Here is a 45,593-nt window from a genome sequence, read left to right on the forward strand (position 1 = left end):
TGACGAGCTTCTACCACTTCTGATGAATGGTCAGGTGTCGGTAAATTCTGATTTATCGCTCGATTAAGTTCAATTTTACGGTCAATATTGGATAATACTAATGCAATCCGTTTTTGGCAAACAACTTCTTTGTGAAATGGAACAACCAAAGAATGAACTACTTTTCTATCAAGAGAGGGAACTACACTACTTCCTTTTACGAACATTTCATCCAAATGAAGATTCTTAAGGAAGTAGTACAGATATTGGGGATTATTCCCTTTAAAATCTTTTACAAACAAGGCTGTATTATGCGCCCAAGTGGGTTGTTCATAATAATGAACCTTTCCTACACTGCCGCTCCGTCCTACTGTAATGCATGGATGATTACCGCGTATTTCGTTATGATAACCTATTATACCATTCGATCCTGCTACAAGCACATTTCCCGCTTTCTGTTGGGAAGATGGTAAATCATATCCCCTTTGCAACTCAAGTATTTCTCCCAGTTTATATCTTTTCAATTCCATTACTCCAATCCTATTACTTATCCAACATTCCTTTAATCTGTTTATCAAAATCAGAATCAATACGTTGGGTTCTATTAAAAATGTCGTATTCGCTTTCAGCCTTTGCCTTGGCTTGTGCCGCAGAAATGCGTCCTTTGTCCGGTAATATCTGATATTTGCGGAAGGTCAAGAACTCGTTGACGCTGGCTGCAAACTGCTCCATATTGAACGTATTTTCTCGCTCTATGAGGTCTTCAATATAATCGAAATATCCCGTAACGGCACGCTCTAACCTACGAATTTCATTTTCCTGCAAATAGTTCTTAGCTATTGAGACATCCGATTTCAAGATACGACCATCAGGTGCATTTTTCCATGTGGTCAGCCCCATGTGGTCTTTTGTATGGTCAGCCTTAGTGTAGATAATTTCTGCAGCTGTCTGCCCTGTAATGGCATAATGAAAACGGTTCTGTATCATGGCATAGAAATCGTGTGTTGTAGTCGAGTTCTTGTCATAGTCGATACTACACTCTGCATATATGTCGGTAATCTGCTGCCAGATACGCCGTTCACTGGCACGGATAGAGCGTACCCTTTCAAGCAATTCTCGGAAATAGTCTTTCCCGAATCCTGCCGTTCCCTGTTTTAAGCGTTCATCGTCAAGTACAAAGCCCTTCTTGATATACTCGTTGAGAATCTTGGTCGCCCACTGGCGAAACTTGGTAGCTTTGGGTGAAGAAACACGATAGCCAACTGCGATAATCATATCAAGATTATAGAAATCTACCAACTCTTCAACCTCACCTCGTATGCCTCGATTTACGACAGTTGCAATTTTTGCAACTGTCGTGTCTTGCCGTAGTTCTTCATCCTTGAAGATATTAGCTATATGTCGGCTGATACCCGATTTGTCAATACCAAAAAGCTCTGCCATAGCCTTTTGCGTGCACCAAATGGTCTCGTCTTTTATTACCACCTGCACCTTACCCTCTTTATCGGGAAGGCTGTATAGCAAAAACTGGATTTCATTACTCATTGTTGCCTACATTTGCGTTGAACTGCAAAGCATCCAACTGTTTCATTATTTCCTCTTCCAAACGATGGCTCTCTGCAAATTGCTCGAAAAGGATTTGCTTGTAGTCCGCCATTCGGGAATTAAACTCTTCTTCCGTTATATCTACATAATCAATCTTGATGTCGAAATATTGCCCGGCAGAGAGAGAATATCCCTTTTCCTTTATTTCATCGTAAGTAACAGCTACAGAGAAATTTTCTACAGCTTCTTTGTTGCGGAACGTATTGACTATTAAGTCTATCTCCTTATCACGTAAACGTCGTTTCTGGTTATTGCCTTCTTTATATTCTTCACCTAATTTGCTTGCATCAATCAAAATTACTTTATCTGCTGTTGCCGACTTATCAAAGAATATAACGGAAACATTTGTTCCTGTAGTGGCAAACACATTGCTTGGCATAGATACACAGCCATAAACCCAATGTTCATCTACCACACGTTGTAAGATTTTCTTTTCAACACCACTTTTGGCTGTAATAAATCCTGTAGGAATGACTATTGCACCTTTCCCTGTTGTCTTTAGCGAATTTAAGACGTGCTGGATGAAACAGGTGTAAATCGCCATTTTAGGTTTCATCGGATCTACTTTTTTAACCGCATTCGGAACTCCTGCCCAAAAACGAATCGTATCAGCAGCCAATGTATCACGATACTCAGGAAAATCAAGTTTAAATGGAGGATTTGAAACGATAAAATCAAATTTCTTTAATGCGCCATTTGATTCAGTGTGCGATGGTTCTGTCAATGTATTGCCCTGTACAACATTTGGCAGAGAAGCAGACAAACTATTTAAAATAAGGTTCAGACGCAACATTTCGCTCGACTTCTCTGATATATCCTGACTGAAAATCGAGCATCTATCCTCTCCTATCTGATGAGCAAGAGCCATGAGCAATGTACCTGTTCCAGCCGATGGGTCGTAACAAGTCACACCTCGTAAATCCGCATTGTCCCCTACCAATAATCTCGCCATAACTTGTGCTATGGCACGTGGTGTATAATATTCGGCATATTTGCCACCTCCGGCATTATTAAATCCTTTCAGCAAATGCTCGAATATTCTTGAAAAGAAGTCATACTTCTCGATAAATACGTGTTCGAAATTGAATGAGGCGACATTGCGCATCAGCGATTTTGCAAATTCATCACGCTTTTGTGTATCAGTTACAAATGTTGTTATGGCACTAAAGATATTTACCTTACTTTTCCCGGAAGTTGTTACAGAAAAAGTATCGGCATTGATATTGGCTATATCTATTAATATAGCATCCAACAATGTAGAGAAATCTCCCTTCCCTGTGGAATTATATAGATGTGACAACGTATGTTCCGGTTTAAGTCTCGGCACAGAAGCTGGCAAATAACTGAAAAGGTCTTCTACCTCATCATCCGTAAATGTATCATATTCGGCATCCCACTTTTCTGCTTTGCTTAGCCGTTCACCGTACATTTTATCTCGTTTAGCTTCATAGCCGAACTTATCATTAAAGAACTTGTACAGAAACATTTCCGTGACGATTTTATACTCGCTTCCTGTTCCTGCCAAGCCAAACGCTCCAGTTGTACTTTTCAAAGAATCAATCAGGGCTATCGTTGATTCTGTTATATTTATATCGCTCATAATCAATATGCAAAATTACGTTGTTGGAAATATTCTGTTGTGATAAGATTGTTGATATATTTACGGTCTGTCAAATTTGCCTTAATTCCAAGGTCTATTAATTTACGACCAATAATAGCCAATACATCACGCTTAAAGGCATCTTCATTATCCAAAACATTGATATTCAAGAATAACATATTGTCTATTTGAGACTTCATCTGTGACAGATTCTCGGCTATTTCATATTCGTGTGCAGATATAATAGGCTGTTCACGTTTTTGATTTTCCTCCTCAATCCGCTTGTGAATACGAACAAAACGCTCATCACCCTTATATTTTTTCTTCAAGATATTATTCCGTCTGTTTATTTCCCGAATCTTTTTCATTACATTATCCATGTAATCAATGCTGTCTTTTGCATCTTGAGTGTTTTGCGGAACAAAACCTTTTTTACGGAAATATGCCCGGAACTCATCTGCAAGGATTACATATTTTTCTTCATTCCTATCAAAATTGGCTTCAAATTCGGCTTGTACCTTTTCGCAACGCTCACGAATGTCATTGACAACAATTCTTAGTTCTTCAGACATTCCCTTTTTGAACTCAAACTCCAATTCTGACAGAGCCACATTGATTATTCCGGAAACATCTGCCTTATGCTCTGTACTTTCAAACAGATTCATCCTCTCAATACGATGTGTAACCTCTGTAATCAAAGTAGGGATGCCACCAAAAGCCAAAGACTCTATTTTTTCTTTCAATTCATCATCGCCAAAAGCTCTGACTTGATTCAGAATAGCTTTGGCATCATTCAATACCGACCGTAATTCATAGAGTCTATCTTTATCCTCTATTTCATCAATTTCCTGTCTGAACTCTTCCGGATTATCGCAAGTGAAATTAAAGAGAACACTCTTGATTCCTTTCATTTTCGCTATTATCTCTTCCTTATCTTCGATAACAGCATTGCCAACAGGCTCATCCTGTTTGGTCTCCTTAATATCAGCTGTACGGTTTAATTCTCTCAGGTAGCGGTCATTTGTCGAATCAAAATTTTCTTTTATATCTACAAAATCAACTACATAGCCATATTTAAAATCTTTATACGGACGATTTACACGAGTCAGTGCCTGTAACAAATCATGACCGTCAAGACTACGTCCCAAATATAGTTTTTTCAATCTGGGAGCATCAAATCCAGTAAGCAACATTTGATTGACAATCAGTACATCTACAGTCTGCTGCTTCTTATATTCTTCAATGTATGCTTTTCGTTCTAATTTGTCTCCCTCATCATGCAATATCAGAGAGGCACGCAATGGTTTGGCATGACCATACGAAACCATTGGCTCTGCCACCATTCCCAACTGCTCTTCCCATTTATCTTCAATCTGCTGTGCGAATCTGAAACGCTGCTGCCATAAACGGAACATTTCACGAGCCTGTGGATTGGTTTTGCACACAATCATTGCACCGATGGAATCATCTGCTTGTTCTTTTCTGAATCTGCGCAAATCAGAAATAATATAATCAAGCAAAGCGTTCAGATAACTTTCATGCTCAATTATTTTATTCTTGTCTATATCGCTTTTCTTGACTTCTACGTTTCCTGCCAATTTATCAAGAATACTCTCAATACGCTCTTTATATATGGTTTCTATCGGTTCACGCATCAGTTTTAACGTGTAACCATCCGCTATCGATTTGTCATAATAGTAGGTATCAATATAATCGCCGAAAACACGCCAAGATTCTTTTTCTTCCCTCAACAAAGGAGTTCCTGTCAATGCAATTTTTACAGCATCCTTATCCGCTTCTAAAAGATTAGCGAGAAAACTACCCTGTGGGCTATATCCTCTATGCGCTTCATCTATAAAAAATACACGCTGGAGATTAGTGTTATAGCCAGACTCTATCTGTATTTTAGTGGAGTCTTCCTTAAATTTCTGTATGTTTACAACCATTATTTCCGCTTTACCTTCACTGTTCACTACAGGGGTGGTATCACGGATGTCTTTCATTAAATCATCTCTGCTATTAACTGTCCTTACAACCAAACCACGTGCAACAAACTCATCGCTCGCTTGCTCCATCAGCGCAATACGATCTACTATAAAATAGAATTTAACAGCTGTCTCACGTTTTGCATAATAATCGGTCAGACTACGAACTGAATAATACGCCAATGCCGTCTTGCCACTGCCTTGCGTATGCCAAATTATTCCACTCTTGACACCTTTAGATAGTTTCTTGCGAATAGCCAATGAAGCGAACAATTGCTGATAGCGCATCACATGTTTTTCGAGAGTTGTGATTTTACTGCCATCTTCCAACTCTACAGTTCGGTTGACATACGCAAAGCCATATCTTAACAGAAACAAGAACCTCTCCCGGCAAAGCATTGATGTCAAGACACGATTCGTAGGAGTATCTACCTTTTTATTTGTTTCATAATCTGGCAGGTTTTTAATAACTACACAGTTCCTATGTTTGAGAACCTGTTTTTCTGTATCTTCCGTCAACGCTATATATTGATATTTCGACACGAAAGTAGCATCAGCCTCTCTAAACACATTAAAGAAAGCTTTTTCTTTTGATGCACAGCAATAAAACGCCCCTTGGATCGGAACCCTGTTTTCATTATCGTATTCCTGATTATTGGAAAAAATCATCAACTGGGTAAGATTGATAAAGCGACGAAAACTTTTATTCCGCATCCGCTTATTAATTCTATCCCGCTCTGCTAAGATTCCATCGTGATTATTAGGCTTCTTGACTTCGATAAAAGCTAAAGGCAAGCCGTTTATAAAACACGTAATATCTGGACGGAAGCTATCACCGGATTCAACATTTTCGCATGTAAACTCTGTCGTAACGTGCCATTCATTATTGTTCGCATCAGCGAAATCTATCAACTTCACGCCACTATTGGAGGAAAGCATAGTATAGAATTCCTTGCCCAAATCATCGTTATTCAAGATTCCGATAATTTTATCCAGCAACTGGCTGCATTCCAAGTCAGTCAAAGCAGGATTCAGACGTTTTACTGAGCGGATAAAAATATCCGTTAAAATATTCGTCTGGGGATTGTACGATGTTATATCATCCAAATATGTATAACCGAGCTTGCAAAGATGCAATGCAGCCGGGACTTGTACTCTTGTATTCTCCGTAAAGTTTTTCATTGCATTTTACCTTTCCTCTTTATCTGTTATCAAATCCTTTAAATCCACCTGTAAAATCTCAGCAATCCGCTGAAGTGTTTCCAAATTCGGCTGAATTCTATTGCACGCATAAGCATTGACCATGCTAAAACTTTTATCAAGTTGCTTGGCTAACCATGTCTGGGAGATGCCTTTATCCGACAAAACAGTCTTTATTTTATTTAGCTTCATTGTTTAATGCGATTTTATAGCGCAAATATAGCGAATTATATTCGATAAACAGGGATTATTTTGTACTTTTGTCCTTCAAATAAAATCAATATGGATACAGTTAGAAAAAGAGGCGAAATAATTAGCATTGAACAGCGTTCGTTGGTATCTCAGAGATATAGACGCATAACAAGAGCGGTTAATTCAGAATTTTGGGGTAGCACTAGCGAAACTGCTCATAGTTTATATGTTGGCTCTTATGGAAGAGGTACTGCTATTGACACAAGTGACATTGATATACTTGTCGAATTACCAAGAGAGGAATATAATAAATATGATGCACTAAGGGGAAATGGTCAGTCCAGATTACTGCAAGCATTGAAGAATGCAATTTTACAAACCTATCCAAGGAGTGATATTCATGGAGATGGGCAAGTCGTAGTAATCAATTTTACTGACGGTATGAAATTCGAGGTACTACCAGCTTTTTGTCAATTAGATTGGCTGGGTAATTGGAATGGGACATACGACTATCCTGATTCAAATATGGGTGGCAACTGGTTAACAACAGATCCAAAAATTGAACAGCAAGCAATGAAGGAAAGAAATGTAGCAAGCAATGGTTTGTTATTCGACACATGTAAACATATACGAGAAATTCGTGACAACTACTTCAGCAGTTACCATCTTCCTGGCATTGTGATTGACAGTTTTGTTTACCATCATATTGCTGATTGGCACTGGCTAAGAGAAGGAGAACAAAGCTCCAATCAGCCAAGAGGAACTTACGAAAAAAGGCTTTATGATTCATGCCCTGTTTGGAGCTTTAATCTGACAGCTCCAGGAAGCAACATGCCAGTAGATACATATAAATGCATTGATGTATTAATCAAAGTTTTAAAATACATGTCAGAAGATAATGTCATTTAGAAAATATTAACAAAGCATTTAAAGCCTATAATATGACGAAGACCGAAGCGTTCGATAAATTTCTCAATAATATCAAAGTTGACAATCCAGATATTTTCTGCGGTCGCTACAAAGAAATAACCAAGAAATTGAACAAAACATTTAGAGACACGGACTCTGAAACTGCCAACTGTCTTCAGGTTGGTTCATATGGACGATATACCGGAATTAAAGGTATTTCCGACCTTGATATGTTGTATATTATGCCTAAATCAACATGGGATACATACAAAGATACTCCCAGTGAACTACTACGCAAGACAAGAGACGCTTTGCTAGATAGATATCCTCAAACTACAATCAAAGTAGATCGGCTGGTTGTGGATGTATTCTTCGGTAATTTCACGTTCGAGGTACAACCTGTTTATGAAGAAAGAGATGGGGAAGAAATTAACTATAAATATCCCGACACTAAGACATGCACATACAAAATTACGAAACCTCGACAAGAACAAAATGAGATGATTAACTTTAAGCAGAATCATGGAGAAGCGCATCGGCATCTCTGTAAAATGCTTAGAGCATGGAAGAACAATGTTGGTGTAGGTATGGGTGGATTGCTAATAGATACGCTAACACATCGTTTTTTGTCTAATCATTCTGAATATGACAACGCTAACAAATCTCAATATGGAGAGATGTGTAGGGATTTTTTTGAGTATCTAAAGGATGAGCCTAAGCATACCCATTATCAAGCATTAGGAAGCGATCAAGATGTGAAGGTAAAACACCCATTTAGATCCAAAGCTAAAATTGCATATAAAAAAGCCAATGAAGCTATTAAAGAGAATGACGAATCTAAACGTCATGATATATGGCGTGAAATTTTTGGACGTCAATTTCCTAAATCAGTATCAAGTGTAGTTGAAAATAAAATGTTTTCTTCTGATAATCCCTCTGATCATGAAGAGTTCATTGAAGATAAATACCCTATAGATGTTAAATACGATTTGAAACTTGATTGTATCATTATGCGCGATGGATTTAGGGAACACCTTCTGAGTGAACTATTATTAAAAGGCCAACGAATTTCTAGAGTCCGAAGCTTAGATTTCACTATCAAGACCGATGCTCCGTTACCATATGAAGTAAAATGGAAAGCTAGGAATGTAGGAACAGAAGCCATAAAAAGAAACTGCCTAAGAGGAGAAATAATAGACTCAAATAGGAAAAATAATGTGCGACATGAGAGTGCAGATTTCTTTGGTCCACACTATATGGAAGCGTATATAATAAAAAATGGTATTGTCGTTGCCCGAGATAGAATTGAAGTACCAATACAATAATACATACGTATGAACAGTGAGTTACTCATAAAAATTGCCCAAAAGGGTTATAATGTTGCCTATGGTGCCAATATAAATTTTGCCACTTACGATATCGTCAAGAAAATACCAGGATACGTTAGTTTTTTATCAATCATTGTAGGTATTCTGGGATTGGTCTACCCTCCCTTTGCTGAAAAATATGTATCGGTATTCATACTGATTCTTGGTATTGCAAGTGTCTATATCGAACGCTTTACTCCTAATATTGATAGTTATAGCAATAGAGGCATTGCCAATACTGATCAACTCAACAAGTTGAAAAACCTCTATTTTGAAGTAAAAAGAATGTCTGATAGTGCGGACTTTTCCACAATAGAAACTCGTTATACAGCGATAGAGGATGAATTTAATGCTAGTTCACAACCAGACCAAATTGTGTTCGCCAATTGGCTCGCACATTATAAGATGTTTTGCGAAAAGGATATGAGCTGGATGGACGAGCAACTACATTTCCATTGGTGGAAAGACAAAATACCAATGACCGCACATATAGTGATATATATATTGTTGCTGTCAATATTTGTGTATTACTGTGTAAAAATTCCAGTATTAAACGAATTCTTCTGCAAAATCTTTTATCTACAATAAAAATGGCTACATTACAGCTGTTCAGCAATCGGTAGCTAATAAGAATATCTTCAAATGAAACCATACAAAAATCTTGTGCCAAATGATTGAAGTGTTAATATATCACCGTAAAAATAGATGGCTGAACTGTGCAATAATACATAGATTCTGTTATCTATTTTTTGTACTCCATTGATTCCCTAATAATCTGTAGAGTTTCTTTTTTGTACTCCTTACGGTCATATTCCATACCTCTGCACATCCAACAACTACACGGTGTCCCGGTAGTCTTGTAAACTTGTGCACATTTCTCTTTGGCCAACTCAAACCAATGAGGATGTTCATAATGACTTCCATCCTCACGGATGATACAATGCCCGTAAGCAGCATAAAGAATCATGCGAGCCTTAAATATACGTGCCATTTGTTGGCGTCTCCAAAATTTGTTTCTTTTGTCCATCGTCTCTTTCTATTAAAGTTAGGATGAACAATGATGTTACTTTTGAAAGACCTAATGTATCCATAATATTGTATATTTATCGTTTTGTAGCATTTGTGTAAAGCCTCGCTATTCGCCCTCTCAACAATTCGCTATACTTTTCTTTCAAATCAGCATTTAGGAAAGAGTTTTGAATAACAGTCTCGAACTTGGGCAATAGTTTGATATACTTGTTTATCAGTCGTTCTACAATCACATTCTCTATACCCAAAGTAGCTGCCGATTTGATAAAATCCTCTCTTTGAAGCTTTTTCTTACGCCCGTTCAAGGTCAATGCCAGTTCTTCATCATCCTTTGGATTGATGATAGCCGCATTTAGCAAATCGTAAGCAGGGGTTAAACGTATCTTATCCGCAGTCTCATACAATGAAAAGTTTTTCAAGTGCATATCGTTATTTCCTGTCAGCCAAGAAAAAAGCACCAACTCTAAAAAATTGGTAACATCCATTTTAGGCATAGACGAATATTTCAAAACCGCCTTCCCGATACGCTCATAACTGCTCTTGTATTTATGCTCCGTTTGCCTTTCCGTCAATTGGCACATATCTTCCATCGCAATCTTCCCTCCGGCAGGAGTCCTGTCAATCCGACGAGTAAGATAGCATAGAGTATCATCTGCCATCCGCATCAGCGTGTGAGGAACGACCTCGATACGTGCCACCTCTGCAAGGTGCATGGTTAAATCCTCGACCTCCGGCATCATTTCATATTGCGAGGCCTGAGGTTTACAGATATAACCACCCCAAAGCCCGACAATGGTCAATCGTTTGCTGCCCTCATGCTCATTCAAATGCAAGGATAGCTTCGGCTGAACGCCAGTCAAGGAAGTTTGGTCTTGAATAATCTGCAAAGCAAGCTGGTCTAATTGCTCCGTCGTATAATCAAGAACAGGCAATGTTGTTGTTCCGAAGAACTTCTTTATGCAAGCCGTGTGCATATCCTTTTCTCCCTTTAGTAGCGGACGATAACAATACAGACAATTACACATGGTTCACCTCCTTTTCTTCCATTGGAATAATGCTTACTGCTCCGATACAATCCTTACAGCATGTCAGCAACAACGACATCCGGTCAAGAATACTGATGTCTGTATTCCGCAATGCAACATCCAGCAGCCATCCTTCAGGTATCAAACCGTCGAAGAACGGAAACAGCACAGAACTTGTATATGTTTCTTCCTGTAAAGGCAATGTCAGACTGACAGCCTTTGCCGTTTCCGAAGAGAGATATTCCGGCAAATAACGGAACTCATATCCTGCATCGTTTTCAGTCAGAATCCCCGCCAATTGGTCTTTGTAAAATATATGAGCTTGCCTCATTGATTATCAGTTTTAGAAGTTGCAACCATTTCATAATTGAAGAAGTCAAGAAGCTGATTCACCTTATCAAGACGCAGCGTTTCCTTTCCCTGTTCGAGGTCTCGCACAAAGCGCAATCCTACCCCCGACTTCAACGAAAGTTCTTCTTGCGTCAGGTTATACTGCTTTCGCAACATCTTGACCGTAGTAGAGAGATTATTCATAAGCATCCTACTTTATACCTTTTCGGGTACAAAGTTAATATAAATATCTCACATTATACCACAAAGGGTATAATTTATTTTATTATCAGCATTATTATATCAGATAAGGTATAATATAGTAAGATTCAAAACCACAAATTAAAGTACACAAGCACTGCTCTACACTTTTTCAAGCGAATAATCCAGTTTCGCTACACTTTTTCCAACGAATCAAATATTTCATTGCACTGGACTAATAAAAATTCCACTGCAAACCACAGAAATTCCAAGAAAACCACTACCTTTGTATTCAGCAAGCGTTCTGTAACATCCATGCGGAAATATCCTATCATTCAACATGTTGAATCTGATAGCCAACATTCCACAAAATGGCTAAAAGAAGGCGGTACAACACGTATATGCAAAGCGGTGAAATACAACGATTTGCATTTGTCCCCACATTCTGTGTACTTGTAAAAACAGAGGTTGTACCGATTAAAATGAATGGTCACTGATAATTAGTGATGTAAATATGCTGCGTCGAGAGGAAAAAGATTTAGATTTATGGACATATACTTACTTGATGAAGAAAGATTTTAGCGGTTATAAAAGTGTCGTAACCACATTTGTCAGATTTAAACCGTAAAAAGTAGGGGGTTATTGTATAATATTGTTTTGTTAACAATAAAGCACATTCTTTGCAAATAGCTGTAAATTCAAGTTCTTCATAGGGGATAAAGGGCTTTTCGCCATGAAGTGCGCGGTTTTTTACCACGAAGACGGTCGCCATCACCGTGAACTGCCGGGACCATGTACCACGAAGACGGTCGTCATGGCAACGAAGACGGTCATCGCCACGATGAAGACGGTCGTCATGCCGGTAAAAAGGCAAATTTCTTTTGGGATATTCAGGCCTGCGGTAAGATTCGTTTGCTACAGACAACTCTCCGGGAGTTTAGTTTTTCCACAATGTCAGGATTTTCTGCTTTTCGGTAACAAAGGAACTTTGTTTTTCGACTTCCTGCCGTACTTGTTTTACAGGCTGATTATTAATTCCAATCTGAAGAAGGAAAACGTCAAACATGGATCGTCCGGAATTACATCTCAAATAGAAAAACGTCCTAATAAGGGTTATTGTATTTTAGCACGGCCTTCCTGTGGAACGTGTAAAATGAATGACGAATCGAATTATTGTCCTATCTTTGTGCCGTCAATAAACAGGGATACTTATGAATTGGTTACAAGAGGCTTTTTTAGAGCCTACGATGGTTCAGGCAGTTATCATTATCTCGCTGGTCTCAGCACTCGGACTGTATTTGGGACGGATCAAGATATTCGGTATATCACTGGGTATCACATTCGTATTCTTTGCCGGCATCTTAGCGGGGCATTTAGGAATCGTCGTAAATAAGGATATGCTTTATTTTGCGCAAAGTTTCGGCCTGATCCTTTTCGTCTATGCACTGGGGTTGCAGGTAGGTCCCGGTTTTTTCTCTTCGTTGAAGAAGGGAGGCGTAGAAATGAATATGATGGGGATGGGCGTTATCCTGCTCGGACTGATAATGACGGTCGGACTGCACTGGACAACAGGAGTTTCCCTTTCCAATATGGTCGGTTTGCTTTGCGGGGCCGTCACCAACACGCCAGCTTTGGGAGCTGCCCAACAGGCCCTATTGCAAATAGACCCGGCCAATACCAAAGGGGTGACGGACATGGCTTTGGCGTGCGCTGTCGCTTATCCGCTCGGTGTGGTGGGCGTGATCTTAGCGATTATTGTCCTAAGGGCCTTGTTTGCCGACAAGAAACAGGCGGACCGGAATGAACAACGCGACACGACCACCTACGTCGCCGAATTCCACGTCAGTAATCCGGGTATTTATGAGAAGAGTATCAAGGACGTAATGAAGCTGACGGAAAAACATTTCGTCATTTCACGCGTGTGGAGGAACGGAAAGGTGAGTATCCCGACTTCGGATACCTTGCTGCACGAGCATGACCATCTTTTGATTATCTCCGTCAAATCGGATGTCGAAAATATCAAAGTCCTCTTCGGCGAACAGGAGAATGTAGACTGGAACAAGGAGGATATCGATTGGAACGCCATCGACAGCCAATTGATTTCGCGCCGCATCGCGGTGACCCGCAACCGGGTGAACGGTGTGAAACTGGGTTCCCTCCGCCTCCGCAATCTCTACGGCATCAATATCACACGCGTGAACCGTGCCGGCATAGATCTGCTGGCCTCTCCCGACCTGCGCCTGCAAATCGGCGACCGGCTGACAATCGTGGGAGAAGCGAATGCGGTGAACACGGTCGGAAAGATTTTAGGAGACGAGATCAAACGGCTCAATAACCCGAACCTCCTGGCAGTCTTTATCGGTATCTCGCTGGGGATGCTGTTGGGGGCATTGCCGGTCACGCTACCAGGGATGAGTACGCCGGTCAAGTTGGGGATCGCCGGAGGGCCGATCATCGTCGGAATCCTGATGGGCGCATTCGGCCCGCGTTTCCACCTGACAACCTACACGACGATGAGCGCCAACCTGATGCTCCGCCAATTGGGAATTATCATTTACTTAGCAGGATTGGGAATCGATTCGGGGGCGCATTTCTTCGAGACGGTTTTCCGTGCCGAGGGATTGCTCTGGATCGGGCTTGGATTCCTGCTAACGATCGTACCGGTGCTAATCGTCGGTTTCACGGCTTCGCGATTCTTCAAGCTCGACTATGCACACAATGTGGGGATGCTTTGCGGGAGCATGGCAAACCCGATGGCTTTGAACTATGCCAACACGACTGTCGAAGGTGACGAGCCTTCCGTTTCATACGCCACCGTCTATCCTCTTTCGATGTTTATCCGCGTGATTTCGGCACAGTTGGTGCTGATGCTGTTCACCTGATCAGGCTTTGGAGCATCTGACCAGTACCTTTTCGCTATCTGCCAAGGTGGTTGCAAAGAGGTAGACGGAGCCACCGTCGGCAATCTTCGTCCGCTTGCGCAGTTCTTCGACGGAGAGAGGGAAATTGCGTACGGTCATATTCGCTTGAGGGATTGTTTTTGAAAGTCCCTTACAGAGTTTTCCTGTAAAAGGCAATACTTCGTCTACCCGGAACCTGCGGCCTGGAAAATCGGAGACGAATCGATCCGATGTATATAAATGGCTGCTCGCCTGCAGCTTCTCGACTCCCGTCCGGAGGGCTATCTGCTTGAATGCGCCGGCTTTTAGAACCGAAGCATTCGGTTCATATAAATAAGCGCCGACCTGACCGGCCGGAACCAATACAGTGTTGCGTTCCTCTTCCAATGTAAAAAAGAAAGATTGCATTCCGTCCGGTCCGAAATTGATGCACCGGATCGACGGTTCCGCGCCATGTGCCCCGCGCTCCATCACGAAAAGCAGTTCTTTGCATTCGTTCCTGACGGAAAGGACATGTACGGATGTCGTCTCCGGCAACAGGTCCAAAGTCATTTGTATATCCGCCATCGGCGAGAGTTTTGCGATGACGCGCGGAGAGCGTTTCAGGAGTTCCGGCAGGAGTCCGGGCAAATCCGGTTCGCAATCCTGCAAGGCAAAAACCCGCTTGTTTGATTCTCCTCGGCGAGCCGGGTCGATATAGAAGGCATCAACCTCTGGAAGGGTATCGACTGATTGGGCGGCATCGGCATTCACGACCGTTATGTTGTTGGCTTCCAAGATAGAAAAATTGTGTTTTGATGCTTCACAATAAACCGGAAAACGTTCTATGTAAGTCAAATGTTTCGCCTTGCGGGAAAGGAAATAGCTATCGATTCCCAGACCTCCCGTCAAGTCGCAGATTGTCCAGCTTTCACCGATCAGTTCCTGCTTATAGGCAGCCGTCTGTTCGGAAGAACATTGTTCCGCCGCAATTTTAGCCGGAAAAACCAACTGTCCGTTCTTATACCATGATGGCAATTTCTCCCGGATCTGCCTCCGGGCGGCGATCTGATCGACCAAAAAAGGGATATCCATTCCGGGATACTTGGCGGCGGAAAGCAGCAGGCGGGCCAGATCGTCGGCGGCATGTTCCTTAATAAACTGTATCTCTGAGGTTGTTAAAAGCATATAGACGACAACTATAAGATTAAAAGACCATACGAATAAGAATATGATGATTTAAAGATACCATTTACTTTCCAATTAGCAAATCTTTCGGCAAAGTAAACAGACGGTAGCAGGGCGCTTTTCCACTATTCTCCGTATAACACAGTATTGGTAATCCATGCAAAAACATTGGCTATCAGCTTGGAAGCATCATTATTAATTATTCCCGAAGTATTGTTTATCCGATTATTATTTGTACTTTCGATATTTGATGAAGTGCTACCCAAATCTAAATCTCCTATATAGACGATCCGCCTCGAATAGTCTACTCCCAACACGATGCCGCCAGCCTTTCCGATGAGGATCGGCGTGATTCCTTTTGCCGACTCTGTGTTCAAAAGTATTTCACCGTGATAGGCATCGTAGTTTCGGAATGAGAAATCCGATGCAATCGGAGTGTACGTACCGGTTGTAAAAGGGCCTGTGGCAGTGAAATAGTTATTGTCCGCACTTGAAGGGGCTAAGGAAAACTCTTTATTATTGGTGACCAGATACTGTATATTGCTACTTCCGCCTAATAATTCATTTACCAGATATTTGCTTACATCCGCCGCATCATAGGAAGCGATCAGGACACGATTTTTCCTTGCTTTTAACCAATTATGCACCTTCAACGCGTCTTCATTACCAAACGAGCCATTAGACATATAATGAACATAGATGACATCAAATGCTGCAAAAAGAGCGTCTGTCAATTTATTGTTGTTCACATTCGTCCGCATCAGATTATAACCAGCGCATTCGACGGTCCCGTCCGGTCCAAAATTATCCGGATTGTCCAAAATCCCTCTCAAACCGTCTGAACGACTTTCCGGATTGACAGAAGCGATGATGTTTGAACCCAGATTGCCCAAGCCGGCATTAAACGTAAGAAGATTGATCACTCGGTAAGCCGCTACGTCATACTTTTGCTTTATGACGATTGCAACTTTCCACCGGTTGGCGGTAATGACAAAGTTCTGGATACGGCCGTCATGGCCCGACGGATTATTTTGCAGCGCCTTGATGATCAGTTGACTGCCATCCGGGTTCTTCTCCACGGTAAAATAGTCATTCGCCAATGACTGGCTTTCGGGGCCTGACGGCATGCCGTCTGTATCCGCCCACTGCAATGTGTAGTCGGGCAGGTCGGTGGACACATTGATTGTGCTTTTGGAACCGGCTTTGTTCTTCAGCATGATTTCGCGGGTGGAAACACCGAAATGATGTTCGCCGTCAAAAGACATATCGATCGTGTTGTCATCCCATTGCTGCACTTCCGCCACGATATGGGCGGACCGGTTGTTCGCCGCATCGTCCGGGTTATCCCAGCCGGGTGCGGAAATTTTCTTTACATTAAATATATATTTATGGTTGCGCAAGATTTGCCCGAAAGAATTTGTCAGGTTATCAGGATCAAAATCCATGCGGTAATAACTCATCTTGGCACTTCCGCCATAGTAACCGCCAACAACGATGCAGGTCGCACCGCTTATCCGGTCGCTCTCGGCCGGCGAATTTGCCTCAGGCAAATAAAGCCGTGCGGAAAATTCATTCGAATCTTCCTCTGCCACAGGATACATCGGACTGTTTACATTTGTCGCACTTCCGCCGGGAACACTTGGCATCGTTACTTTCATGTTGCCTGCTTCATCGGGAATGACTTGCAGGGAATGATTGGCACGATAGGCTTTTACTCCCGCCAGTTTGAAATTTGCGACTTCGGTGGCCACGACATCCACACGGGCGATGGAACGCAACATCTTTATTCCGGCAATTTCCTGCTTTCCGGCAACCGGTAGTCCGGATGGGAACTCATATTCACCGTACATCGGGAAATTGGAGACCAAATTATCAAACTCAAGGTTCACCTTCTTTTTCACAGCCTCCTTGCTATCGCCCGGCGATGGCTCATTTGAAACGACGGCTTCGTTGGCATTTGCCAGAATGAGCAATTCGACAGGCGAGCGAGTCGATTCCAGAAGGGCTGCGAATGTAGTTTGAGACGTGTTGCTGCTAATGGATATGCCGGGTACCCGATACCGATATTTCCGGTCTTCGAATACCAATACCTGTATTTCACTGATCAAGGATTCATGGGCGGGTTGGCCGATCGCAGCTTTCGTCCCGGAATAAAGGGCAGAAGAGGGAACGGTTATGACTAATCTCATTGTTACGCCATTTCCGGCCGGTATTTCTGTTTCGTCGTTGCAAGACAGGAGTAAGAGGGAAACTATCAAGATGGATATGAACTGTCTCATGATGTATTTTTCAGATAAAACATGAATCGTCTTACATTTGTTTCATGAATGCGAACGAACTGTTTTTTAATAGATTCCCTTTTTCAAAAAAATATAACTATTTGATCCGGAAAGTTGTTATGTAGGACAACCCTGTCAAATCAGACGAAATAAAAAATCAATATAAATATTCACTTAAAAAATAAACGTATGAAAACAAGCAATTTGTGTATAACACTATTTACGGCATTAGCTGTCACGGCATGCAGTAAAGATAACGAACTTTCGAAAGGATCTGCCGATGACCCGAATGCTGGTGCGCCGGATGCCTATGCCTCTATCGCTATCACGATTCCCCACACGACTATGACGAAGGCCGCTTCGAGCCGTGCCGTAGATCCGGGAACTTCGGATGAAAACAAGGTCAAGACCTTGCATGTTTTTATTTATGATGCCGATTCCCCAAATACTCCGACAGTTGCCGAATTTACAGTAGACGACGGCTCTCTTGCCCCAAAATCTTCCGGCAGCTCCACATGGGTGACAAACAAACCCATCAAAACCAAGAAAGCCGATAAATATATTTTTGCCGCCGTGAACTTAAACACGGATATGGCAAACTATATCACAGCAAACGGATTTGGGGCATTCAGCTATCATGAATTTGCCCAGGAAATCTCGCAACTGGCAGACCAAACAGATGGCTTCGTCATGTTCAACGCGAATTACCCGGAAAATACACCCGCCGCAAACTTGTACGACAATGAGAGTCTTGCGCAGGCAAACCACATGTCCATTCCCGTTTCCCGCGTCGTGGCAAAAGCAGCGGTATTCAGAGCGAATGATTTCAAAGTCAACGGGGGAGGCAATATGGAAGATATAAAATTCGGTTGGAGAAATCTGAATAAAAAGTTCTATTTCATACAGGATGAAAGGGATGAGTTTATCAAAGACTATAACTGGTCAAGTTTTTCCGCATCGGATTTCAACAGGGGAGCGGATGCCATAAATACTTATAATTCGACCGATGTCCCGGTCTCTTTTTCTTATGCGCCGGAAAACTCATTCCAATACGGCTTAGGCCAATCAGAAGTAGACGGAGCCACCTTTATCAGCGTCAGCGGGGTGTTTACACCTGATAAAGTGATATCGACTTCTAATTCGTCTCCTTCAGGGTCAGGAGACTTTACAATCATCGATAATCCTAATAACCCCGACAAAACGTTCTATGTAGTCAGAACGGCCGACGGCATCGCTAACTATTTCGTAAACGGTACCATAGCGCAACAATATGCTGATCTTTGTATAAAAGGTACCCCCGGAATGCCTTCCTATAGCGACGGGACGTATATTTTGGATAAAAACACGTTTACAAACGGAATCTGCTACTTCCATATTTTCGTCAATGCCAATGCCGCCTCTCCGCAAGCTCCTTATAATGTCTATCGGAATCAGTATTTCAAGGTAAACATCCATAGCATTCAGGCTCCGGGTAATCCTTCAGACAATTTCGATACGGGAGAGGCGATCAAACCTGATACATGGATAAGTACAGACATAGAAATAAATCCGTGGGAGGTCTATGAAGAAGATTATGATCTGTAGTTTGCCATCTATAAATGCTTGAAATTCTCCTGTAAAATGAAAACCTGCCTAAAATGGATAATATTAATCGCGTGGCCGTTCATAACGACGAATTGTATAAAAGAAGGTTTACCCGAATGCACCCCGGATGATACAGGCATTGTCCTTAAATTCCGGTATTCAACCGGTACGGATACAAAAAGTAACGGAAACGGAATCGATCGGTTGTCTGTATTCATTTTTGATGATACAGGTCTCTTTATTTCACAAGTAAACGACTCCCTGATATGGATCGATGATAATTACGAATTGGAGCTTCCTTATAAACAAGGGAGTTACCAATTTGTGACATGGGCAGGTTATGACGAGACGACATACGGGACAACAACATGCATACCGGGCAAAACACAGATGGAAGATTTTTTCTTATTCTTGAAACGTGATACGGATCACCGAATTACCAATCAACCCAAGTTGCTCTATCATGGGATGCACAAGACGCTCACATTAGATGAACACAAAAAAACGATTGCCTGGATAAACCTAAAACAGATAACCAACCATATCCGTGTCATTGTCTACCATTTGGATAAGTCCGGATCCCATAACGTCCATATTGAAGATAACAACGGTAAATACGGATACTCGTCTTTGTTTGCCGATGACGACCGGATTACTTATACGCCTGTTTATGTGAAACAGGCAAAGGAGAACGATACGTTAACCGCCGACTTCAATGTAATGAAACTTGATAAAAACCGGATGCCGCGCCTCCTGATCCTGGATGAGGCAAATACAGTCCGTTACAATGGGAATCTTATCGGAGAACTGCTTGGAAAGAATCCCGAAATCGATTTAGAGAATGAACATGACTTTACGATTGAAATATCATTCGATGGTTATACTCCGATCAACATAAAAATTAACGGGTGGGAAATAAAAGAGAGCGACGAGATGTAATTATCCCTGTTCTCTGCGGAAGGACAGGGTACTGAGCCCAAATGCCTAACCACATATAAACCAGTATTTTGTTTTCCAATATTTCAAATAGGTAACGAAACAGTAACGATTTTTGCAGGGCTGTTTGTCTCCCTGTCTCACAGATTCAAAGATACAACACATTTTTGCATTACGCAAATGTCTGAATATAAATGTTTCAGCTTATCCGATACAAACAAAAAAATGAGGCGAGGTATTTAACTTTTGAGCCATACAACAAAATGATTTCTTTTGAAAAGAGTTACCTTTGCAAAAGAAATCATAATAAAGAAATGACAGACAGAATTAATACCCTACGTTATGCGGACATCTTTTTTGCGATGTATTTTGACGGAGGAATGAGCTGCACGCACCGAAATCATTCACACGTGTTAGTCTATATTTATTCCGGTGAAATGGTAATTGAAGAAAAAGGTAAAAATACCAAACTGCATAGAGGCGATTGTGCCTTTATTCGCAAGGATTTTAGCGTCCGCATGACAAAGCAAGCGTGGAATGGAGAGCAGTTCAAGGCTATTTTTCTAATGTTTACACCGAAGTTCTTACGTAACTTCTACAACAAGTTAGAGACAAATTCAATCCCCAAGGATGCCAAAAGGGAGAAAGTAAGCCTCTATAAGTTGCCGTCTAACCGTCCCGATATTACAAGCCTGTTCGAATCAATGACACCTTATTTCGATTCGGATATCCAGCCTACAGAAGAGTTATTGCACCTGAAAATGGTCGAGGGAATGTATGTGCTACTCAATACGAACAAGAATCTGTACGCATCGGTTTTCGATTTTACCGACCCATGGAAAATTGATATTCTGAATTTCTTGGAAAATAATTATATGAATGATATATCAATGGAAGAAATAGCCAATTATACGGGACGCAGCCTTTCCACATTCAAACGGGATTTCAAAAAATGCAGTCCTCTTTCCCCACGTGAATGGCTAATATGTCGTCGCCTCGAAGCCGCCCACGAATTAATACAAAAAGGCGAACGCAAGGTGTCAGAGATTTGCTTTGAGGTCGGTTTCAAGAATCTCTCGCACTTTTCGAAGATTTATAAAGAAAAATACGGTATTCCTCCTACAAGGAATCTGCAACATGAAATGAGTCTCGCATAGATTGCGGGACTTTTTTATTCATGGACTTCCCAACAAAGCACTTTGAACCACGCAACAAAGCCATAATGCCATAGACCTCTTACCTTTGCATCAGAAAACAATTAGAACTTATAACAAATAAAATTAGATAATTATGGCAGAGATTACCGATGACGAGTTCGACCGCACAGTGGCTGCAGACCTGAAGCAAGCCAGAAGAAAGCACCGATGCCGTGTTGTGGTTGTGCAGTCCGCAAGCAACTTATATGAACGGGCATGGTTTAATTGCAGATGGAGGTATCACTATTAAATAAAGAACAACATGAAAGATATTTTTGAAAAAGATTTGTCAGGCGAAATGGTTTCGCCCAACGAACCGGGTTACGAGGCGTTGATTGCCGACATCTTCGCTACCATCAAGACTGCGACAGAGATGAATACGGGTTATCGCACTACCAAAGAAGTCCACGACTATATGGAACGGATTCTTGGCAAACCACTTGAAGAGAGTACAACGGTACTACCGCCACTTTATATTGATTATGGCAAGCCGATTACTATAGGAAAGGGGTGTTTCATTCAGCAGTGCTGCACTTTTTTCGGTCGTGGCGATATTACAATCGGCAACGATGTATTCATCGGTCCGAAAGTCAATCTGATAACAATCAACCATGACCCGAATCCGGAAAACCGCAGTGCAACCTATGGTCGTCCGATAGTCATAGAAAATAAGGCATGGATTGGTATCAACTCAACAATTCTGCCGGGAGTACATATCGGTTATGGTGCGATTGTCGGAGCAGGTAGTGTTGTAACCAAAGATGTGCCGCCTATGACGGTTGTAGCAGGTAATCCGGCTCGGTTTATTAAGGAAATTGAAGTCAAATAAATTAAAAGACAACAGTTGAAATTACAAGAACGGAGATTATGAGCGTGATGGTGGTGTCATAGACCCCGTACCCAACGATGCTCCACTTTTCGTGCGTCAGTATCACGACTACTATAAGACGAAACGGGGCTATCACCGCCGTTCACCTAATTCCAACGAGGGGATTAACAAAACAGCAACATTGTCGTTCGCCAATATGCCGATTCTCACGTATATAGACGAAATCCGCAGTGCCGTACTGTTGATACATGGCGAAAAGGCACATTCCCGTTATTTCAGCGAGGACGCCTTTAAGAAACTGAAAGGCAACAACAAAGAACTGTTGATTATTCCTAATGCGAACCACACGGATTTATATGATAATCTGACCATAATTCCTTTCGACAAGATAGAGATATTTTTCAAAAACGCTTTTAGGTAAAATAATCTCACAGTAAGTCTTAGTAGCCCATTTGTCTATTTGACTTTTAGGCTATTGTTTATATAACGGTAGGGAATAGGTAACGATTTAGTAACGAAACTATGTCTTTTCAAGTCCTTTTGTTGTCTTGGGAACAAGACTTATAGACAATAAAAAAACCTACAAATCGCTGATTTGCAGGTTTTTGCCCGCTTACTATCCTGTTTTGTCCAGTAGGTTCAGCGGAAAGCGAGGGATTCGAACCCCCGGTACAGTTACCCGTACACCGCATTTCGAGTGCGGCCCAATCGACCACTCTGGCAGCTTTCCTTAGGTCGTCATTTGCGAGTACAAATGTAGGGAAAATTTAATTCCGTTGTCCTTTCAAGAGAATTTTTTTCCAATAAAAAAGGCATTCTCCCAGAAGAATGCCCTTTCCTTGTTAACGAATTTGCGAATTATTTGAAATAACGGTTGTATAAACCTTCAAAACCTTTGCCGTGGCGAGCTTCGTCCTTACACATTTCGTGAACAGTGTCGTGGATAGCGTCCAGGTTTAATTGTTTTGCACGGGTGGCAATGCGTTTCTTGTCTTCACAAGCACCGCATTCAGCGTCTTTACGTTTTTCCAGGTTTGTTTTCGTGTCCCAAACAACATCCCCCAGCAGTTCGGCAAACTTAGCTGCGTGTTCAGCCTCTTCCCAAGCATAGCGTTTGAATGCTTCAGCCACTTCAGGATAGCCTTCGCGATCAGCCTGGCGACTCATAGCCAAATACATACCGACTTCAGTACATTCGCCCATGAAATGTGCATTCAAATCTTTAATCATTTCTTCATCACAACATTTAGCTACACCGATCACGTGTTCATCGGCAAAAGCCAGTGCACCGGTCGTTTCTACCATTTCTTTAAATTTACTCTTCGGCTGCTTGCATTGAGGACAGAATTCAGGAGCTTCATCACCTTCGTGTACATAACCGCATACTGTGCAAATCCATTTCTTTTTCATCTTTGTAAAATTTTTATTGGTTGTATAATCGTAAAATTAATTGTAACATTCGTTATCTGTTCTTTGCAAATGTAGAGAAACATTCTAAAACAAGCCCTACAAAAACTCATAAATTTATTCTATCTGCTAATTGATAAAAACTATCCATACACTTGCAAAGAATCAAGATACCAATTGGACAGGCAGGACAGTCCGTCACACGATATCGGTACAAAAGGGCCTCATTTCTTCAACCACATATCCAGCCATTCAAAGAATGTACGCTGCCAGAGCACGCCATTCTGAGGTTTCAGCACCCAATGGTTTTCATCGGGATAGATCAGCAACTCAGCCGGAACGCCTCGAAGGACGGCCGCATTAAACGCCGCCATACCCTGGTTGGCCAGAATACGATAATCCTTTTCACCGTGTATGCAGAGGATCGGAGTATCCCACTTATCGACAAACAGGTGCGGGGAGTTGGCAAACGTACGTTGTGCCGTCGCATTCCGCTTTTCCCAGTAAGCGCCGCCCATATCCCAATTGGCAAACCACATTTCTTCTGTTTCGAGATACTGCATTTCCATATTGAAAATGCCATCGTGGGCGATAAAGGCTTTGAAACGTTTGTCGTGATGGCCGGCCAGCCAGTAAACGGAGAAACCTCCGAAGCTCGCTCCTACGCACCCCAGGCGATCGTTGTCTACAAACGGTTCTTTCGCCATCTCGTCGATAGCCGTGAAGTAGTCTTTCATACATTGCCCACCATAATCGCCACTGATCTGTTCGTTCCATTCCATACCGAAACCGGGAAGGCCACGACGATTCGGGGCAACCACGATATAGTCGTTAGCAGCCATAATCTGCATATTCCAGCGATAAGACCAGAACTGACTCACCGGACTCTGGGGACCACCTTCACAGAACAATAAGGTAGGATATTTCTTGTTCGGATCGAAGTGAGGAGGATAAATCACCCAGGTAAGCATCTGCTTGCCATCAGTCGTTTTCATCCAACGACCTTCCACTTTACCGATTTCCAACTGGTCATAGATCTGTTTGTTTTCTGTTGTCAATTGGGCAACCTTGTTATTATCAGCCAAATCGATCGAGTAGATCTCATCTCCCATGCTTAATGAATGGCGCTGCACGATCAACTTATCTTTACCTAACAAGGCTACACCGGCATAATCGTACATTCCGGAAGTAAGCGGCGTGATCTTGTTGCCATCCGTCAGATCGATCTTATATACCTGAGACTCGCCATGCCATACACCCGTAAAGTAAAGGGCCTTTGCATCTGTACTCCAGACAAACCCGTCTACGTTGGAGTCAAAATCTTTGCTGGCGAATATCTTTTCACCTGTTTCCAGATTCATGACCATCAAACGGTTCTGGTCTGACTCATAGCCGTCCCGCTCCATGCTCTGCCAAGCGATGAATTTGCCATCGGGAGAATATTGGGGATTCGTGTCATAACCCATGATGCCTTCACTGATATTGGTCGTTTTTTTCGTATTCAAGTCATATACATAAATATCGGAATTGGTAGACAATGCATATTCTTTTCCTGACTTCTTACGACTTGTATAAGCGATCTTGTCCGATGTAGTATTCCATGCCAGCTGTTCGATTCCGCCGAACGGTTTCATCGGGCTTTCAAACGGTTCGCCTTCCATAATATCGACAGGATTGCTGATTGCCTTGCCGTCAAAATCGGCCACAAAAGGATGCGGGGCCGTTGTCACCCATTCGTCCCAATGTTTGTACATCAGGTCCGTGATAATAATGCCGGTAGCCTTATCCAGGTCAGGGTATTTATCTGCCGTGCTCTTGACCGTCTTTACCTGTGAAATAAACAGGACTTTCTTTTCATCAGGAGAGAAGGCAAAACCTTCGATATCCCCGTCGTATTCGGAAAGTTGTTTGCGGTCGCTTCCATCCGGGTTCATTTCCCAAAGCTGACTGCTACCGCTTTCATTGCAAAGGAAAGCGATTTTCTTTCCACCTTTGATCCAGACGGCTTCATTTTCGGAGTAAGCCGTTTTCGTAATCTGCTTATTGTCCGTCCCGTCTGCGTTCATGACAAACACTTCACGATTACTTCTGTTTTCCGGTACGCTGTAATAAGCTACAGTATACACGACTTTCTGTCCGTCAGGAGAAACATTCATTCCTCCGATACGGCCCATTGCCCAAAGCACTTCCGGCGTCATCCGTCCGTCTTTCACTTTAATATCCGAACGCCCGATCACATTTTCGGTGTTTCCTTTCTGCTGAGGCTCACTTCCGTGCGTCTCTCCATCCCCACTACAAGCTCCAAATAATAAGGACGTTGCCATAACCATTGTTCCGATAGATTTATTCATGTAGTTTATAATATATTGTGTTTTGGGCACGAAAGTACAAAATATAATTTATATCTTTGTCCCATTAATTTAAGAACTGAACAGTATGAATAAGATTTGGTTATTTGGAGCCTCCATATGTATGGTTTTAGCATTAGGTTCATGTAAACCTAAACAAAGTGCGTATAAGGCTGCTTACGAACAAGCAAAAGAAAAAGAATCAACGGCTCCTGTCGAAGTAGTCGAAGAAGAGGAAGTGGTCGAAGAGGTAACTCCGGTGTCTAAACCGAGGACTTCCAACGTCAGTACACGTGCAGAGAGAATCAATGCCGCACAAGGTGAAGACGCGAGCAGGCTGAAACGCTACAGTGTCGTCATCGGCAGTTTCAAGAACAAAACAAATGCTTACGCTTTGAAAGAACGTATGCAGAACGACGGATATAACGCAGTTTTGGGAGAAAACGAACAAGGTATGCTTCGTGTGATCGTTGCCAGCTTTAACGACAAGGCCGATGCTGCCGACAGCCGCGATGCCATCAAAGCAAAATATGCACCGAACTTCCAAGATGCTTGGATTCTGGAAAGACAATATTAAAAATCCGATCCACGGTAATAAAAAAGGATGAATCTTTGCAGATTCATCCTTTTTTACTTGGCTCAATTCTTAATCTAATTTCAATACGGCTAAGAACGCTTTCTGCGGAACCTCGACCGTACCGATCTGTTTCATTCGTTTCTTTCCTTCTTTCTGTTTTTCGAGCAACTTACGTTTACGGGAGATATCGCCGCCATAACATTTGGCCGTCACATCTTTTCGAACGGCTTTTATCGTTTCGCGGGCGATGATCTTGGCTCCGATAGCCGCCTGGATAGCGATATCGAATTGTTGCCGAGGAATCAGTTCTTTCAGCTTTTCGCACATACGCCGGCCGAAGGTAACGCTGTTGTCCACATGAGTCAGCGTCGAAAGGGCGTCCACCGGTTCCCCATTGAGAAGAATATCCAGTTTAACCAGTTTGCTCGGACGGAAATCATGGATATGATAGTCAAAAGAGGCATACCCCTTAGATATACTTTTCAGCTTGTCGTAAAAATCGATTACGATCTCCCCCAAAGGCATATCATAATGAATCTCGACACGATCACCGGAAATGTATTCCTGCTTGATCAATATACCCCGCTTACCCAGACAAAGTGTCATGATCGGACCGATGAAAGTCGTGTTGGTAATGACAGATGCGCGGATATACGGCTCATCGATATGGTCGATCAACGTAGGATCGGGCAAACCGCTCGGATTATGCACTTCCGTACAGTTGCCTTTCTTATCATAAACCTTATAAGATACGTTAGGAACAGTCGTGATCACATCCATATTGAACTCACGGTCCAGACGTTCCTGCACGATCTCCATGTGCAGCAGCCCCAGGAAGCCGCAACGGAAACCGAAGCCCAATGCCGCCGAACTTTCCGGCTGGAAAGTCAAAGAGGCGTCGTTCAACTGGAGTTTTTCCAAAGAAGCACGCAAATTTTCGAAATCCTCGCTGTCGATCGGATAAACACCGGCAAAGACCATCGGTTTCACTTCTTCGAATCCGGCAATCGCGTCCTTCGCCGGACGGGCCACATGCGTGATGGTATCTCCGACCCGTACCTCGCGGGAAGTCTTAATACCGGAAATAATATAACCTACATCCCCGGTACGGATTTCATCACGGGGAGACATCGTAAGCTTCAATACCCCCACCTCATCGGCGTCATACTCCTTACCGGTTGCAATGAACTTGACATGGTCACCTTTACGGATCACCCCGTTTACAACTTTGAAGTAAGCAATGATGCCACGGAAGGAATTAAACACAGAGTCGAAAATCAGGCACTGCAACGGGGCTTCCGGATCGCCTTTCGGAGCCGGCACTTTTTCGACAATCGTATTTAAAATGTCGTAAACCCCTTCTCCCGTCTTACCACTGGCCCGAAGAATGTCTTCCCGCGGACATCCCAGCAGTTCGACTATCTGGTCTTCCACCTCATCCGGCATAGCGCTCGGAAGGTCTATCTTGTTCATGATCGGAATAATCTCCAAATCATTCTCGATTGCCATATACAAATTGGAAATAGTCTGTGCCTGAATGCCCTGAGCTGCGTCAATAATCAGCAAAGCGCCTTCACAAGCAGCGATCGAACGGGAGACTTCATACGAAAAGTCGACATGTCCCGGAGTATCGATCAGATTCAGGATATATTCTTCTCCTTTATAATTATACTTCATCTGAATGGCATGACTCTTGATCGTAATGCCTCGTTCACGCTCCAGGTCCATATCGTCCAGAACCTGCGCCTGCAAATCTTTACCTTCTACTGTCTTGGTATACTCAAGCAAACGGTCGGCCAAAGTACTTTTACCATGGTCAATATGGGCAATAATACAGAAATTGCGGATATTCTTCATCTGCTAAATTTATTTAGGTGTGCAAAGATATAAAATTCAGGCTGAATTGTTATACTTTTGGCATACTATTTGTTATTAATAATCTATGACACTACAAGAAATAAACAAAGCATACAACCGCATAGTCGGTTCGTTGGACAGTAAAGAATTAAAGAATGCTTTCGATTCCTTACAGGCTCTTATTGCAGGAAGCCGCGAATATACTTTTCAGGACAAGTTGAACGAACTGCAGGATACCTACAAGTATATGTTGCGTTATCGGATTGAAGGAGCAAAGGACCCGATGCAGGAACAAATATACAACAATTTACAGGCATCGACCTATGAACTGGCCGATTCGGTCAAGCAGAAAGCATTGGCAGTAGAATCTCCCCTATCCTATTATAGCCGCCGAAGAAGTCTGAACATACAGCCGCCTCTCACTTACAAACAACTGCACGACCAACTGGTGTTGGAACATGAAGCCGGGAAACACAAAGAGAGCGATGCATTCAATATTCTTATCTTCAATAAAATATGGGTATCATCTTTTCTGAAGAAAGAGGAGGCTGAAGATATCCGCGGCATGTTCCAGGACCATGCACTGCCTTTTACAACCGGTAGCCTGATTGTTTCCGCCTTGATGTTAGGATTGCAAGAGGCGTTCGACAAAGAAAAGATGCTTTTACTGTTCGACGCTGCCAACCATCCGGACGAAGAGGTCAAAGTCAGGGCATTGATTTCAATCCTGATCACTTTATATACATATAGGAAACGGACCGACTTATACCCGCAGATAGCCAACCGGCTGGCCGCATTGGCCGAAGTTCCGGGGTTCACCAAGACGATCCGCACAATCATCCTGCGCTTCATCTTAGCCCGTGAGACGGAAAAGATCACACGTAAAATCCAGGATGAGATTATTCCGGAAATGATGAAACTAAGTCCGAAGATCAGCAATAAAATCAATCTGAAAGATCTCACGCCTGAGGATATGGTAAACGAAGAGATGAACCCGGAGTGGGAAAACTTTTTCTCGGACAACAACCTCGGCAAAAAGATGGAAGAGTTCGGAGAACTTCAACAGGAAGGGGCCGACGTCATGCATTCGACCTTCGTCCATTTGAAGAACTTTCCCTTTTTCCGCGAACTAAGTAACTGGTTGCTCCCGTTCACAATCGAACATTCTTCTTTCGACGATCAATTCACTTCGGACAACCAAGCTGAAAAGCAGATGCTCGACTCCATGACACTGGCGGCCTTCATGTGCAACTCAGATAAATACTCTCTTTATTTCAGCATGATGCAATTGCCCAAAGAGGCCCGGAAGATGATGATGAACCAGTTCGACAGCCAGGCCACGGAAATGATCCAGCAGAATAAAGAAGAACTGATCAGCAAGCGCGGAAAGCAAGATACGATTATCGGTCAATACATACAAGACCTCTACCGTTTCTTCAAGCTATATCCGGGCCATCTGGATTTTACGGATATCTTCACCATGCCGTTCGACTTCCACAACCTTGCCATTCTACGTCCTTATATATCGGATAAAGAAAGCCTTACGACCATTGCTGAATATTACCTCCGCAAAAACTATTTCAGCGATGCACTGACCATATTCAACCAGTTGGCGGAAACGGATCAGGATAGCGACATCCTTTTCCAGAAGATCGGCTATTGCAAGCAAATGGAAGGTGATTTGAAGGGCGCACTGGACGCCTATCTGCACGCAGACCTGCTGAACACCGAAAGCAAATGGGTAATCCGGCGAATCGCCGGCTGCTACCGTTCACTGAAACAGCCGGAAGAAGCGCTGAAATACTATCGCCGGTACGAAGCATTAAACCCGGACAATTTGTCGGTTCAAATCAGCATCGGCCATTGCCACCTCGAACTGAAGGATTATAACGAAGCGTTGAAATGCTTCTTCAAAGTCGATTACCTGGATAGCAAAAGCCACAAGGCATGGCGGCCTATCGCATGGTGTTCTTTCCTGACGGGAAAATACGACCAGGCACGGAACTACTATAAAAAGATACTGGATAACCAACCCAACGCACAAGACCTGCTGAACGCAGGGCATACCGAATGGGCATTGCAGAATATCAAAGGCGCGCTTACCTATTACCAACAGGCTGTACAAATGGAAAACGGCAACTACCCTAAGTTCCAAGAACAGTTCAGTCAGGACGTTGCGGACCTGTTGATCGCCGGTATCGAAGAAGCCGAAGTAGCCCTGATGCTGGACCAGTTAAGATATAAAATAGAAGGAGCTATTTGAGAGTTGAAAATGGAAAATGGAAAATTAGTTACAGATGTAATTTTCAATTCTCCATTTCCAATTTTCAGTTTCCTTTATCCTCTGCTTCCGAGGCTATCCGTATCGGGATTAAGTTCTTTGACGGCATCCTTCACCTCTTTTTCACCTATCGGATAGGTGACGGCCACTTGTTGCACGGGATATTCTTCTTTCTCCCTGTCTGACGCTTTCGATTCGGCGTTCTCCGGAATTTTGGTAAAATCTTTGTCCATATCATTCACTATTTATGTTTCTATAAATAATCAACAATAAAAATGGCCCGGAAGTTCCGAGCCATTCAATCAACCAAAACAAAAAAACCTAAAAACCTTAAATCAACCATCTTTTTCTTTTTGTTCTACTCTACGTTAAGGTTTCCCATTACTAAACAATCTTTCTAACCTAAAAACCAAACCTACCAATGTATCTATATTTCCCAAGTTTCTTATTCCTCGTATGCCGGCCATGCCCCCTCTTTCGTGCAGACATAAGCGGCTGTGCGGACGGCAAATTCATGCGCTTCCCTTAGCGAAGCCCCTTTTAGCAGCGAAATGACCAGTGCACCGGAGAAAGCATCACCCGCCCCAACCGTATCCGCCACCTGCACTTCCGGGGTCTGCAAAGTCGATTCTTCATCAGCGGTATATATCGTACTGTAAGCACTTCCGGCAGTCAACACCACCAAACGGAGATTATAGCGTTCCATAAACCAATGCGCCGCCTCCCTGTCCGTTCCTTCCAAATGAAACATATCCCGCAAGACGAGCAATTCACCGTCATTCACTTTCAATACATTTGCCAGATAGAGCGATTCTTCGATCAACTCTTTCGTATAATACTGCTGGCGCAAATTGATGTCGAAGCAACGATAAGCATCGTCCGGGGCGAAAGAAAGAATCGCCTGTATCGTCTCTCTCGACTGAGCGGAACGCTGTCCCAACGTACCGAAGCAAATGGCATCCGCCCGTTCAGCCAGATCGATCGCGTTCGATGTCGGTGAAAGATGATCCCAAGCTACACGTTCATTAATCATGTAGTCAGGGACGCCATTCTGCAAAGTCACCTGTACCGTTCCGGTCGGATAAGGGACTTTCTCGATCAGATACCGGATCGAATTATTATCCAGCTCTTCGAGGATTTCATGTCCCAACCCGTCGTCTCCCACGGCGCTGATAGCATATCCTTCCGCTCCCAACCGTGAAGCATGGTAGACGAAATTGATAGGAGCGCCGCCTGCTTTCTTTCCCGTCGGCAGCATGTCCCACAGGAGTTCCCCTATTCCTACCACGACCGGTTTCTTATTGTTGCTTTGCATTTGTTTCATTATAGTGTATTTGACAAGGATAATTCCGTTTTCCACGATGCAAAGATAGGGACCGGTGGCGGACGCGACGATAACAAATGCTACAGGATTGATAACACTTGTTACATAATGCACTTATTTTCACGTTACATGCGCAGATGTTACATAAATGTAACGAGCGTTATCAAAGGGAAAGATCTTATTCTTTTTCCAGATACTCTGTCGGAGTGATATTATAAACGGCTTTAAAACATTTCGAGAAATAGGCAGGCGAACCGAAGCCCGTCGCATAAGCCACCTCGTTCACATTTCCGGCTTTCCGGCGGAGCAAGGCGGCGGCCTTCTTCAAACGGTAGTTACGCAGGAAATCGGTCGGCGTCACTCCGGCAAGCTCCTTCACTTTCCGGTACAGGTGCACGCGCGACAAGCCCAACTTCTCACTTCCTTTCTCAATGCTGAACTCCGGGTCGGCATACGACTCTTCGATCAGTTTCAAGAAACGATTCATAAAAAGATCGTCCATGCTTTCCGCTTTTTCCTCCTTCACGGAGACGGCAGGCGAGGAAGCGTTGCGAGCATACGCCTCGCGCAACCGGGCACGGTCTTCCAACAGCTTGATGATGCGCAATTTCACGATCTCTATGTTAAAAGGCTTCCGGATATATGCATCCGCACCGCTGGCAGCCCCGTACATCTGCTGCTTGTCGTCGGACAAGGCTGTCAACAGCATAACCGGAAGATGGCTCAGGACAATATCCGACTTAATCTTGCGGCAAAGGTCGAAACCGTTCATCTCCGGCATCATCACATCGCTGACAACCATCGAAACCTCTTCGTTCATCAACACCTCCAAAGCCTTCACGCCGTTATCGGCAACCAACACATGGAAGTTCTGTTTTAATTCCGCCTGCAAATACCCCTGTATATCGGGATCGTCCTCTACGATCAGGACCGTATAGTCGTAAGTGCGGTTCAACGCCTCCTGCAATTCGTCCGTGTTCAGGTTGGCGACACCGCTGGAAAGCTCGGTCACGGAAAGATCGAACGTACAGGATTCGTCAAAATGGGATTTCCCTTTCAAGAAGACGACCGTAAAGATGGTACTCTTATGCGGAACACTCGCCACCCGGATGGTACCTTTGTGCATGTGGACGAACTCGCGCGTCAGGTGCAAGCCGATCCCCGTCCCCGTCACATAATTCTGGTCGCCGGTAAAGAAGCGGTCAAAGACGGAAGCAATGTTCTCCGGCGGAATGCCCTTGCCATCATCTTCGACAGAAAGCTCGACCCGGTCGCCTTCCTCCTTCAGCCGGACCGTGATCGCACCTCCGTCCAGCGTGAACTTGAAAGCGTTGGACAAGAGGTTGGCCAGGATCTTCTCCATCTTGTCCCTGTCCACCCATACATTGACAGAAGGACAATCATGCTCGAACGTGAAATGAATCTGCTTGGCGGCAGCCATCGTATCGAAACAAGATTTCACTTCCGCCACAAAAGCGACTAAATCCACCTCACTGACCCGCATATTCATCTTATTGCTCTCCACCTTGCGGAAATCGAGCAACTGGTCCACCACCCTCTTCAACCGCTCCGCATTTTTCCGGATAATACGGATATCGTCTGCCAACGAAGAACCTTCGGGCGCCTCTTTCGACAGCTTGCCGAGCGGACCGAGGATAAGCGTCAGCGGCGTCTTGATCTCGTGCGTGATATTGGTAAAGAATTGAAGTTTCTGAGCCGTCGACTTCTCGATATAGCGGTTCGCCTCGGCCAATTCCTCTTTTTGCCGCTGTACCTGCAAGTTCGTGCGTTTCAGTTCGCGGTTCTTCCGCTTCACCGTCCGGTTCACATGGATCACATACAAGGCGGACAAGAGCAACAGCCCCATCAGCAAAAGGATGATGCCGACGGAGTTTTGGAGGAACGTATATTTGGAAAGCATGCTCTCCAGGTTCTCCCGTTGCAACTCGATCTGATGCTGGTAGTCGACCACCTGTTCGGACTGGATGAACAGCGTCCCGGCATTGTTCTTATCGATCAAGGCGGAAGAGAGTAAATATTGCCGGGGCACCTCTTCCCCGTTCAATATCTGCATGGCAACACGGATGGCCAGGCTTCCGCCCGTCGGATACAGGATCGAAGCGGCCAATATCCCGTGCATGACGGCTTCCAGCCCCGAACCGTGTCCCGAAACGGCATCGATCCCCACAAAGCGAATCCGGTCCGCCAAACCGGGATGCTTCTTTTCGATTGCCCTGCGGGCAGCCATTGCCATCACGTCGTTATGGGCGAAGACAACATCCACCTCCTCCAGCGAATCCATTTCAGCAATCTCCTTCTCCACCGTTTCCGGCTTCCATTTCCCGAATATTTCCTTCACCTTGATGCGGGAGTTCAAGACATCCGTAAAACCACGATGGCGCTCCTGTGCCGGAGAAGAGCCGGACAAGCCCCATACTTCCAGCACGGTGGGATATTTTTCTTTCACCTGGCGGTTCACGAAAAAGCCGGCTTGGCGGCCGATCTCGTAATTGTTGCCGCCGATATAAGTCGTATATTCGTCCGAACTGATCTTGCGGTCTATCAGGATAGTCGGGATGCCGGCACGGTAGGCCTCGATCGCAACAGGCGTGACAGGTTCCGATTCGTTGGCCGAGATAATCAGCAGATCGACCTTCCGTTTTATCAGGCCGCGTATCTGCTCCACCTGCAACAAGCTGCTGTCCGCAGCATCCTCGACCAACAGGGAGACGGCCGGATATTCGGAGGCCTGTACTTTCATATCCAGCAACATCGACTTGCGCCAGGAGCCTTCAAGCGTACACTGCGAGACGCCAATAACATACTCTTTCTTCTCCGAATCTGTTTTGCAGGAAAAACAGAATGCCAGAAGCAAGGCCAGTAGAGCGTAATAAGTCAGAGCAGGTTTCATTCTGTTTTATTTACAGGTTTCTGCAAATGTACGGAGAAATGGCATACCAGCCAATATTTATTTTGTACATTCGTCCCCCGGTAATCAATTATTCGCATGAAGATCATAAACGAAGCTCTATTGGACGAAACGACCGGGCGTGCCAAACAGTCGCCCCGGTTACGCATGAACTACAACTTTCACGAGCGCTTGGACGATCCCGTCAACCGCTTGCTCAATGCCTTGGAACCGGGAACCTACCTCCGCCCGCACCGCCACCTGAACCCTGAAAAGGACGAGATATTCCTCCTGCTACGCGGTCGCATTGCTGTTTTCCTCTTCGATGACGAAGGGAAAATCACCGAAACGCAGATACTCGATCCGAAAGAAGGTGTCTACGGCGCCGAAATAAAGGCGGGGACATGGCACGGCCTCTTGGTTCTGGAATCCGGCTCCGTCATCTATGAGATCAAGCAAGGGCCGTTCGCTCCGCTCGCTCCGGAGAATTTCGCTCCCTGGAGTCCGGCTCCGGAAGAGACGGAAGAGGTGGAAAAATACATGGGACTATTAAGGAAAGAAGCATAGCCTTGCACTGCCATCCGGTTTCCCTAAGAAGAAACTTTTGTTTCATGCAAGGGAAACTTTTGTTTCATGCAAGGGAAACTTTTGTTTCATGCAAGGGAAACTTTTGTTTCATGCAAGGGAAACTTTTGTTTCATGCAAGGGAAACTTTTGTTTCATAGGCATGAAACTTCTTTCCCATGCCTATGAAACTGTCGTCGGATGCCTATCGGCTCCTTTATTTCTGGAATACTTTTGTCGAACGGATCACGACGTCTTTCACCGGGCGGTCGTTCTTGTCCGTCTTGACAAGCGACATCTTCTCGACTATATCGAAGCCGTCCACCACTTCGCCGAAGATCGTCACCGAGCCGTCGAGATGCGGAACGCCTCCGACAGTCTTGTAGATCTCGCGGCGGTCGGCAGGAATCGTATAATATCCCAGCACTTCGAGCGTATCTTCCAACATGACGAGCGCCCGGTTCTCCAACTCCGTCTTCATCGAGTCGGCAGCCAAGGAGGGTTCCTGCTTCTTCAAACGATCCTGGAATCTATAGAACAGCCAGTTACGACGTATCTCGTTGATGCGGGCTTCTTTCTGCGCCAGCTCTTCATCCGTCAACTTCTTTCCCTGCACGAAGCAGAATTGCGTGCCGGCGGAGGCACGTTCGATATTCACATCGTCGGTTTCCTTCGCGTCGATCAAAGCGCCACGCTTATTAAAATGATGGGGCAATATCTCGGCAGGAACGGTATAGCCGCCGTCGCCATCGCCATAAAGCACATGAGGCTCATGCGCTTTGCTGGCCGGATCGCCACCCTGTACGACAAAGTCCTTGATGATGCGGTGGAACAGCATCCCTTCATACTCGCCGGACCGGCAAAGCCGGATGAAGTTATCACGATGCAAAGGCGTATCGTCGTAAAGCAGGACGGTCACATCTCCCATCGAAGTGCGGACGGTCACATACACCGGCTTCTCCGGATCCAACGGCTTCTCCTTGCAGGAGATAAAAGTCAACAAAGACAAACAAAGCAACAATAATAGTGTTCTCATAACTTTCAATTTTTCAATTTTCAACTTTCGAATACCAACATCCGGCAATGCTTGCAGTCGAACTGCAACCGGAGGCGCGTATCTTTATATAACAGATAATACGGTTCCTTGTAGGGAGATTTGTTCTTCTGGTACGTAGGACACCATCCCATGCTGTAGCGCAGGCAGTGTCGGGCAAACATCAGCGGAACATCTTTTCGGGGAGACAGTTCGAACGCCGGTTCGATCTGTTCCACCCCGTGATCCCGGTAGAACGAACGGGCTTTCCCGTTGGCGACATTCCCCAAATAAGTCAGGTTGCGTTCGGGGAAAGGCGCCGGATCGGACGGCTGCACACGTTTCGCTATCTCACGGGGATAACGGGCGCGGTGTACTTCCAACAGCTTCTCCACTCCTCTACGGCGCATGTCGGCGAGCAGGGAAGAGGGAACGAACCAGTTTTCAGATAGACCGACCACAACCTCCAATGCTTCGAAAGGCGTATTCCCAAACCTGGAGAGCTGTGTCCGGATATTATCCTGCTGTTCACGCCGGGCCGGCTCTTTTGCGAACGGCTCGGTCAGCATGATCCGTGCGCCTGTCTCGTCCTCCATAGAGAGCGTGAAGCCGAAGGGATTGTCCAAGAACTCGACCTTCACGGACAACTTGCGTTCGGCGGAAGGCTTGGCAAGCAGTTTGTCAAATGACTGGTCGAAATTGCGGTAAAGCGGAGTCTTGGGTGCAAGCTGCGGCATGTCCAAGGGGAACACCCGGTTTGCTTCCACCCGGTTTACGCGGAAGCCCTCCAACTCTCCTTTTTTATTGAAGAAGACAAGCCCGTCTCCATTGTTCAACTGCTTCAAGCCGGCCACGGTAAAGGAATTGCCTTTGATCTCCTTGACCGTTCCGACAGGTTCGCCGAGCGATTTAGGCGTATCGAAAGCGGTAATATCCGCCGTCCGTCCCTCCAAAAAGAACGGAGTGAAGCCGCGGTTAAAACTCTTTTCGGCTGCCGGCTCGAACGTATAAGTGCTTCGCCCGGCAGAGGCACGGCGGTATTCCGGACGGCGGGACAGGACGGCGTCCAACTTCTTCCGGTAATAAGCCGTGACATTCTTGACATAGTCGACATCTTTCAGCCGCCCTTCGATCTTGAGGGAAGAGACACCCGCGTCCAACAGGGCTTCCAGCTGGTCGGAACGGTTCATATCCTTGAGCGAAAGCAGGTGTTTACGGGTGACGATCTCCGTCCCCGCCGCATCGACCATCGTATAGGGCAGGCGGCAGTATTGGGCGCATTCCCCGCGGTTGGCGCTACGTCCGCTCAGGGCGGCGCTCAGGTAACATTGTCCGCTATAACTGACGCAGAGGGCGCCGTGAACGAATACTTCCAGCGGAACGGTAGTCGCTTCCGCGATCCGGCGGATCTCGTTCAGCGAGAGCTCACGTGCTAAGACTACCTGCGTAAAGCCGGCGGCTTCGAGGAAGCGGACCTTTTCCGGCGTGCGGTTGTCCGTCTGCGTGCTGGCGTGAAGCGGGATAGGCGGCAGGTCCAGCCGGGTAATTCCCATGTCCTGGACGATCAGGGCATCCGTTCCGGCACGCCAGAGGTCCCAGATCATCCGTTCGGCTTCTTCCAGTTCCTCTTCTTTCAGGATCGTGTTGAGCGTAACGTAGATGCGGGCGCCATACAGGTGAGCATACTCGCAAAGCTCGCGTATGTCTTCCAAAGAGTTGCCGGCAGCGGCACGCGCACCGAACTTGGGTGCACCGATATAGACGGCATCGGCGCCGTGATTAATCGCTTCAATCCCGCAAGTAAGATCCTTTGCAGGAGAAAGAAGTTCTATAAGACGGGGTTTAGTTTGCATGATGTTGTTTCAAAGTGAATCTCTTTTAGGCACGGATTTCGCGGTTTCAATAAATGTCTTACTGCGTAATCCGTGAAATCCGTGCCTAAAAGAGTAGTCCTAATAGATTAATTATAGACCACCGAGGTTCCTGATGTCTTCGATGCGGAACGGGGTTTCCTGATAGACATAGTAGTTCAGCCAGTTGGTGAACAGCAGATTGGCATGGCCGCGCCAACGGACCACCGGACCGAGGGCCGGATTGTTATTCCGGTAATAGTTGCGGGGGACAGAGATAGGCAATCCCTTGTTCACATCGCGCATATACTCGTCGTTCAGCGTGTAAGGCGAATATTCGGAATGGCCGGTGATAAAGAACTCGCGTCCTCCACGCGCCATCGCCATGTACACGCCTGACTCTTCGCTCTCGGACAGCAGCGTCAGTTCGGGCACTTTCATCACATCCTCGCGGCGGATCTCCGTATGGCGGCTGTGCGGCACATAGAACTCGTCGTCGAAACCGCGGAAGATCGGGACATAGGGTTCGCGCAACGTATGGCGGAACACGCCGAACATCTTGGCAGGCAGATCGTATTTGGGCACGCCGTAGAAATGGTATAACCCGGCCTGCGCCGCCCAGCATATATATAAGGTAGACGTGACATGCGTACGCGCCCAATCGAATATCTCGGTCACTTCCTCCCAATAGTTCACTTCCTCGAAAGGCATCTGCTCTACCGGGGCGCCGGTGATAATCATGCCGTCGTAGAAATCATCCTTCATCACGTCGAAGTCTTTATAAAACTCCTGCATGTGTTCGATCGGCGTGTTCTTGGGAGTATGGCCCTTTATCTTCATAAAGTCAAGCTCCACTTGCAGGGGCGTATTGCTCAGGAGGCGGACAAGGTCTGTCTCCGTCGTGATCTTCAACGGCATCAGGTTCAGTACAACTACACGTAGCGGACGAATGTCCTGTTCAGACGCACGCAACGAGTCCATCACAAAAATGTGCTCTTTCTTCAACAGCTCAACGGCTGGTAAGTTCTTCTGTAGGTTTAAAGGCATCTTCTTTCCTTGATTATGTATACAGAGCACAAAGATAATGAGATTTTTTCAGTGTCTTTGCTTTCGTAAAACATATGATAACAAGAATACGGACTTATTCCCAACCGCCTCCTAACGCCTTATAAAGGTAGACCGTCGACAGCAGTTCGTCCAGCATCGCCTTGTTCAGGCTGAGTTGCGCTTCGAGCAAACCACGCTGGGCGTCGAGCACGTCCATGTAGCTGGTGACACCGTTGATGTACTGCAATTGTGCCAACTGAAGATAGGTATCGGCAGCATCGAGCAATTTCTCGTATGACAGGCGCACTTCCTTTGCCTTGCGGATCGTGACGATGGCATTGTTCACCTCCTTGAAAGCGCCGAGCACACTTTTCTGGTAGTTATAGACTTCTTGTTCATAGCGGGCGCGGGCGGCTTTCAGTTTTGCCTTGTTCTTACCCATAGCAAACAACGGTTGCAATAAATCGCCCGCAAGGAACCAGGCAGGGCTCTTGATGAAATTCGTCAATTCCTCGTTTTCAAAGCCAAGATTGCCGGTCAGGCTGATCTTTGGGAAAAGATCGGTCTGTGCCACCCCAACCTTGGCATTCGCTTCGCGCAGTTTCTGTTCGGCCTGCCGCATGTCCGGACGCCTTTCAAGCAAGGAAGAGGGTAAACCGACCGGCAATGTTTCCGGTAAATGCTGTTCGCGCAGAGGCAATCCGCGCGGGATATCTCCCGAATACTGTCCGAGCAGGAAAGAGAGGTCGCTCTCCTTGATCTTGATCTTTCGTTCGATTGCGGGGAGCAAGGTTTCCGTACGGGCCAGCTCCACCTGCGCCTGGCTGTAGGAGGTCTCGGAAGTCAGACCGCCTTCGAAACGCAATTTGGCCAGGCGGACACCTTCGCGGCGGGCAGCTAACGTATGGCGCACGATGTCCTGCTCCTGGTCGAGCGCACAAAGTTCGTAATAAGCGGCAGCCACTTCGGCAACCAACGTCATCTGCAAGGCGCGACGCGCTTCCACCGATTGCAGGTAAGCGGCAATCCCTGCTTCGTTTGCCCAGCGGAGGTTACCCCACAGGTCCAATTCCCACGCAAGAGTCAGCTTGGCTCCATATTCGGGATCGGGTTTCGGATTGTCGCCTCCGTAGTTCAGGCGTTCCCTCTGCCCGTATATCCGGGCTCCTATTTCCGGGAACTGGTCGGCAAAGGTGATCCGCTTCGTGGCGATCATCTCCTTGATCTTCGCCGCAGCGATCTTCATGTCTTTATTATTATCGAGAGCGATGGTGATCAAACGCTGCAAAGTCGTGTCGGCATACAGGCTTTGCCAAGGGATGCTGTCGATCGAAGCGGTATCCGCCCCTGCCATAATCTCTTCCGGAAGGTTCAGTTCCGGGCGGGCATACTTCTTGCCGATCTTGCAGGAAGAAAGCGCGAGCGTAAGGAACAAAACCGCAAAAATATAGATGTCTCGTTTCATTCTGATTATTTGCTTGTTGTTCGACGAAGAATACGTTCCATTCTGACTTTACCCTTTATCTTGTAAATCAAGACAAAGAAGAAGGGAACCAAAACGATCCCGACTGTGATGGCGACCAGCATCCCGAAGAATACGCCGGTTCCGATACTGTGGCGGGAAGCAGAACCCGGCCCGCTTGCCAATACCATCGGCAGCATTCCTAAGACGAATGCCAAGGATGTCATCAGGATCGGGCGGAAACGCATCCGGGCGGCATGAAGGGCGGCTTTGACAACCTCGACACCCGAATCGACCTGCACTTTGGCAAACTCGACGATCAGGATCGCATTCTTTGCCGCGAGGCCGATCAATGTCACCAGGCCGATCTGGAAATAAATGTCGTTGCGCAGCCCCGTCACCCATATCCCGAGGTAAGCTCCCAACGCTGCAACCGGCAATGAAAGCAGTACGGCGATCGGCACGATCCAGCTTTCATATTGGGCGGCCAAAAAGAGGAAGACGAAAAGGAAGACCAGCGCCAGCACGAATCCGGTCTGTCCGCCGGCCTTTTTCTCCTGATAGGAAAGCCCGCTCCATTCCAATCCGATGTTATCCGGCAGATGCTCGCGGGCAATCTGCTGCATGGCGGCCATCGCTTCGCCGGAGCTATACCCGGGAGCCGCAACGGCACTGATAGCGGCTGTCGTGAACATATTGAATCGTTTGATCGTTCCCGGCCCTGTCGTATAGCTGGTCGTGCCGAGTGCGGTCAACGGGACCATCGAACCGTTCTGTGCCCGGACGAAGAACAGGCCAAGATTATCACGCGTTGCTCGATATGGGGCTTCCGCCTGGATATACACCTTATAGATACGGTTGAACATGTTGAAGTCGTTCACGTAGACGGAACCTAAATAGGCCTTCATGGTCGAGAAGATATCCGTCAACGGGATACCGAGGAACTTCGCGCGGTCGCGGTCTACATTGAAGTAGAGCTGCGGTATTTCCGACTGCAAGGCGGATGAAACGCCCGTCAGTTCCGGTGCTTGCGAGGCATAGCGCATGAATGTATCGGTAGCCGCCACCAGGTTTTCCCAACTGGCATCGCCACGGGCCTCCAACTGCATTTCCAAACCTCCGCTCTCTCCTAATCCCGGAATCACAGGAGGACGGTTCAGATAGGCCAGTATCTCCGGATAATATAAGAACTCTTTACGGCATTGTTCCATTACATCCTCCACTCCCATATTGGAAGATTTGCGTTCTTCCCAAGGTTTCAGGATAACGGTCAGGGTGGAACGGCTCTGCGAAGTTCCGACACGCGTGCTGCTACCGGTCACGTTCTGCACGTATGCGACAGCCGACAGGTTTTCGATAAAAGCGATGGCACGGTCTGTGACTTTACGGGTGCGTTCCAATGTCGCTCCTTCGGGCATCACCAGTTCGACGGTAAAAAAACCTTGGTCTTCTTCAGGGATAAAGCTGGTCGGGATCATCCGGTTCAACACGAAGATAAACACGATCACCATTCCGAAACCAGCCAGGATGCGCTTCGGATTCCGAATCGCTTTTTCCAACAAATGGCCGTATTTATTATTCCCTTTGGCCAGCCAGATGTTGATCTTGCGGAAAACAATATTCTTTTTCTTCCTGTTCGGGCGCAGGATAATCGCACACATGGCAGGGCTCAACGTCAACGCAACAACCGTAGATAACAATACGGAAACTACGATCGTAATGGAGAACTGACGATACAAAGCTCCGGTAATTCCGCTCAAAAAGCTCACCGGCACAAAAACGGCTGCCAACACCATAGAGGTGGCGATCAAGGCTCCCGACAGTTCACGCATGGCTTTATGGGTAGCCTCACGTGCCCTCAGATGTTCTTCGTGCATCAGGCGCTCCACGTTTTCTACCACGACGATCGCATCGTCCACCACAATACCGATTGCCAGGATTAAGCCTAACAACGTCAGCATATTGAGCGAGAACCCCATGATCAGCATAAAACCGAATGTTCCGATCAAGGAGATAGGAACAGCGATTGTCGGGATCAGGGCCGCCCGCCAGTTCTGCAAGGACAGGAATACGACCAGTACCACCAGGAACAGGGCTTCAAACAGGGTTTTATATACCTCGTGTATAGACTGCGATATATATTCGGTTGCGTCGAAGGGAAACTTATATTCCAGTCCTTCGGGAAAGTTCCGGCTGATCTCTTTCATCGCTTCCTTTACGTTCGTAGCCACTTCCAGCGCATTGGCTCCAGGCAGCATATAGATAGCGAGGATAGCCGCATTTTTTCCGTTCAGTCCACTTTCCGTCGAGTAGGAAGAGGCTTCCAGCGAAACTCTTGCCACATCCCGAATACGGACAATAGAACCGTCCGGATTGGCACGGACTACAATATCTTCGAACTCCTTTACCGTAGACAAACGTCCTCTGGCGGTAACGGGCAGGGTGATATCGACATCCAATACGGGTTGCTTTCCCAACTCACCGGCTGCCGATTCACTGTTTTGCTCTTTCAGGGCATTCTGCAAGTCCTTTACTGTCAGTCCCATGTTTGCCAGACGATCCGGATATACCCAGATCTGCATACCATAATAACGACTACCGATATTCGAGACACGGCCTACACCGGGAATACGGCGCAATACATCCAGCACGTTAATGGTCGCAAAATTACTCAAATAGATCTCGTCGAAACGTGGGTCGTCCGATAGCAGACTTAATGTCATCAACTGGCTGGCAGATTGCTTTTCTACCGTGATGCCGTTCTGCACGACATCTGCCGGCAAACGGGATTCCGCCAGTTTCACACGGTTCTGGATCTCTACGGCTGAAAGATCCGGATTCGCATTCACATCGAATGTGACAGTGATAGTCAGACCTCCCGAATTGGAGCTGCTACTTTGCATATAAATCATACCAGGCGTACCGTTTAACTCCTGTTCAATAGGAGTCGCCACAGCTTGCGATACCGTCATGGCACTTGCACCCGGATACGAGGCGCTAATCTTCACAACCGGCGGAGTGATCTGCGGATACTGATCCACCGGCAACATTACCAACCCGATAACTCCGACAATAACAATCACCAAAGAGAGTACTGTCGAGAAAACGGGACGGTCTATAAAGAATCCCGGTTTCATTCTCCTTCCTCCTCTGCTCTTAATGCTTCAATCGCCTTATCGTCACCCGCCTGTATCGGCTGCACCAGCATACCGGGGACCAATTTATGATAGCCTTCTATTACGACTTGTTCGTTTTCACCTAATCCACGTTCTATGACGATATTGTTCCCTATTTCCGGCCCGGTCTGCACAAAACGTTTTTCCGCCACATTATCCCGGCGAACTACATAGATAAAAGCGCCTCCTTTCTCTATCGAAATAGCTTTACGGGGAACAACGATGGCACGTTCACGGACATCCAGCAAGAGTTTCACTTTTGTGAACTGCCCCGGAAGAAGTTTTTGGTTCGGGTTAGGAAGTTCTGCACGTACACCGAATGTACCGGTCTGCGGATCAACAATCGGGTCGGCAAAATCCACTATTCCTTTAACAGGGTATTCTGAATCATCGGCTAAGGTAACCGTTACAGTCGGTTGCCAGGAGCGGGACGTGTCTTGTTCTCCGAATTTAATGTTACGGCGTTCGGCACGCAAATAGTCCAGTGCCGTCATCTTAAAATCGACTAAAACAGTGTCACTCTTCACGACAGCCGCCAGTTTGGAGTTTACACCGGGACCGACCAAAGCGCCGACATCGACAAAACGTTCGCTGATATATCCGGCCAGTGGAGAGGTTACAGTTGTATAACTCAATTCAAGTTGTGCTTGGTCCAGATCGGCCTTACTCATGGCTATATCTGCTTCCGCATCTCCTAATGAAGCCAAAGCATTATCCAAATCCAACTGACTGGCAGCATGTTGTTCGTACAAAGGCTGTAGGCGTTCTACATCGCGCTTGGCTTTGGCTGCCTGTGCTTCGTTCTTTTTCAATTGCGCTTTGGCTTTCTCCACCTTTGCCTTATAAAGAGCCGAATTAATAATGAAAAGAGGTTCGTTCTGCTTCACTTCTTTTCCTTCCACAAACAACATTTTTTCCAGATAACCTTCTACACGGGCATGTATCTCCACGAACCGGGCCGCCCGGATGCGTCCTACATATTCGCCAAAAATCTGTACATCTTCCTTCGCCGGTTTATCAACAATCACAAGGGGCCTCAAAGGTTCATCCTTATGTCGGCATCCTGTTGCTAACATCATCAAGGCTAAAAACACAGCCCCTTTAGCCAATCTTTCTCCTACCATTTTCTAATATCTACAATTGACATTTAAACTTGCTATATATCTATCTCTAAATTAAGAAATGAAATAACCGTACCATTGTTTTAACCTACACGTTAAAAAACATTATATAGCTTATTATTAACGCAATACTCCGGACATGAAATAGCTTGTTATCTAAACCAGAATCCATACATGTAGAATTATTCCACACTCTTCCTAAAAAATCCACAATTATGGCGTCAAAGTGTTACCCTATACCGAAGCTCCTCCCGGGAACCGATCAAACAGCCATGCGCCCTGACAGCTGTCCATCCCTAACAAAAAAACCGACTGTTGCTTACAG

General features: G+C 45.4%; 35 protein-coding genes, 1 tRNA gene and 2 pseudogenes. 14 read left to right on the forward strand and 24 right to left on the reverse strand.

Going from position 1 to position 45,593, the window contains the following annotated elements; all coding sequences use genetic code 11:
* From RDN79_RS15075 to RDN79_RS15095, 5 genes are all read right to left on the reverse strand, one after another.
* Positions 1-509: restriction endonuclease subunit S (locus RDN79_RS15075; protein ID WP_298550300.1), on the reverse strand; the 509-nt coding region annotated here is incomplete at its 3' end.
* A 13-nt stretch (positions 510-522) separates the two neighbouring features.
* Positions 523-1,524 carry a virulence RhuM family protein gene (locus RDN79_RS15080; RefSeq protein ID WP_298550298.1) on the reverse strand — a complete coding sequence of 334 codons (1,002 nt, stop codon included), beginning with the start codon at positions 1,522-1,524 and terminating at the stop codon, positions 523-525.
* Positions 1,517-3,184 (reverse strand): class I SAM-dependent DNA methyltransferase, encoded by a 1,668-nt coding sequence (locus RDN79_RS15085; RefSeq protein WP_195380718.1) that lies wholly within the window; start codon positions 3,182-3,184, stop codon positions 1,517-1,519. Before RDN79_RS15085 ends, RDN79_RS15080 begins: the two co-directional genes overlap by 8 nt.
* A gap of 2 nt (positions 3,185-3,186) precedes the next feature.
* The gene (locus RDN79_RS15090) at positions 3,187-6,351 is read right to left on the reverse strand and encodes a type I restriction endonuclease (RefSeq protein ID WP_308573258.1); all 3,165 of its coding nucleotides are present in this window, start codon (positions 6,349-6,351) and stop codon (positions 3,187-3,189) included.
* 6 nt (positions 6,352-6,357) lie between these two features.
* Entirely contained in the window at positions 6,358-6,561 is a 204-nt protein-coding gene (locus RDN79_RS15095) for a helix-turn-helix domain-containing protein (RefSeq protein ID WP_005859081.1), read from the reverse strand.
* Between the two features lie 90 nt (positions 6,562-6,651).
* Here RDN79_RS15095 and RDN79_RS15100 point away from each other — a divergent pair, with 90 nt between their 5' ends.
* The 3 genes from RDN79_RS15100 to RDN79_RS15110 are packed head-to-tail and all read left to right on the forward strand — an operon-like array spanning position 6,652 to position 9,425.
* Positions 6,652-7,470 carry a nucleotidyltransferase domain-containing protein gene (locus RDN79_RS15100; protein WP_298550287.1) on the forward strand — a complete coding sequence of 273 codons (819 nt, stop codon included), beginning with the start codon at positions 6,652-6,654 and terminating at the stop codon, positions 7,468-7,470.
* 32 nt (positions 7,471-7,502) lie between these two features.
* Positions 7,503-8,795: a nucleotidyltransferase gene (locus RDN79_RS15105; protein WP_032595617.1), complete on the forward strand. Its 1,293-nt coding sequence runs from the start codon at positions 7,503-7,505 to the stop codon at positions 8,793-8,795.
* A 9-nt stretch (positions 8,796-8,804) separates the two neighbouring features.
* On the forward strand, positions 8,805-9,425 hold the full coding sequence (locus RDN79_RS15110) for an SLATT domain-containing protein (protein ID WP_121736962.1): 621 nt from the start codon (positions 8,805-8,807) through the stop codon (positions 9,423-9,425).
* Between the two features lie 154 nt (positions 9,426-9,579).
* On the opposite strand, the gene RDN79_RS15115 is transcribed toward RDN79_RS15110, so the two are convergent.
* The 4 genes from RDN79_RS15115 to RDN79_RS15130 form a co-directional block, all read right to left on the reverse strand.
* The gene (locus RDN79_RS15115) at positions 9,580-9,864 is read right to left on the reverse strand and encodes a hypothetical protein (protein ID WP_121736961.1); all 285 of its coding nucleotides are present in this window, start codon (positions 9,862-9,864) and stop codon (positions 9,580-9,582) included.
* Between the two features lie 76 nt (positions 9,865-9,940).
* A complete protein-coding gene (locus RDN79_RS15120; RefSeq protein WP_176469695.1) occupies positions 9,941-10,891 on the reverse strand; it encodes a HipA domain-containing protein in 951 nt (316 codons plus the stop codon).
* The gene (locus tag RDN79_RS15125) at positions 10,884-11,222 is read right to left on the reverse strand and encodes a HipA N-terminal domain-containing protein (RefSeq protein WP_032595614.1); all 339 of its coding nucleotides are present in this window, start codon (positions 11,220-11,222) and stop codon (positions 10,884-10,886) included. Before RDN79_RS15125 ends, RDN79_RS15120 begins: the two co-directional genes overlap by 8 nt.
* Complete coding sequence (locus RDN79_RS15130; RefSeq protein WP_025073813.1) at positions 11,219-11,425, reverse strand: helix-turn-helix transcriptional regulator; 207 nt, start codon at positions 11,423-11,425, stop codon at positions 11,219-11,221. Before RDN79_RS15130 ends, RDN79_RS15125 begins: the two co-directional genes overlap by 4 nt.
* 789 nt (positions 11,426-12,214) lie before the next feature.
* Between RDN79_RS15130 and RDN79_RS15135 the strand changes: the two genes are divergently transcribed.
* Together RDN79_RS15135 and RDN79_RS15140 are read left to right on the forward strand one after the other, a co-directional pair.
* Complete coding sequence (locus tag RDN79_RS15135; RefSeq protein WP_298550273.1) at positions 12,215-12,400, forward strand: hypothetical protein; 186 nt, start codon at positions 12,215-12,217, stop codon at positions 12,398-12,400.
* 233 nt (positions 12,401-12,633) lie between these two features.
* On the forward strand, positions 12,634-14,304 hold the full coding sequence (locus RDN79_RS15140) for a putative transporter (RefSeq protein ID WP_298550271.1): 1,671 nt from the start codon (positions 12,634-12,636) through the stop codon (positions 14,302-14,304).
* Here the strand turns inward: RDN79_RS15140 and RDN79_RS15145 are convergent, their stop codons facing one another.
* Both RDN79_RS15145 and RDN79_RS15150 read right to left on the reverse strand, forming a co-directional pair.
* Entirely contained in the window at positions 14,305-15,489 is a 1,185-nt protein-coding gene (locus RDN79_RS15145) for a class I SAM-dependent methyltransferase (RefSeq protein ID WP_298550269.1), read from the reverse strand. It lies immediately after the preceding gene.
* A 125-nt stretch (positions 15,490-15,614) separates the two neighbouring features.
* Positions 15,615-17,768 carry a hypothetical protein gene (locus tag RDN79_RS15150; RefSeq protein ID WP_298550267.1) on the reverse strand — a complete coding sequence of 718 codons (2,154 nt, stop codon included), beginning with the start codon at positions 17,766-17,768 and terminating at the stop codon, positions 15,615-15,617.
* A 189-nt stretch (positions 17,769-17,957) separates the two neighbouring features.
* Between RDN79_RS15150 and RDN79_RS15155 the strand changes: the two genes are divergently transcribed.
* The 6 genes and pseudogenes from RDN79_RS15155 to RDN79_RS15180 form a co-directional block, all read left to right on the forward strand.
* Complete coding sequence (locus RDN79_RS15155) at positions 17,958-19,352, forward strand: Mfa1 family fimbria major subunit (RefSeq protein WP_298550265.1); 1,395 nt, start codon at positions 17,958-17,960, stop codon at positions 19,350-19,352.
* Positions 19,353-19,388: 36 nt separating this feature from the next.
* Positions 19,389-20,291 (forward strand): FimB/Mfa2 family fimbrial subunit, encoded by a 903-nt coding sequence (locus tag RDN79_RS15160; protein WP_298550263.1) that lies wholly within the window; start codon positions 19,389-19,391, stop codon positions 20,289-20,291.
* 311 nt (positions 20,292-20,602) lie between these two features.
* Positions 20,603-21,445: an AraC family transcriptional regulator gene (locus tag RDN79_RS15165; protein ID WP_298550262.1), complete on the forward strand. Its 843-nt coding sequence runs from the start codon at positions 20,603-20,605 to the stop codon at positions 21,443-21,445.
* A 188-nt stretch (positions 21,446-21,633) separates the two neighbouring features.
* Positions 21,634-21,738 (forward strand): annotated as a pseudogene (locus tag RDN79_RS15170) (SDR family oxidoreductase); the annotation flags it as partial.
* Between the two features lie 8 nt (positions 21,739-21,746).
* A complete protein-coding gene (locus RDN79_RS15175) occupies positions 21,747-22,313 on the forward strand; it encodes a DapH/DapD/GlmU-related protein (protein ID WP_298550260.1) in 567 nt (188 codons plus the stop codon).
* Between the two features lie 37 nt (positions 22,314-22,350).
* A pseudogene (locus RDN79_RS15180) lies at positions 22,351-22,734 on the forward strand (alpha/beta hydrolase); the annotation flags it as partial.
* A 222-nt stretch (positions 22,735-22,956) separates the two neighbouring features.
* Here RDN79_RS15180 and RDN79_RS15185 read toward each other — a convergent pair.
* The 3 genes from RDN79_RS15185 to RDN79_RS15195 form a co-directional block, all read right to left on the reverse strand.
* Positions 22,957-23,043 (reverse strand) — tRNA-Ser (locus tag RDN79_RS15185).
* Positions 23,044-23,171: 128 nt separating this feature from the next.
* The gene (locus tag RDN79_RS15190; protein WP_298550258.1) at positions 23,172-23,723 is read right to left on the reverse strand and encodes an NADH peroxidase; all 552 of its coding nucleotides are present in this window, start codon (positions 23,721-23,723) and stop codon (positions 23,172-23,174) included.
* A 221-nt stretch (positions 23,724-23,944) separates the two neighbouring features.
* Positions 23,945-26,071 carry a S9 family peptidase gene (locus RDN79_RS15195; RefSeq protein ID WP_298550256.1) on the reverse strand — a complete coding sequence of 709 codons (2,127 nt, stop codon included), beginning with the start codon at positions 26,069-26,071 and terminating at the stop codon, positions 23,945-23,947.
* Positions 26,072-26,156: 85 nt separating this feature from the next.
* Here RDN79_RS15195 and RDN79_RS15200 point away from each other — a divergent pair, with 85 nt between their 5' ends.
* Positions 26,157-26,645, forward strand: coding sequence for an SPOR domain-containing protein (locus tag RDN79_RS15200; protein ID WP_005640233.1), 489 nt, complete (start codon positions 26,157-26,159; stop codon positions 26,643-26,645).
* 69 nt (positions 26,646-26,714) lie between these two features.
* On the opposite strand, the gene lepA is transcribed toward RDN79_RS15200, so the two are convergent.
* A complete protein-coding gene (gene lepA, locus RDN79_RS15205; RefSeq protein ID WP_298550252.1) occupies positions 26,715-28,502 on the reverse strand; it encodes a translation elongation factor 4 in 1,788 nt (595 codons plus the stop codon).
* An 85-nt stretch (positions 28,503-28,587) separates the two neighbouring features.
* On the opposite strand from lepA, the gene RDN79_RS15210 reads away from it, so the two are divergent.
* Positions 28,588-30,765 (forward strand): lipopolysaccharide assembly protein LapB, encoded by a 2,178-nt coding sequence (locus RDN79_RS15210; RefSeq protein WP_298550250.1) that lies wholly within the window; start codon positions 28,588-28,590, stop codon positions 30,763-30,765.
* A gap of 74 nt (positions 30,766-30,839) precedes the next feature.
* Here the strand turns inward: RDN79_RS15210 and RDN79_RS15215 are convergent, their stop codons facing one another.
* The 3 genes from RDN79_RS15215 to RDN79_RS15225 all read right to left on the reverse strand — a co-directional run bounded on the left by RDN79_RS15215 (position 30,840) and on the right by RDN79_RS15225 (position 35,018).
* Positions 30,840-31,016: a hypothetical protein gene (locus RDN79_RS15215; protein ID WP_008150391.1), complete on the reverse strand. Its 177-nt coding sequence runs from the start codon at positions 31,014-31,016 to the stop codon at positions 30,840-30,842.
* A gap of 212 nt (positions 31,017-31,228) precedes the next feature.
* Positions 31,229-32,098, reverse strand: a complete 870-nt coding sequence (locus tag RDN79_RS15220) for a carbohydrate kinase (RefSeq protein ID WP_374044520.1) — start codon at positions 32,096-32,098, stop codon at positions 31,229-31,231.
* 187 nt (positions 32,099-32,285) lie between these two features.
* Positions 32,286-35,018 (reverse strand): substrate-binding domain-containing protein, encoded by a 2,733-nt coding sequence (locus RDN79_RS15225; RefSeq protein WP_298550243.1) that lies wholly within the window; start codon positions 35,016-35,018, stop codon positions 32,286-32,288.
* A 96-nt stretch (positions 35,019-35,114) separates the two neighbouring features.
* Between RDN79_RS15225 and RDN79_RS15230 the strand changes: the two genes are divergently transcribed.
* Complete coding sequence (locus tag RDN79_RS15230) at positions 35,115-35,582, forward strand: WbuC family cupin fold metalloprotein (RefSeq protein WP_298550241.1); 468 nt, start codon at positions 35,115-35,117, stop codon at positions 35,580-35,582.
* Between the two features lie 214 nt (positions 35,583-35,796).
* Here RDN79_RS15230 and RDN79_RS15235 read toward each other — a convergent pair whose 3' ends face one another.
* The 6 genes from RDN79_RS15235 to RDN79_RS15260 all read right to left on the reverse strand — a co-directional run bounded on the left by RDN79_RS15235 (position 35,797) and on the right by RDN79_RS15260 (position 45,271).
* Positions 35,797-36,615, reverse strand: coding sequence for a peptidylprolyl isomerase (locus RDN79_RS15235; RefSeq protein ID WP_298554894.1), 819 nt, complete (start codon positions 36,613-36,615; stop codon positions 35,797-35,799).
* A 20-nt stretch (positions 36,616-36,635) separates the two neighbouring features.
* The gene (locus tag RDN79_RS15240) at positions 36,636-38,465 is read right to left on the reverse strand and encodes a U32 family peptidase (protein WP_298554891.1); all 1,830 of its coding nucleotides are present in this window, start codon (positions 38,463-38,465) and stop codon (positions 36,636-36,638) included.
* A 111-nt stretch (positions 38,466-38,576) separates the two neighbouring features.
* Positions 38,577-39,509, reverse strand: a complete 933-nt coding sequence (metA, locus tag RDN79_RS15245; RefSeq protein WP_298554888.1) for a homoserine O-succinyltransferase — start codon at positions 39,507-39,509, stop codon at positions 38,577-38,579.
* Between the two features lie 94 nt (positions 39,510-39,603).
* Positions 39,604-40,974, reverse strand: coding sequence for an efflux transporter outer membrane subunit (locus RDN79_RS15250; protein WP_298554884.1), 1,371 nt, complete (start codon positions 40,972-40,974; stop codon positions 39,604-39,606).
* Positions 40,975-40,979: 5 nt separating this feature from the next.
* Entirely contained in the window at positions 40,980-44,108 is a 3,129-nt protein-coding gene (locus RDN79_RS15255) for an efflux RND transporter permease subunit (RefSeq protein ID WP_298554881.1), read from the reverse strand.
* Positions 44,105-45,271: an efflux RND transporter periplasmic adaptor subunit gene (locus tag RDN79_RS15260; RefSeq protein ID WP_298554879.1), complete on the reverse strand. Its 1,167-nt coding sequence runs from the start codon at positions 45,269-45,271 to the stop codon at positions 44,105-44,107. Before RDN79_RS15260 ends, RDN79_RS15255 begins: the two co-directional genes overlap by 4 nt.
* Positions 45,272-45,593 lie beyond the last annotated feature (322 nt).

The organism is uncultured Parabacteroides sp. (genome assembly GCF_902493135.1).
Taxonomy (GTDB): domain Bacteria; phylum Bacteroidota; class Bacteroidia; order Bacteroidales; family Tannerellaceae; genus Parabacteroides.

Coding starts and splice junctions, on each gene's coding strand:
- RDN79_RS15210 (WP_298550250.1), top strand. CDS start 28,588: ATGACACTACAAGAAATAAACAAAGCATACAACCGCATAGTCGGTTCG.
- RDN79_RS15155 (WP_298550265.1), top strand. CDS start 17,958: ATGAAAACAAGCAATTTGTGTATAACACTATTTACGGCATTAGCTGTC.
- RDN79_RS15260 (WP_298554879.1), bottom strand. CDS start 45,271: ATGGTAGGAGAAAGATTGGCTAAAGGGGCTGTGTTTTTAGCCTTGATG.
- RDN79_RS15175 (WP_298550260.1), top strand. CDS start 21,747: ATGAAAGATATTTTTGAAAAAGATTTGTCAGGCGAAATGGTTTCGCCC.
- RDN79_RS15100 (WP_298550287.1), top strand. CDS start 6,652: ATGGATACAGTTAGAAAAAGAGGCGAAATAATTAGCATTGAACAGCGT.
- RDN79_RS15080 (WP_298550298.1), bottom strand. CDS start 1,524: ATGAGTAATGAAATCCAGTTTTTGCTATACAGCCTTCCCGATAAAGAG.
- lepA (WP_298550252.1), bottom strand. CDS start 28,502: ATGAAGAATATCCGCAATTTCTGTATTATTGCCCATATTGACCATGGT.
- RDN79_RS15165 (WP_298550262.1), top strand. CDS start 20,603: ATGACAGACAGAATTAATACCCTACGTTATGCGGACATCTTTTTTGCG.
- RDN79_RS15090 (WP_308573258.1), bottom strand. CDS start 6,351: ATGAAAAACTTTACGGAGAATACAAGAGTACAAGTCCCGGCTGCATTG.
- RDN79_RS15145 (WP_298550269.1), bottom strand. CDS start 15,489: ATGCTTTTAACAACCTCAGAGATACAGTTTATTAAGGAACATGCCGCC.
- RDN79_RS15140 (WP_298550271.1), top strand. CDS start 12,634: ATGAATTGGTTACAAGAGGCTTTTTTAGAGCCTACGATGGTTCAGGCA.
- RDN79_RS15190 (WP_298550258.1), bottom strand. CDS start 23,723: ATGAAAAAGAAATGGATTTGCACAGTATGCGGTTATGTACACGAAGGT.
- RDN79_RS15125 (WP_032595614.1), bottom strand. CDS start 11,222: ATGAGGCAAGCTCATATATTTTACAAAGACCAATTGGCGGGGATTCTG.
- RDN79_RS15250 (WP_298554884.1), bottom strand. CDS start 40,974: ATGAAACGAGACATCTATATTTTTGCGGTTTTGTTCCTTACGCTCGCG.
- RDN79_RS15095 (WP_005859081.1), bottom strand. CDS start 6,561: ATGAAGCTAAATAAAATAAAGACTGTTTTGTCGGATAAAGGCATCTCC.
- RDN79_RS15115 (WP_121736961.1), bottom strand. CDS start 9,864: ATGGACAAAAGAAACAAATTTTGGAGACGCCAACAAATGGCACGTATA.
- RDN79_RS15135 (WP_298550273.1), top strand. CDS start 12,215: ATGTACCACGAAGACGGTCGTCATGGCAACGAAGACGGTCATCGCCAC.
- RDN79_RS15130 (WP_025073813.1), bottom strand. CDS start 11,425: ATGAATAATCTCTCTACTACGGTCAAGATGTTGCGAAAGCAGTATAAC.
- RDN79_RS15110 (WP_121736962.1), top strand. CDS start 8,805: ATGAACAGTGAGTTACTCATAAAAATTGCCCAAAAGGGTTATAATGTT.
- RDN79_RS15150 (WP_298550267.1), bottom strand. CDS start 17,768: ATGAGACAGTTCATATCCATCTTGATAGTTTCCCTCTTACTCCTGTCT.
- RDN79_RS15200 (WP_005640233.1), top strand. CDS start 26,157: ATGAATAAGATTTGGTTATTTGGAGCCTCCATATGTATGGTTTTAGCA.
- RDN79_RS15195 (WP_298550256.1), bottom strand. CDS start 26,071: ATGAATAAATCTATCGGAACAATGGTTATGGCAACGTCCTTATTATTT.
- RDN79_RS15160 (WP_298550263.1), top strand. CDS start 19,389: ATGAAAACCTGCCTAAAATGGATAATATTAATCGCGTGGCCGTTCATA.
- RDN79_RS15240 (WP_298554891.1), bottom strand. CDS start 38,465: ATGCAAACTAAACCCCGTCTTATAGAACTTCTTTCTCCTGCAAAGGAT.
- RDN79_RS15220 (WP_374044520.1), bottom strand. CDS start 32,098: ATGCAAAGCAACAATAAGAAACCGGTCGTGGTAGGAATAGGGGAACTC.
- RDN79_RS15120 (WP_176469695.1), bottom strand. CDS start 10,891: ATGTGTAATTGTCTGTATTGTTATCGTCCGCTACTAAAGGGAGAAAAG.
- RDN79_RS15105 (WP_032595617.1), top strand. CDS start 7,503: ATGACGAAGACCGAAGCGTTCGATAAATTTCTCAATAATATCAAAGTT.
- RDN79_RS15230 (WP_298550241.1), top strand. CDS start 35,115: ATGAAGATCATAAACGAAGCTCTATTGGACGAAACGACCGGGCGTGCC.
- RDN79_RS15085 (WP_195380718.1), bottom strand. CDS start 3,184: ATGAGCGATATAAATATAACAGAATCAACGATAGCCCTGATTGATTCT.
- RDN79_RS15255 (WP_298554881.1), bottom strand. CDS start 44,108: ATGAAACCGGGATTCTTTATAGACCGTCCCGTTTTCTCGACAGTACTC.
- RDN79_RS15215 (WP_008150391.1), bottom strand. CDS start 31,016: ATGGACAAAGATTTTACCAAAATTCCGGAGAACGCCGAATCGAAAGCG.
- RDN79_RS15235 (WP_298554894.1), bottom strand. CDS start 36,615: ATGAGAACACTATTATTGTTGCTTTGTTTGTCTTTGTTGACTTTTATC.
- RDN79_RS15225 (WP_298550243.1), bottom strand. CDS start 35,018: ATGAAACCTGCTCTGACTTATTACGCTCTACTGGCCTTGCTTCTGGCA.
- metA (WP_298554888.1), bottom strand. CDS start 39,509: ATGCCTTTAAACCTACAGAAGAACTTACCAGCCGTTGAGCTGTTGAAG.